Annotated in this window: 49 protein-coding genes (2 of these 49 only partly in view); 20 read left to right on the top strand and 29 right to left on the bottom strand. The window is 46.9% G+C overall.

Annotated features, from left to right (window positions below; all coding sequences use genetic code 11):
* Both QQL66_RS17755 and QQL66_RS17760 read right to left on the bottom strand, forming a co-directional pair.
* Positions 1-972, bottom strand: partial view of an HDOD domain-containing protein gene (locus QQL66_RS17755; RefSeq protein WP_284383242.1) — the 5' portion only. Its footprint begins 15 nt before the window's first position; 972 of the gene's 987 nt are visible here — the first part of the coding sequence; it begins with the start codon at positions 970-972; its stop codon lies off the left edge, out of view.
* Positions 973-1,148: 176 nt separating this feature from the next.
* Entirely contained in the window at positions 1,149-2,081 is a 933-nt protein-coding gene (locus QQL66_RS17760) for an HDOD domain-containing protein (protein ID WP_284383243.1), read from the bottom strand.
* A 219-nt stretch (positions 2,082-2,300) separates the two neighbouring features.
* On the opposite strand from QQL66_RS17760, the gene ung reads away from it, so the two are divergent.
* The 4 genes from ung (at position 2,301) to QQL66_RS17780 (ending at position 5,143) form a co-directional block, all read left to right on the top strand.
* Positions 2,301-2,981, top strand: a complete 681-nt coding sequence (gene ung / locus QQL66_RS17765; RefSeq protein WP_284383244.1) for a uracil-DNA glycosylase — start codon at positions 2,301-2,303, stop codon at positions 2,979-2,981.
* 117 nt (positions 2,982-3,098) lie between these two features.
* On the top strand, positions 3,099-3,929 hold the full coding sequence (gene mutM / locus QQL66_RS17770; RefSeq protein ID WP_284383246.1) for a bifunctional DNA-formamidopyrimidine glycosylase/DNA-(apurinic or apyrimidinic site) lyase: 831 nt from the start codon (positions 3,099-3,101) through the stop codon (positions 3,927-3,929).
* Positions 3,930-4,037: 108 nt separating this feature from the next.
* On the top strand, positions 4,038-4,403 hold the full coding sequence (locus tag QQL66_RS17775; protein ID WP_284383248.1) for a hypothetical protein: 366 nt from the start codon (positions 4,038-4,040) through the stop codon (positions 4,401-4,403).
* An 86-nt stretch (positions 4,404-4,489) separates the two neighbouring features.
* Positions 4,490-5,143 (top strand): outer membrane beta-barrel protein, encoded by a 654-nt coding sequence (locus tag QQL66_RS17780; protein WP_284383249.1) that lies wholly within the window; start codon positions 4,490-4,492, stop codon positions 5,141-5,143.
* Here the strand turns inward: QQL66_RS17780 and ggt are convergent.
* The 4 genes from ggt to QQL66_RS17800 form a co-directional block, all read right to left on the bottom strand.
* Entirely contained in the window at positions 5,140-6,936 is a 1,797-nt protein-coding gene (ggt, locus tag QQL66_RS17785) for a gamma-glutamyltransferase (RefSeq protein ID WP_284383250.1), read from the bottom strand. The genes QQL66_RS17780 and ggt overlap by 4 nt on opposite strands.
* On the bottom strand, positions 6,843-7,094 hold the full coding sequence (locus QQL66_RS17790) for a YfhL family 4Fe-4S dicluster ferredoxin (RefSeq protein ID WP_284383251.1): 252 nt from the start codon (positions 7,092-7,094) through the stop codon (positions 6,843-6,845). The genes ggt and QQL66_RS17790 overlap by 94 nt, the downstream gene beginning before the upstream one ends.
* Positions 7,095-7,144: 50 nt before the next feature.
* On the bottom strand, positions 7,145-7,633 hold the full coding sequence (coaD, locus tag QQL66_RS17795; RefSeq protein ID WP_284383252.1) for a pantetheine-phosphate adenylyltransferase: 489 nt from the start codon (positions 7,631-7,633) through the stop codon (positions 7,145-7,147).
* 205 nt (positions 7,634-7,838) lie between these two features.
* Entirely contained in the window at positions 7,839-9,284 is a 1,446-nt protein-coding gene (locus tag QQL66_RS17800) for a coniferyl aldehyde dehydrogenase (protein ID WP_284383253.1), read from the bottom strand.
* A gap of 257 nt (positions 9,285-9,541) precedes the next feature.
* On the opposite strand from QQL66_RS17800, the gene QQL66_RS17805 reads away from it, so the two are divergent.
* The 4 genes from QQL66_RS17805 to QQL66_RS17820 all read left to right on the top strand — a co-directional run bounded on the left by QQL66_RS17805 (position 9,542) and on the right by QQL66_RS17820 (position 12,538).
* Positions 9,542-10,186 (top strand): TetR/AcrR family transcriptional regulator, encoded by a 645-nt coding sequence (locus tag QQL66_RS17805; RefSeq protein ID WP_284383254.1) that lies wholly within the window; start codon positions 9,542-9,544, stop codon positions 10,184-10,186.
* 305 nt (positions 10,187-10,491) lie between these two features.
* Complete coding sequence (locus tag QQL66_RS17810; protein ID WP_284383256.1) at positions 10,492-11,100, top strand: chalcone isomerase family protein; 609 nt, start codon at positions 10,492-10,494, stop codon at positions 11,098-11,100.
* 115 nt (positions 11,101-11,215) lie between these two features.
* Positions 11,216-11,419 (top strand): hypothetical protein, encoded by a 204-nt coding sequence (locus QQL66_RS17815; RefSeq protein WP_284383258.1) that lies wholly within the window; start codon positions 11,216-11,218, stop codon positions 11,417-11,419.
* Between the two features lie 39 nt (positions 11,420-11,458).
* On the top strand, positions 11,459-12,538 hold the full coding sequence (locus tag QQL66_RS17820) for a lipase secretion chaperone (RefSeq protein WP_284383260.1): 1,080 nt from the start codon (positions 11,459-11,461) through the stop codon (positions 12,536-12,538).
* A gap of 7 nt (positions 12,539-12,545) precedes the next feature.
* Here the strand turns inward: QQL66_RS17820 and QQL66_RS17825 are convergent, their stop codons facing one another.
* From QQL66_RS17825 to QQL66_RS17880, 12 genes are all read right to left on the bottom strand, one after another.
* Positions 12,546-13,253 (bottom strand): HAD family hydrolase, encoded by a 708-nt coding sequence (locus QQL66_RS17825; RefSeq protein WP_284383262.1) that lies wholly within the window; start codon positions 13,251-13,253, stop codon positions 12,546-12,548.
* A gap of 23 nt (positions 13,254-13,276) precedes the next feature.
* Complete coding sequence (gene xerC, locus QQL66_RS17830) at positions 13,277-14,179, bottom strand: tyrosine recombinase XerC (protein WP_284383263.1); 903 nt, start codon at positions 14,177-14,179, stop codon at positions 13,277-13,279.
* A gap of 3 nt (positions 14,180-14,182) precedes the next feature.
* Positions 14,183-14,890 (bottom strand): DUF484 family protein, encoded by a 708-nt coding sequence (locus tag QQL66_RS17835; RefSeq protein WP_284383265.1) that lies wholly within the window; start codon positions 14,888-14,890, stop codon positions 14,183-14,185.
* Between the two features lie 76 nt (positions 14,891-14,966).
* The gene (gene dapF, locus QQL66_RS17840; protein ID WP_284383268.1) at positions 14,967-15,797 is read right to left on the bottom strand and encodes a diaminopimelate epimerase; all 831 of its coding nucleotides are present in this window, start codon (positions 15,795-15,797) and stop codon (positions 14,967-14,969) included.
* Positions 15,798-15,829: 32 nt separating this feature from the next.
* Positions 15,830-17,089: a diaminopimelate decarboxylase gene (gene lysA, locus QQL66_RS17845; protein ID WP_284383270.1), complete on the bottom strand. Its 1,260-nt coding sequence runs from the start codon at positions 17,087-17,089 to the stop codon at positions 15,830-15,832.
* 48 nt (positions 17,090-17,137) lie between these two features.
* Positions 17,138-17,335 carry an LPS translocon maturation chaperone LptM gene (gene lptM / locus QQL66_RS17850; protein WP_284383271.1) on the bottom strand — a complete coding sequence of 66 codons (198 nt, stop codon included), beginning with the start codon at positions 17,333-17,335 and terminating at the stop codon, positions 17,138-17,140.
* Positions 17,336-17,436: 101 nt separating this feature from the next.
* A complete protein-coding gene (locus tag QQL66_RS17855) occupies positions 17,437-18,204 on the bottom strand; it encodes a glutathione S-transferase family protein (RefSeq protein ID WP_284383272.1) in 768 nt (255 codons plus the stop codon).
* Positions 18,205-18,344: 140 nt separating this feature from the next.
* The gene (locus tag QQL66_RS17860; protein ID WP_284383284.1) at positions 18,345-19,343 is read right to left on the bottom strand and encodes a 3-oxoacyl-ACP synthase III family protein; all 999 of its coding nucleotides are present in this window, start codon (positions 19,341-19,343) and stop codon (positions 18,345-18,347) included.
* 185 nt (positions 19,344-19,528) lie between these two features.
* Entirely contained in the window at positions 19,529-22,354 is a 2,826-nt protein-coding gene (locus QQL66_RS17865) for a class I adenylate cyclase (protein ID WP_284383286.1), read from the bottom strand.
* 257 nt (positions 22,355-22,611) lie between these two features.
* Positions 22,612-24,024 (bottom strand): argininosuccinate lyase, encoded by a 1,413-nt coding sequence (gene argH / locus QQL66_RS17870; RefSeq protein WP_284383287.1) that lies wholly within the window; start codon positions 24,022-24,024, stop codon positions 22,612-22,614.
* Positions 24,025-24,204: 180 nt separating this feature from the next.
* A complete protein-coding gene (locus tag QQL66_RS17875; protein WP_284383289.1) occupies positions 24,205-25,155 on the bottom strand; it encodes a M15 family metallopeptidase in 951 nt (316 codons plus the stop codon).
* 246 nt (positions 25,156-25,401) lie between these two features.
* The gene (locus QQL66_RS17880) at positions 25,402-26,277 is read right to left on the bottom strand and encodes a substrate-binding periplasmic protein (RefSeq protein ID WP_284383290.1); all 876 of its coding nucleotides are present in this window, start codon (positions 26,275-26,277) and stop codon (positions 25,402-25,404) included.
* Between the two features lie 208 nt (positions 26,278-26,485).
* Between QQL66_RS17880 and QQL66_RS17885 the strand changes: the two genes are divergently transcribed.
* From QQL66_RS17885 to QQL66_RS17910, 6 genes are all read left to right on the top strand, one after another.
* Positions 26,486-27,496: a sensor histidine kinase gene (locus QQL66_RS17885; RefSeq protein ID WP_284383291.1), complete on the top strand. Its 1,011-nt coding sequence runs from the start codon at positions 26,486-26,488 to the stop codon at positions 27,494-27,496.
* Positions 27,497-27,551: 55 nt separating this feature from the next.
* A complete protein-coding gene (locus tag QQL66_RS17890; protein WP_284383292.1) occupies positions 27,552-28,295 on the top strand; it encodes a LytR/AlgR family response regulator transcription factor in 744 nt (247 codons plus the stop codon).
* An 81-nt stretch (positions 28,296-28,376) separates the two neighbouring features.
* Positions 28,377-29,315, top strand: a complete 939-nt coding sequence (hemC, locus tag QQL66_RS17895; protein ID WP_284383294.1) for a hydroxymethylbilane synthase — start codon at positions 28,377-28,379, stop codon at positions 29,313-29,315.
* Between the two features lie 29 nt (positions 29,316-29,344).
* Complete coding sequence (locus QQL66_RS17900; RefSeq protein ID WP_284383296.1) at positions 29,345-30,112, top strand: uroporphyrinogen-III synthase; 768 nt, start codon at positions 29,345-29,347, stop codon at positions 30,110-30,112.
* 137 nt (positions 30,113-30,249) lie between these two features.
* Positions 30,250-31,569: a uroporphyrinogen-III C-methyltransferase gene (locus QQL66_RS17905; protein WP_284383297.1), complete on the top strand. Its 1,320-nt coding sequence runs from the start codon at positions 30,250-30,252 to the stop codon at positions 31,567-31,569.
* Position 31,570: 1 nt separating this feature from the next.
* Entirely contained in the window at positions 31,571-32,848 is a 1,278-nt protein-coding gene (locus tag QQL66_RS17910; RefSeq protein ID WP_284383298.1) for a heme biosynthesis HemY N-terminal domain-containing protein, read from the top strand.
* Positions 32,849-32,954: 106 nt separating this feature from the next.
* Here the strand turns inward: QQL66_RS17910 and QQL66_RS17915 are convergent, their stop codons facing one another.
* Entirely contained in the window at positions 32,955-34,637 is a 1,683-nt protein-coding gene (locus QQL66_RS17915; protein WP_284383299.1) for an Ig-like domain-containing domain, read from the bottom strand.
* A gap of 170 nt (positions 34,638-34,807) precedes the next feature.
* On the opposite strand from QQL66_RS17915, the gene QQL66_RS17920 reads away from it, so the two are divergent.
* Positions 34,808-35,929 (top strand): helix-turn-helix transcriptional regulator, encoded by a 1,122-nt coding sequence (locus tag QQL66_RS17920; protein ID WP_284383300.1) that lies wholly within the window; start codon positions 34,808-34,810, stop codon positions 35,927-35,929.
* 122 nt (positions 35,930-36,051) lie between these two features.
* On the opposite strand, the gene QQL66_RS17925 is transcribed toward QQL66_RS17920, so the two are convergent.
* The 5 genes from QQL66_RS17925 to trxA all read right to left on the bottom strand — a co-directional run bounded on the left by QQL66_RS17925 (position 36,052) and on the right by trxA (position 42,354).
* Positions 36,052-37,635 carry an inorganic phosphate transporter gene (locus QQL66_RS17925; protein ID WP_284383302.1) on the bottom strand — a complete coding sequence of 528 codons (1,584 nt, stop codon included), beginning with the start codon at positions 37,633-37,635 and terminating at the stop codon, positions 36,052-36,054.
* 184 nt (positions 37,636-37,819) lie between these two features.
* A complete protein-coding gene (locus QQL66_RS17930) occupies positions 37,820-38,830 on the bottom strand; it encodes a 2Fe-2S iron-sulfur cluster-binding protein (RefSeq protein ID WP_284383303.1) in 1,011 nt (336 codons plus the stop codon).
* A 6-nt stretch (positions 38,831-38,836) separates the two neighbouring features.
* Positions 38,837-40,324 carry a 4-hydroxy-3-polyprenylbenzoate decarboxylase gene (gene ubiD / locus QQL66_RS17935; RefSeq protein ID WP_284383305.1) on the bottom strand — a complete coding sequence of 496 codons (1,488 nt, stop codon included), beginning with the start codon at positions 40,322-40,324 and terminating at the stop codon, positions 38,837-38,839.
* A 178-nt stretch (positions 40,325-40,502) separates the two neighbouring features.
* Positions 40,503-41,762: a transcription termination factor Rho gene (rho, locus tag QQL66_RS17940; RefSeq protein ID WP_284383306.1), complete on the bottom strand. Its 1,260-nt coding sequence runs from the start codon at positions 41,760-41,762 to the stop codon at positions 40,503-40,505.
* A 265-nt stretch (positions 41,763-42,027) separates the two neighbouring features.
* Entirely contained in the window at positions 42,028-42,354 is a 327-nt protein-coding gene (gene trxA, locus QQL66_RS17945; protein ID WP_284383307.1) for a thioredoxin TrxA, read from the bottom strand.
* Positions 42,355-42,614: 260 nt separating this feature from the next.
* Between trxA and ppx the strand changes: the two genes are divergently transcribed.
* The gene (ppx, locus tag QQL66_RS17950; RefSeq protein ID WP_284383309.1) at positions 42,615-44,111 is read left to right on the top strand and encodes an exopolyphosphatase; all 1,497 of its coding nucleotides are present in this window, start codon (positions 42,615-42,617) and stop codon (positions 44,109-44,111) included.
* Between the two features lie 118 nt (positions 44,112-44,229).
* Here the strand turns inward: ppx and ppk1 are convergent, their stop codons facing one another.
* Both ppk1 and hemB read right to left on the bottom strand, forming a co-directional pair.
* Positions 44,230-46,335 carry a polyphosphate kinase 1 gene (ppk1, locus tag QQL66_RS17955; protein WP_284383310.1) on the bottom strand — a complete coding sequence of 702 codons (2,106 nt, stop codon included), beginning with the start codon at positions 46,333-46,335 and terminating at the stop codon, positions 44,230-44,232.
* Positions 46,336-46,387: 52 nt separating this feature from the next.
* On the bottom strand, positions 46,388-47,395 hold the full coding sequence (gene hemB, locus QQL66_RS17960; protein ID WP_284383312.1) for a porphobilinogen synthase: 1,008 nt from the start codon (positions 47,393-47,395) through the stop codon (positions 46,388-46,390).
* Between the two features lie 246 nt (positions 47,396-47,641).
* Between hemB and QQL66_RS17965 the strand changes: the two genes are divergently transcribed.
* Both QQL66_RS17965 and elbB read left to right on the top strand, forming a co-directional pair.
* Entirely contained in the window at positions 47,642-49,780 is a 2,139-nt protein-coding gene (locus QQL66_RS17965) for a dihydrolipoyl dehydrogenase family protein (protein ID WP_284383313.1), read from the top strand.
* A gap of 145 nt (positions 49,781-49,925) precedes the next feature.
* Entirely contained in the window at positions 49,926-50,591 is a 666-nt protein-coding gene (gene elbB / locus QQL66_RS17970; RefSeq protein ID WP_284383314.1) for an isoprenoid biosynthesis glyoxalase ElbB, read from the top strand.
* A gap of 49 nt (positions 50,592-50,640) precedes the next feature.
* Here elbB and QQL66_RS17975 read toward each other — a convergent pair whose 3' ends face one another.
* Positions 50,641-51,054: a hypothetical protein gene (locus tag QQL66_RS17975; protein ID WP_284383315.1), complete on the bottom strand. Its 414-nt coding sequence runs from the start codon at positions 51,052-51,054 to the stop codon at positions 50,641-50,643.
* A gap of 147 nt (positions 51,055-51,201) precedes the next feature.
* Positions 51,202-53,121 (bottom strand): ATP-binding cassette domain-containing protein, encoded by a 1,920-nt coding sequence (locus QQL66_RS17980; protein WP_284383317.1) that lies wholly within the window; start codon positions 53,119-53,121, stop codon positions 51,202-51,204.
* A gap of 1,102 nt (positions 53,122-54,223) precedes the next feature.
* On the opposite strand from QQL66_RS17980, the gene QQL66_RS17985 reads away from it, so the two are divergent.
* Both QQL66_RS17985 and QQL66_RS17990 read left to right on the top strand, forming a co-directional pair.
* A complete protein-coding gene (locus QQL66_RS17985; protein WP_284383319.1) occupies positions 54,224-56,188 on the top strand; it encodes a sensor domain-containing protein in 1,965 nt (654 codons plus the stop codon).
* A gap of 17 nt (positions 56,189-56,205) precedes the next feature.
* Complete coding sequence (locus QQL66_RS17990) at positions 56,206-56,976, top strand: ElyC/SanA/YdcF family protein (RefSeq protein WP_284383321.1); 771 nt, start codon at positions 56,206-56,208, stop codon at positions 56,974-56,976.
* Between the two features lie 59 nt (positions 56,977-57,035).
* Here QQL66_RS17990 and QQL66_RS17995 read toward each other — a convergent pair whose 3' ends face one another.
* Positions 57,036-57,671, bottom strand: partial view of an alanine racemase gene (locus tag QQL66_RS17995; RefSeq protein WP_284383322.1) — the 3' portion only. It continues 573 nt past the right edge of the window; only the last 636 of its 1,209 coding nucleotides appear in the window; its start codon lies beyond the right edge, outside the window — the gene reads right to left on this strand; the stop codon is at positions 57,036-57,038.

The following is a 57,671-nucleotide window of genomic DNA, read 5'->3' on the forward strand; positions in this document are numbered from 1 at the left end:
TCGTGCGGCGCTGATTGGCGTTACTTTACTGGATGTCTTGGTTTCTTGCTCGGTAGCAACACCGTATCTGGTGGCAGCACTGCTGACCGCTGATTGGGTGGATTGTGATCCACCATGACCTGACAGGGTACTCAGTAACAAGTTTGCTTTGGCATCAACCAAGGTGACGAAGTGGTCGAGAGATTCTCCTAAAATGCCATGCAGTGCCGCTTTCTTTACTGGCACAGTTTTTTCGAGCGGTGGCAGACTTAAATCGTTTTTATCCTTAATGCGATGAATCAAGGTCGCAAACTGGAATACATCCAGAAGATTAAACGGGCCGGCGGTGAGCTCTTCAAATTGATCGCGGTGGCGAATGCAGTTAACAACTTCTTCTTCCATCTGCCAATGCTTAGCCAACACGACACCAATGTTGGATGAAATTTGTGATGGCATCTCTTCAATTTCTTCTGCCGAAGGCATAGCCAGCTTGTGATTTTGAAGGTAAGACAACAGCATCAAGGTTCCTACGTGGTACATGGATCCCGCTAATAACGCCATATCCGGGTCAACTCGGACTCCGTAATCCGCAATCCGACTGGCAATGGCGGAACTCAAGGTACCGATACGCATATTTTGTTGCCACAGTGTTCGAATTACATGCCGGCTCGGCATGCTGCGTTTTACGAAGGTGGTTTCCATCGAGTGGGTTAACACAATCGAAGTAACAGAGGTGGTTCCTAAACGAATAATGGCTGAGTTCAGGTCAGACGATGGACGAGACCCGTAGAATGCCGTTGAATTGGCGGCTTGCATGATAACAGATACGATTTCTGGATTGGCATGCAATGGCGGTAGCAGGTCTTTAACCCGAAAATTAGGGTTCGCTAAAGTGTGTCTTAGTTTCATTGATGTATCGGGTAAATTGGGAAGCTTAATTTTCCCGGCAAGGATGTCCTGATAAACCTTAAATTGAATGCCTGAGCGCCACATATTCGCTGTTCCAACTGTCTGTGTTGTTATTATTTATTATTATTTTTATTGTCGTACTAAATGATTAGACATCGAAACTCATACTAAAACATTCGTTTAAAAACACAAAGCTTTTAAACGATAAATCTGTCAGTAGGTGACGGAGTGTTGATGACGGGTAGCTTAAGCGCCGGTCGCTACCCGAATTGGTGGTAAGGGGCTGAATAGTTATTTGAGAATGATGAAATAGGGAATTTATTGATGAGAGGTGCCAGGCCGCGATAAATGACCAGAGCATGGCCATCAATCATTTGCACAAAGTGGTTTGCTTCTTCTCGAATCAGTTTTTCTTTAATGGCTTTGATGAAAGGTAAACTGTCTTTTAAGGCGACTACATTTGGATTTTGCTTGGTTGTGTTTTGATAATGAGTCACAGCCATGTGGAAAATATCGACCATCCCGAAAGGTTGACGATTAACTTCCTGATAATAACTTCTTTGTAGGGCGCATTCACATACGGAAGGGTGTAGTCGCCATTGAATGGCTGCGAGTGATGCAATATTGCTGGCAAGCGGAGAAGGGATGTTATTCGCCTCTTTGATACCCGGAACCGCAAGCCCTTTATTCCGGAAACTGTTGATCAACAAAATGGTGCCTAAATGATAGACCAAGCCCGACAATAAGCTTGGTTGCAGCGGGACGTGATTGTATTTACTGAGTCTGGCAAACAGAGCTGCACAGATTGAGGATATTTGGAGGCTTTCTTCCCAAAGTTGGCGAATGGTGTGGTGCGCCGGTAAATTATCACTGAGTACGATATTTCGTATTGCGAACATGGAAATGTACTCGGAAACTTGTTGATCAGATAAGGTCGTTAATGCCTGATCAATGGTGCTCAACGCAGAAGCACCATAATAACGATCAAAGTTTGCGGCATTGATTAATAGCTGGCAGAGGTCTGGGTCTGCGGAGAGCTTGTCAATAATTGATGGATGGTTAATTGAACCGCTTTGTGCGTATTTGGCTAATTCATTTTGAATGGATGAGAAGTGGTTGCTTAATGATGGTAGTTGAGCCCGGCCATTAAGCAGATCTTTGTATATTTTATAGTGATGATCGAGACTCCACATCGTCTGTACTTCCTTTATTAATTAGGCGGTCCTGGCCTAGAGACTCTGATTTTCGTCCTGTTATACGTGTATTCAGGAGTAATAATCAATAGTCATCTTTATGAAAAGCTTCCCTAAGTTACTGACTTTAATATAAAGAAGACCAATGGTATGTGGGTAAGCGTAAGGAAAGGATGTAAGATAATGCCTTGTAATTATCAAAATGTTAGGTATGTATCCGTGTCATCAGTAAATCTTGAAGCAGGTTGGTTGCAGCATTTAGGGGCTGAGTTTGAGCAACCATACATGCAGCAGCTTAAAACGTTTTTGAAAGAGCGCAAAAAAGCGGGAGCTGTGGTCTATCCGGAATCCGAAGACTGTTTTAATGCGTTTAACTATACACCGTTTGATCAGGTTAAAGTCGTGATACTCGGGCAGGATCCATATCATGGGCCGGGCCAAGCGCATGGGTTAAGTTTTTCTGTGAAACCGGGCGTAGCTATTCCTCCGTCCTTAAGAAATATCTACAAAGAATTAGAACATGATTTGCATATTCGACCGGTTAAACATGGATATTTGGAGTCCTGGGCAAAGCAAGGTGTGTTGTTGCTAAACAGTGTTTTGACGGTTGAACAGGGCCAGGCGGCGGCGCATCAGGGGAAAGGGTGGGAGACCTTTACCGATCGTGCGGTACAAGCATTAAGCCAGCATCGTGATGGTTTGGTGTTTCTGTTGTGGGGCAGTCATGCCCAGAAAAAAGGGAAGCAGGTGGATCGAAATAGACATCTGGTGTTGGAAACTACCCACCCCTCGCCATTGTCTGCTCATCGAGGGTTCTTGGGGTGTCGGCATTTTTCAACGCTCAATCAGTATTTGATGCAACGAGGGCTTGACCCCATTCAGTGGCAATTGCCTGATTAGTGCGGTTCGATTGGTCGTGCATTAATCGCAAAACAACACCGCTGTCATTGGTTGCGGGTAGTGTTTATTTCGTTGTCCATAATTGTTAAACCAGATCTTTGATCCTGAGAGAACATCATGCCTGAACTGCCAGAAGTAGAAACGTCCCGAAGAGGAATTCGTCCCCACATATTGAATAAACAGGTGAGTTCGGTTGAGGTTAGGGTATCCAAACTTCGTTGGCCTGTGCCGGATTCTCTTGAGTATCAATTGATGGGGCGAGAATTACTTGCAGTCAATCGACGCGCTAAATACTTATTGTTGGAATTTGAGCATGGCACATTGATGATTCATCTCGGTATGTCAGGCAGCGTCCGGGTACTAAAAGAGTGGGCAGAGCCTGGAAAACATGATCATGTGGATATCTCTTTTAAAGACAAGGCTGGTCAGGTATGTGTATTGAGATATAACGACCCAAGGAAGTTTGGTGCAGTATTGTGGTTAGAGGATGTTGAGTCCTCTGAGCAAATCAAACATTTAGGCCCTGAACCGTTGTCTGCTGACTTTACTGGGTATTATTTACATCAACAGGCCAAGACTCGTTCCGTAGCGATTAAGCAATTGATTATGGATAACAAAGTGGTGGTGGGTGTCGGGAATATCTATGCCAACGAAGCATTATTTACGGCGGGCATTCGTCCAACACTACCTGCCAATAAGATTGGCTATGCTCGATATCAGCGTTTGGTGTCGTCAATCAAACAGGTATTAAGCCAAGCCATTGCTCAGGGTGGTACTACATTAAAAGATTTCGTCGGAGGCGATGGCAAACCGGGGTACTTCCAGCAAGAATTGCAGGTATATGGTCGCGCAGGTTTGGCGTGTTATGTCTGCGGAACTCAGCTGGAAGATATTCGAATGCAGGGGCGTTCTACGGTCTATTGCTCAAAATGCCAAAAAGGTCGCTAAAAAAACTGACAAAGGGCCTGAAACCTGCCTATTATTAGTGGATACTTTTATCAGATATAGGTGCTAGATCTATGTCTTCCAAGTACAGATTGAAGGAATAATAAAATTATGTACACAATATTGACCCGGATCGCAAAATTCTTCGCAATGTCTGTGCTGATTGTTCAGCTTATTCTTCCTACCCAAGGCATGGCCGATTCGCTTTCCAAGCAAAAACAATTAAATCAGCCAGGACCTGCAGAAATGGTATTAGACGGAATTGTTGTGCGACCCATTATGCTTGGACTTACGGTATTAGGAACAGCGGTGTTTATTGTGACCTCTCCGTTTTCTTTGCTTGGAGGAAATGTTGAGGACGCAGCGGATGAATTGGTGATTAAGCCAGCCAAGATGACTTTTATTCGATGCTTGGGCTGTTCTACTCCTGAGCGGAAATATGACGTGGTTGAACAAGAACCTGCCGAAAGTAACTAAAAGTAAAGTTTTTTGTGGAAAAGGCCTCGTAAGAGGCCTTTTTTATGTGTGACAATAGCCAGCGTTCGCACTTAAGGAGAAAAATAATGATAACTACACGAACGCTGGCCTGCTTATCAATCGTATCTTTACTGCCTTTTACCTCGTTAGTTCATGCTGAGATGGGGCCTTATGTAGGGATAGGTGCTGGATTTACTCAGTTTGATGATGATGGCTTTATCGATGATCTTGGCGCAGAAGATGGTTGGGATGATAGCGGTACGGCCTATCGGTTTATTGCAGGTTATAAGTTCTCTGATAATTTTTCTGCAGAGTGGAGTTATCAGGATTACAACTACAATGAATATGGTGTTGATGCTTTAAGCAATGTTGAAATGCAGGCTTGGCATCTTTCTGTATTGGCTGCGTATCCTATAGAAGAGAGTCCGTTAGGTAAGTTGGATATCTTCGGTAAATTGGGCTTTGGTGAGGCCGACTATAGATACAAAGGGGTATACACCAATGATACCGGGTCTAGTCAACAGACGTTTAGCGTAGGTGAAGAGCAAACCTCAGAGTCCTTTATTTTAGGGGCAGGAGCTCAGTTTTATCTCAATCCTGATTTTAGACTTCGAACTGAACTGGATATGACGACGTTTAACTTAGATACTTCGTTTGGTAATGGTTCAGTCACGTATGTAACTCGAGACTATAGTTTCCGAGCTATGACGGCCAGTGCGTCTATTGTCTACGCTTTCTAATTGCCTATCTTTGAGCTTCCGATGCGTCTAGGATCGGAAGCCGCAAATATCTTATTTTTAGTTTTGTCCCATAGTACCGCTTGCATATTGCCATATGTTCGGCCTACCGATTTCAGTGTGTAGCCATATTTCTCTAGTTGCAGTTTTTCGGCGTCGCTGAAGGTATCAGGTTCATGCTGGATGACATCGGGTAGATACTGATGATGGAATCTTGCTCTGGAGACCCAGCGTTCAACAGGTGCTTGGTTCAGATGCTCGAGCGCACCCAGAAAAACCATTGTTATGATGCGACTTCCGCCCGGTGTTCCGAGAATCGCAAGTGAGTGATCACTCTCAATGAATGTAGGCGTCATACTGGACAGAGGGCGTTTACCTGCGTGTACTTCGTTTGCCCTGGTTGCTATCAAGCCATAAGCATTGGGTACCCCGGGTTGGCTGGAGAAGTCATCCATCTCATTATTTAACAACAGGCCGGTATCTGGGTCGGTGTAAGCGGAACCAAAGGGCAGGTTAATGCTCAGCGTGGCAGAAACCCGATTTCCGTCCTTATCGAGAATGGAATAGTGGGTGGTGTCAGTACCTTGTTTGGGAGGTAACACAGCTTTCAGATCTGAGCTGGGTGTCGCTTTTTCGTATTGGATAGTACTTGCAAGGTTTTTGATGTAGTTAGGGCTTGTCAGTTTGCTTGGAATATCGGTGAACTGAGGATCACCCAGATACTCTGCTCTGTCCCGATACGCTCGACGCATCACTTCCACCAAGAGTTGTGTTTGTGCGGCTGATGGCTGATCGGGTAGTTGAAGGTGGGATAGCATGCCAAACATTTGAGCTAATGCGATTCCTCCAGCTGAGGGGGGTGGCGCGGTGATAAATTTATGGCCTTGATATTCGAACCGGATAGGTTGTCTTTCAATGATTTGGTAATTAGCCAAATCTTTGAGGCTCCAAATACCGCCATGCGGCTGCATGTTGGACACCAGATGTTGCGCGGTTACCCCTTTATAGAAACCGTCACGGCCTTGGTCTGCCAATCTTCTCAGGGCATTTGCCAGAGCGGTTTGAACAATTAGGTGATTTAGCTTGGGAATTTCCCCGTTGACTAAGAACACTGCGGAGGTCGTGGTATCCGATTGCATTGCTTTAAGTCGATAGCCTGCCAGTTTTCGATAAACCTCATCCACAGGAAATCCTTTCTCTGCAAAGTGGATTGCCTCGGAGAGCGTCTCTTTCAAAGGAAGCTTGCCGTAGTGTTTGGCAAGGTGGGCTAATGCGGCAGCTTGACCCGGAATTCCTGCAGCTAATGGACCATTGATGGATAAACTTTTTATGACGCGATTGGAGGCATCCTGATAGAGTTTAGGATGCGCTTTTTCCGGCGCAGTTTCACGACCATCAATAAAGGTGTGCTGATCTTTCTCGGCGTTATAGATTAACCAGAAGCCACCTCCGCCAAAGCCTGAACTGTAGGGCTCCACAACGGCTAAGACTGAGGCTACAGCAATGGCTGCATCAAAGGCGTTGCCACCTTTTTCCAGAATGTTAATGCCCGCCTGAGTGGCTAATGGGTGTGCTGATGCAACGGCGTGTTGCTTGGGATGGGTTGAGGCATTAGCCGTTACTGATAGCGAAACGGTTAAGAGAATAAAAAGAGTGCTGAGAAGATTAGCCCATTTTATTCGAGTAACGGCGATGATGTTTTTTAACCCTGACCTGTCAGTTTGTTGAATTTGTCCATCAACTGATCTTTGGTTTCGGGGTTGTCTGGATCGATGAGAATGCAGTCTACAGGACATACTTCAATACACTGAGGTTCGTCATAGTGACCCACGCATTCAGTACACATGGACGGATCTATTTCATAGACCACATCGCCAGGGTATATGGCTGCGTTAGGACATTCTGGTTCACAAACGTCACAGTTAATGCATTCGTCAGTAATTAGTAGTGACATACTGATGTCTCCTGCGACTTGGTTATATCAAAAGCATGGTTGAATAAAGATTATATAGCGTTCTTGCTAACATGCTCTTGTAAAACTTGTTCTACCTTCGGATGAACAAATTTTGAAATATCTCCACCAAGTGCGGCAATTTCTCTTACAAGTGTAGATGAAATGTAGGAATTTTTTTCATCTGGGGTTAGGAACATGCTTTCCACATTAGGTGCTAGCACTCGGTTCATGTTGGCAAGCTGGAACTCATATTCGAAGTCGGATACCGCTCTTAACCCACGTAATATTACATTGGCATTTACGTCAGTCACAAAATCGGCAAGCAGATTACGGAATCCCACGATTTCAACATTGTCCAAATGGGCGGTAATTTCCTGAGCCAATTGAACCCGAGTGTCGAGTGCGAGTGTTGGGCGTTTCTTGGGGCTTTCGGCCACCGCCACAATTATCTTATCGAATATGCGTGCTGCACGCTCAATCAAGTCTGCATGACCATTGGTAATTGGATCAAAGGTACCCGGATAAACGACAATATTCATAGTGATTCCGTATAAACACCGTAAATTTGAAGGGCATGTTACCTAAATTTACGAGACTTGGTAAGAGCTCAGGTTCAGTTTCATCGCCCAAGATCAATGGATTCAAGGATTTTTATCAATCTTGGGACAATAACAGAGAGAAATGAGTAAAAAAGACGCCGGCAGTTATCGAAATAACTGCCGGCAGGCACCTCGGGAACAGAGGTTAACGAATAAAAAACTTATAAATCATTTTGTGGATCATTTTGCCGTACGGAGCATACGCCAGTTTGCCACTGTTTAGACGAGGCTTGCTTAGTACGGACTTGGCATGAGAGAAGGTCAAGAAGCCTTCATGTCCGTGATAAGCGCCCATACCTGATGGCCCAATGCCGCCGAATGGAAGGTCATCCAGTGCAACGTGCATGATTGCGTCGTTCAAACACACACCGCCAGCGTGTGTTTTGGCCAACACATGTTCCTGTTCTTCAACGTTGTAACCGAAGTAGTAAAGCGCCAACGGGCGTGGACGATCGTTCACAAAATTGATGGCTTCATTCATGCTGTGGTATGTCATCACAGGCAGGATTGGGCCAAAAATCTCTTCCTGCATGATGGTCATGTCAGGTGTTGGGTTCAATACGATATGAAGCGGTAATTTTCTTGTGCCAGAGCTTAAGTCTTCATTAGCCGGATTGATTTCAATGACTTCTGCACCCTTGTTGCGAGCATCTTCAATCCAGGATTTCAGACGCTGATATTGGCGCTCATCAACTATCGCAGTGTAATCGTGGTTGTCTTTGATGGATGGGTAAAGACGGGCAAAAGTCTCTTTATAGTAATCAACAAATTCGTTTACTTTGTCAGAAGGACAAAGCACATAGTCTGGAGCAACACAGGTTTGACCTGCATTGAACGATTTACCAAAGCAGATACGGTCTACTGCGTCATGCATAGGTACATCAGGTGCAATAATCGCAGGAGACTTACCGCCTAACTCCAATGTTACCGGTGTTAGGTTTTCTGCCGCAGCGCGCATTACATGGCTACCTACCAGAGTAGAGCCAGTGAAAAGAATGTGATCGAACGGCTTTTTAGTGAATTCCTGAGCAACGTCCGCTTCGCCCGTGATGACGCTGACCAAGGTTTCGTCGAAAGTTTCAGAAATGATTTTGTCCAACAACGCGGAAGTTCTAGGCGTGTATTCAGACATCTTAACCATGGCGCGGTTACCGGCAGCTAACGCAAAGCACAAAGGACCAAGAGCCAAGAAGATAGGATAGTTCCAAGGAACCACAATCCCTACCACCCCTTTAGGCTGGTAAACAACTTTTGCTGAAGCTGGTTGGAACAGGATGTTTACGTGACGTTTCTCCGGTTTCATCCACTTCTTAAGGTTTTTCATGCAGTAGTTGATGCTGGAGACCACTGACATAATTTCAGCGATCAGTGTTTCGTCCTTAGAGCGGCTGCTGAAGTCTGCATTGATGGCATCGCAAATCTCAGTTTCATATTTCAATACCATAGCCTTTAGGCGCTTGAGGTTAGTCAGGCGTTCAGACAAGTTGGGCATCGGGTTTTCACGAAATGCTTGTTTTTGAGCACTTAGAATTTGATTCAAGTGCTGTATTTCGCGTTTTGATTCCGAAAGTGCAACAACGTTTGCAACCATGGTATTGCTCCTTTATTGGCCTATGAGCCCTATAAATTCGTGATAAAAGCGCTAAAACCTGCTCTATTTGTGTTTAGAGTAATTGCTCTAATTGAGAAATGCAACTCCTTTTGTCTAATTTATACTCAATAAATGTTAGATAGGGCATGGATGGGGTGAAATTGAAGGCAGAGCCTTTGACCCGATTCCAAAGATAAGTGAAGATAGAGTTCTGACTCTAAACTCATCTCTACGATGAACCTAAGTAAGCGAGATGCATGAACACAAAAGAACGAATTCTTGAAGCTGCGTTGGTGTTATTCAACGAACAAGGCGAGCGTAATGTAACAACCAATCATATCGCCGCTCACTTGGGGATCTCTCCTGGTAATCTTTATTATCACTTTAGAAACAAGTCGGAAATCGTCTATGAAATCTATCAGGAATACGAACAGCTGGTGGATCAAACACTGGAAGTGCCGGAAGATCATGATTTAACGATTCAGGATAAAGCGCATTATCTGGAAGCGGTGTTTGAAGGTATGTGGGTGTTTCGTTTTCTTCATCGTGATTTAGCGTATTTCATTGATAACGATGAGCGATTGAGAGAGCGATACACGGAATTCAGTCGTCGCTGTCTTGAAAAAGTGGGTGCCATTTACTATGGCTTACGACGTGCCGGGATTATCGACATCTCGGATGAGGAAATCAAAGCCTTGGCTATTAACAGCTGGTTGGTGGCAACTTCCTGGGCAACGTACCTTCGTACGGCCGATTATGATACGGGCTTAGAAGATCAGATTACCCGTGATCGTCTACGTCGAGGCATCTATCAAGTGTTTGCCTTGGAACGCCCTTATCTCAAAGAGCATGTTCGTGAAGAAGTGGAAGATGTTCAATTGAGTTTCTTGTCGAATTCCTGACCCCTCTGAGTAAGTATTTACGCCCTTTTCGATGGGCGTGAAACCTACTGTCTGGTAACTCCAGAATCTTGTCGTATCTATTGTGATTAAAGTCTCAAAATAGGGGTATACTCTATTCTTTCGGACTGCTTATAGGCACAATGTGTATGATAATTAATCAAGTTGTCATAAATAGTGCCAACAGGACTGTATGAAAACACTGAGAACTCAGTTGTTTTTACCCAGCCTCGTGCAGACACTTGCTTGATGAGGTTGTTTAAGCAGCCCCGAAAATAATAACAATAATTTATGAAAAGGTTCCGGTCATGTCCTGTTTACGTAATGCACTCGTTGGATTGCTGATCATGTTGTCGTGGTCCTCTCACGCGGCGATGATTTCAGATGTAGAAATTGCTGATGATGTTTCCCTTGGTGATGGTAATGCTGAGCTCCATTTAAATGGTGCGGCACTGAGGAAGAAATACCTGATCGTCCAGGTTTATGTTGGTGGTTTGTATTTGGAAAAAACCTCAAAAGACCCTGTTGAGATTATTCAAGCCGATGGCTATAAGCGTATGTTGTTTCATGTGTTACTGAAGCGCGTGAGTGCTCGTAAGGTAGCAAATGCATTAAACGAAGCATTGGTCATTAACATCAGTAAAGACGAACATGAGATGTTAAAGCCTCAAATCGATGAGTTCCTGTCGTTGTTCGATGATATTCGATTGCACAAAGGGGATGAGGTCACCATTGATTACCTGCCGGGAAAAGGCACGTTAGTTCATATTCCTGAAAAAGAAGACCGCTTGTTGGAAGGTAAAGCCTTTTATGATGCGTTGCTTAAAGTCTGGATTGGCCCACAGCCTGTCAGTAAAGACTTTAAACAACAAATGCTCGGTGTTTCCGAAGAAATGGACATGGACGAAGAGTCCTAAGTTGAGTGAAAATCACTCAAATATCGTACAAACATTTAGTAAATTCGAGAAACTTGTCTATAACTTAATATTGCTTGGGTAGTAACTCATTGCCTGCGGAGAAGCGAGGAAGTTTATGGCAAATTATAACGACAAAGATTTTTTCTCGAATGACAATCAACAACCATCACGGTCCAGTCATGTAGAGCTGAGAGCTCAACTGGAAAGCGATATTGAAAACTTTTTAAAGGCCGGTGGCGCAGTAACAGTGGTAGAACCAAATGTTATGGCTGATCCACCGAAGAAACCTGAAACAAAGTACGGAAGTCGCCCCATTTAGTCTCTCGTTACATCGCATTGGGCGTTGGAGCTGTAGCCCATGCGAGTTGTCCTACTTCTTATTTTTATTGTTCTTGCCGCATTAGGTGGATTAAGCCTTTGGTTCACGCAATCAACGCCTGAGCTCATGGTTTCGTTATCTCCGTCAAACTCTTCCAGTAATTCTTCTACGTTTAATACTGACGATTCGCTCTCAAATGATCGAGAGAAAGTGATTACCTATCAGGAAAATCAGGATGAAAGCACGCCTGGTTTACGTCATGAGCAAGAGATTCTGATGTCGCTGCCCCGTTCTCTTAGAGGAACGGATGTGAATGGTGGCTTTGAAGTCGACAGTAACGGTCATTTGGTTCTGTCCAAGTCGAACAAAGATTTCTTCGAATACTTTTTGTCGACACTGGGGGAAGAGAATCTTGAGCAGGTCATGGACCGCATGATCTCATTAATCGAATTGAAATTGCCTTCTCCGGCCAAAGAAGAAGCCATCCAGCTTCTACATAACTATGTGGATTTAAAACGGGCCTTAGTGAACCTTGAGCAGGAAGTAGGGGAAGGGCTGGCGCAATACGGAGATTCCCCGTTGGCGCAACATAAAGCGCGTCTGGATATGTTGAGCGGTTTGCGCAATCAGTATTTGGGCAATGAGGCTGCGACTGCCTTTTTCGGTGAAAGCGAGGACTTTGATCGTTACATGTTGGATAAGATGGCCGTCACATCGAATGCAACTTTATCGGATCAGGAACGTTCACAAGCCTTGGTTTCACTGATGGAAAACGCGCCAGAGAGTATTAAGCCACGTCTCGAAGACGAGTATAAGATGCAGAAGCTGAATCTGGATGTTGAGAACCTGAGAGCGTCAGGTGCCGGCAACGAAGCCATCTATCAGGCTCGTTCACAGGTTTTGGGGGAAGATGCTGCCCAACGACTGGCGCAAGTGGATCAAGCCCAGGCTGAATGGACTAACAAGTATCAAGACTATCAGACGCAAAAGGCACAAATTGACAGCGAGGGCTTGAGTGAAGAAGCCTACCAGACTCAGGTAGAAGCGCTTCAAACCCGACTGTTCGAAGAGAATGAAATACGTCGGGTTCAGGCGTTGGATCGTATTAAAGGCAGCTGATTGGCTGCTAACCTAACCCGAGCTGAAATGTCTTCACCAGCTCGGGAATCTCAGACAAGGTAGTAGCCACTAAATCCGGTTGGCAGTCGTCGCGTTGCCACGCTTCATTATGCTGGTTAAACCATAGGGTATGAATGTTTAACCGAGCAGCGCCTAAGACATCATGTTCCTGATGGTCTCCGATGTGCAGGACTTGTTGAGGGGAAAGCTTTGTTCGAGCAAGCGCGGCTTCAAAGATAAATGGTTCGGGTTTGGCGGCATCAAAGTGCTCGGCATTCAACCCGAATTCAAACATTTCCAAGCCCAGTTTATTGAGGTCGGCGTTGCCATTAGTCAATGCTGCCAGTCGATAATGGCCGGCCAGCTCGTTTAAGGTTGGTAAGGCATCGGCGTAGAGCGCGACATTTTGTCGCTCTTCCAGGAAACATTGAAACGCCAACTGACTCCCTTGCTGAGCCTGGTTGATGTCATAGCCGACCCGTTCCAGCGCCTTTTCTAGACAGAAACGTCGGATTTCACTGACCCGGTGCGCCAACGCCGGAATCTCATCCGCAAGTTCAAACTTCAATTTTCGTAAGCTGAGCTTGGTAAACTGATCTTCAATCTTTGGATAGTGGTTGCAGAGAAAATCCCAACAGGCTTGTTCTGCAGAAAGAATCACAGGGTCAGAGTCCCATAGCGTGTTATCGAGATCAAAGGTAATAAGTTGGATCACTGAAGCATCTTCCCTATGGCAATTTATTTCTTGGAGCGTCTGGCTCTCGGGTGTGCGGTATCGTAGACCTGTGCCAGATGCTGAAAATCGAGATGGGTATAGATTTGAGTTGTGGATATGTCTTCGTGCCCAAGTAGTTCCTGGACGGCCCGGAGGTCGCTGCTGGATTCCAGCATGTGGCTGGCGAAGGAATGCCTGAGCTTGTGAGGGTGTAAATTCCCGGTAATGCCTTGTTTCATGGCCCAATGTTTTAAACGGAGCTGAACACTGCGTTGTTTCAGGCGTTGGCCTTGTTGTGTCGTGAATAAGGCGTGTTCGGCGTCCAGAGGGCGATGAAGCATCCACTCTTCAATGGCCTTTAAGGCATGTCGGCCAATGGGTAGGGCTCGGGTTTTGTTGCCTTTACCGGTAACGACCAGCTGACCGCTTTTTAAATCTAGGTTCTGGATATTCAGGCTAACCAGCTCCGATAAACGCAAACCTGAGGAATAAAACAACTCCATAATGGCTTTGTCACGAAAGTCGATCCAATCCTCTGGTGTGAAATCCAACAGGGCGTTGATCTGATCGGCATCGAAGGTACCCGGTAGTTTGCGGTCTGCTTTGGGGGCGCTTACCGCTTGAGCCGGATTGGTTTTGCACAGTCCTTCTTTGTTGAGATAAGAAAACAGACTTCGGCATGCTGACAGATTTCTCTGGATGCTTTTACCGGATAGGTTTTGGCGTTTCAGAAAGGCACTGAAGAAACGGATGTGGCCGGCATCGACTTGCTCCCAGCTACTCAGTCGCTGGTGGGTAAGAAAGTCGATAAAACGAGTCAGATCGCGTTGATAGTTGCTGATGGTGTGCTCGGAGACTTGGCGAACGTTCGTCAGGTAGCGTATGAACTCAAGCAATGCAGACTCAAATACGCTGTTCCGAGTCATCGGTTATTCATCCAGTGCGTGTTGAACAAAGCGGGGTAATACCTGCGCCAGGACATCACTGATGTAATTCAGGAACATGGTGCCCATGCCGGCACTGAATCGATCGTCCTGCTCGCTGCCGATAGCAAAGATTCCTAAATCGTGACCACGTCGAACCGGTGTCACGGCCGCTGATTTAATTTTTTCGGCACCTTGAGGGAATAAGAATCGGGTCAGTTCCTCATCCAATACACCACAATAAGGCTGGCCGGAAGCAACCCAGCGGGCCAGCGTTTCAGGCAGCTCGGATTGCAGTACGATGCGCATGTAACTGTTACTGCTGTGCTCTCTTGGCTGATCATCACTGATGCCAAATGCAAATAAAGAACAGGCATTCAGTTCAAAGTCGTAAAGGATGCTGTTTTCCAGTGACAGAAAGAGATCATCCAAAGATTGAACGTCTAATAGATCGAGAACCAAACGGCGGGTTTTTTCAAACAGGCGATCATTTTCACGTGCAATTGTTAGCATGTCCCGCATGTGTTGATCGAGTTGGGTGTGTCGCTCCCGATAGAGATTCAATTGACGCTCAACCAAAGAAACCGCTGCTCCAGTGGCATGAGGAATGCGCATCTTGGAAAGAAGCTTGTCACGACCCACAAAGAAGTTTCTATGCTTATTGAGATATTCTTCAACTTGTAGATCGGTAATTTCTTGTGCTTGTTCAGTCATGATTACTGCTCTGCCGTTTTTGTTCTGTTTTTATTATCTGCCACTTAGAGTTAAATCTGATTCGAGTCGAATCTGATTAGAGGTAAATCTGACCTTCAAAGACGCGTGTGGCTGGCCCTGTCATTTTTACAGAATAGCCTTCGCCTGACCACTCAATGAACAAACTACCGCCGGGTAGATTGACCGTGACGCCTGGATCGAGCAAGCCTCTGAGTTGTCCTGAGACCACCGCAGCACAGGCACCGGTCCCGCAGGCCAGTGTTTCTCCGGCTCCACGCTCGAATACACGCAGGTTAATTTCAGTACGGCTGACAACTTCCATAAAGCCTACATTGACCCGTTGAGGAAAACGAGGATGGCTTTCAATCTTAGGTCCAAGTAATTCAACCGGCGCCGTTTCAACGGAGTCGACGATCAGTACGCCGTGGGGATTGCCCATGCTAACTGCGCCAATGGATAGTGTTTGGTCATCAACCTCAATGCTGTACTCAGCCGAATAGTCATCCGCAACAAACGGGATGTCTTTGGGTTCGAGTACCGGCTCGCCCATATCAACAGTGACATCTCTGTTGGTTTGAAGATGCAGGGTGATTTTACCGCTGGAGGTACTTACTTTAATTTCATTCTTGGAAGTTAATCGCTTGTCTTTGACAAAGCGGGCAAAACAGCGCGCACCGTTTCCGCACTGTTCTACTTCACTGCCATCGGCATTGAAAATGCGATAGGTAAAGTCCACGTCTGGCGAAGAGGGGGGCTCAACGATCAACATTTGATCGAAACCCACGCCAAAGTTACGGTCTGCTAATTTGCGAACCGTCGCTTCGTCCATTTTGAAGTGTTGGGTGACCAGGTCCAAGACCATAAAGTCATTGCCCAAACCATGCATTTTTGTGAACTTTAATCGCATTGATGTCTTTCCAAAATTACTCAGAGTGTGCCTTATTCGTTGATCAGTTGCTCGCCGGTTAACTGATGCTCAATGGTTTCACGTTGACGAATCAAGTGGACTTTATCGCCATCTACCATGATTTCCGCTGCACGATTACGACTATTGTAGTTTGAACTCATAGTGAAACCATAGGCGCCCGCTGATTTTACAGCCAGTAGATCACCCGGTTGAAGATCCAACTCTCGATCTTTTCCAAGGAAATCTCCGGTTTCACAAACAGGACCAACCAAATCCCACAGTTTTTTATCTTGTTCCGCGTCCGGGCGAATGGACACTGGTACGATGGCTTGCCAAGCTCCGTAAAGCGACGGGCGTAGCAAATCGTTCATTGCACCATCGATGATGGCGAAGTTTTTATGTTCTGTCGGCTTAAGAAACTCTACCTGAGTGGTCATGATGCCTGCATTTGCTGCAATGGAACGACCCGGCTCAAAAATCAGCTTCAGATTGCGACCTTCAACACGCTGTTTGATGGCGTCGATAAAATCCGCTACCGCTGGTGGTTGTTCATCATCGTATACCACACCCAAACCGCCACCTAAGTCGAGGTGTTTAATGATGATGCCTTGTTCAGCAAGTGCATCAATCAACATCAACAAACGATCCATCGCATCGATGAATGGCTGAATTTCAGTAAGCTGAGAACCGATGTGGCAGTCCATGCCAACCACGTTTAAATGCTCCATCGCGTGCGCACGTTGATAACAGGCAATGGCATGATCAACACTGATACCAAACTTGTTCTCTTTCAAACCGGTTGAAATATAAGGGTGGGTTTTGGCATCGACGTCAGGGTTTACTCGCAGAGAAATGTCGGCGGTTTTACCCTGCTCACCGGCGACTTTATTGATGCGATCCAGTTCGGCATCGGATTCCGCATTGAAGCAGTAAATACCCAACTCCAAAGCGCGCTTGATTTCGGCTTCGGTTTTGGCAACGCCTGAAAAAACCACTTTAGAGGCATCGCCTCCGGCCGCAACCACACGCTCTAATTCACCGACAGAGACAATGTCAAAACCTGCGCCTAACTTGCTAAGAATGTTGAGGACCGCAATGTTTGAGTTTGCTTTGACGGCATAGCATACAAGATGGGGAACATCGGTCAGTGCGTTCTCATAAGCCATGAAATGGTTTTCGAACGCGGCTCGCGAGTAGATATAGCAAGGGCTACCGTATTGAGCGTGGATGTCTTTTACAGCAACGTCTTCTGCAAAAAGTTGATTGGCGCGGTATTCAAATGCTTGAGTCATTGTAAATCTTTCTAAGTCCTGTTGTTCGACGGGGTAGCAACGTGTTGATTAGTTCTTAGGTTGCTTGTCTTTCTTATCGGGAGTATTTTGGTTTTGTTCTGTTGAGGACAACGTCGGTTGTGCCTTCTCTTCGGGCAGATACAAAGCACCTTTCTGACCACATCCTGATGATGCCATCAAAGACAAAATGATCAGTACGCGGAATGCCGATTGTGTGATGCGTCTAAGTAAACAAGCGATTGTCATGGCTTGGATCGTCCGAAAATAAAATGAGGACGATTATATCAGTAATTCGTTATAAATGATTCAGGGATTTTGAATGTGGCTTACCGGAAAAACAGGTAAGATCAGCGGGTATAGCGATCAGACGGTTTCACTTCCCAGCGATGTTTTTGATAGATCTTAGACACCCAGTGATAGAAAGGACGATCCTTCAAGCGTTCCCGGATTTCTGCAAGATCACTCGGCAGCGTTAAATCTTCCGTGTAGTACGGGTGTTCAATCGGCTGGCAAATTGGGCTCAGTAAGGCGGCGGCTGTGAGGTCGGCCCGAGTAAAGTGGTCTCCCACCAGGTAGTCGCGGTTTTCCAGACGTTCATCCAAGTGAAGCAATAGGGTGTTGATGATCAATCGGGAGCGTTCGGCTTCCAAGGCATTCAGCTTCATGTCCTTCACCATACGCTTCTTAATGGCGGGTAACAGCAAGGTATAGAAATTGTTTCGATACCAAGGGCCGTAGAGGGTAATCAAGCGTCGAAGCTGTCGTGGATCTTGCAGCATGTGGGTATAGAAAAATCGACGTAAGTGCAGCCCGGCGTCTTTATCCAGTCGACGTTCCAGTTCCAGAACTTCTTTTTTTAACGCTGGATCTTCGGGGGTTAACAAGCGGGTTTGGTAGCTTTCATCAAGAAAAGTAATGATATTTCCTGAACCCTGAACGTACGTCATGCCATGTCTGAGGATGGGAAGCTGAGTGCTGTCACTGACTTTTCGGGCAGTACGCTCGTGAGAGCCGGGTAGCAGATTCTCGGTTTTATAGATTAGCCCTTTATGATCAATGGCCCAGCGGGCTTTTTCACAAAATTGGGAAATGGTGAATTGATAGAGGGTGATCATAAGTGCAGCTAAGCGTTATTAGAATCATGGCTAGGATTGGCTGGATTATAGCCTTGACGGGGGAAGAAACTAAGCAAAATTTTGAGTTTGGTTAAAGGCAGTCGTTCTGCCTTTAACCAATAAAGGAAGGGAATCAGCGATTAGTAACGCATCAACACCGAGCCCCAGGTGAAGCCTGAACCAAACGCAGCACAGCAAACCAGATCGCCACGCTTAATTTTTCCAGCTTCAAGCGCTTCACTGAAACACAGCGGAATGGTCGCAGCAGTGGTGTTTCCGTATTTCTGAATGTTGTTGTGGACGCGTGTTTCATCCAACTTAAGCTTCTTCGCAACGAATTCGTTAATACGAAGGTTCGCTTGGTGAGGAATCAGCATATTCAGATCGTCGATGCTGTAACCGTTGGTTTCAAGAGATTCCAGAATCACTTGTGGTAAACGAGTTACCGCTTGCTTGAATACTTTCTGACCTTGCATAGTCGGGAAATGGCGACCAGCATCGATGTCTTCGTGACTGATTCTTGGGTGATACTTACTGCCAGGCATTTCTAACCAAAGTGCTTCAGCATCTGTACCATCGGCGTACAAGTGTGAAGACAGAATGCCCATTTCAGGATCATCGCTCACGCCAACAATAGCAACACCAGCACCGTCGCCGAATAATGATGCAACGTCACGACCGCGAGTGGATATATCCAGACCGGTAGAGTGGATTTCAGACCCTACTACCATGATCTTCTTGTACATGCCGGTTTTGATGAAGTTATCGGCCACGGACAGACCATAGATGAAGCCGGTACATTGCTGGCGGATATCCAGTGCCGGAAGCGGTTTCAGACCCAGTTCGCGTTGTAGGAAGACGCCTGTGCCCGGGAAATCAACATCCGGTGACAAGGTCGCATAAATGATCATGTCGATCTCTTCCGCGTCGACCTGAGCTTCAACTAATGCTTTCTTGGCGGCTTTAGCGGCCATACCTGCGCCAGACTCGCCTTCGTCGACCCAATGACGTTGCTCAATACCGGTACGCTCTACAATCCAATCGTGACTGGTGTCCATCCACTGGGTTAGGTCTTGATTGGTTACTACGCGAGGTGGAACATAGGTGCCCCAACCTAGAACTCTGCTTCGAATAGTCATGATATTCCTTTCACTCTACGCTGATGGAGATAATAAAAAATAAATGGCTGCCAGAACGGCAAAATTTCTTTATTGGACTAAGAATAGTCAGATATTTTGCATTAAAGTGGCTTTTGTTTCGATAACTTTTGTTAATCAAAGGTTCATTTGGCGATAAACCTGATGTGAACTCAGGCTTTGGCGGGCTAGAGTTCCACTGACTGCAAGGCATGATTCAGACGTTTTTCCAGCCGACTTTTCTGACGAAGGTAGTGGATGGTCTGAAGGCTGCCCGGAGGGAAGGGTGTGCTGTCTGATTTCGCCAGTTCCAGATCGGTGAGATAGCATGGGTAACGTTCTTTACTTTTCCGAAGCGACAGTATGTACTTGGCCACTTCGATATAGAGTTGATCCCCATACTCGATTTCGGAAAACTCTTCCTGATTACAATAAATGGTAAATTTCAAACGCGCTTCGGTTGATCCATCGCCAATGGCCTGAACGTTGAAGAAATCATCCAGCCCCTGGCTGGGGTCAATGTCTACCGGTCTCAATTGGAAACTGTGCGTTTGCGTCCGAATGATCTCCCAGAAATGGATATTTCGGCTCAATAGCTGACTTTCGTTCAGTGTGAGTTGGGTTTGTTGCCGGAATAACACGGAACGCAGGAAGCGCATCAGTGGATTCAATAACGCCTGGGTTGAATTGAACGGCGTGGTGTAAAACAGCAGGGAACCATTTTCGTCCACTATGTATATTTTGGCCCGGGCAATGGCAGGTTCCAGTTCATAGAAGACCTGAATATGATCGCGCTGAATGACGCGTGAGATGGCATCCAACGGCGTCGACTTCAAGGTGTTGCTGTCGAGCGCAATAGGGCTGAACTTGGATTGAGGTGCGCCAAGGGCACTGAACAAATCGGAAATGTTCGGGTACGCTTGAATATCCCCTTCATTCTCTTCGGCCTGGAGGACTAAAAACTCTTTACCGCACTCAACGATTAATCGGGTATTTTCGGACTGATTAGCATGACCGTAGATCAGCGCCATTTGCTCTGTGAGGTATTTGAGTTTGGCCCGAATCAACGCGTTGAACTGAGATCCCAAACAGCGTACCGAAATGTGCGGACGCTTTTCTTTCTGTTTAGGAATGCAGTTGATCAGTAAGTACAAGCATTGTTTGACCGCAGATTCGCCACTGAAATGTTTGGTGATGACTTCATTCCAGGAATTGATCATGACCAAATCCAAGGATTGAACCAGATTCGCTTTCTCCTTGCCGTAACTCAGCGGGTTTGCATTGTCTGCCAGCGATAAGTTGCTGGGCGGATTTTTACCTGCGTTAGCGACAATAATAATCTGTTTATAGTAGGCTGGTTGTGAGAAAACTTCTTGCTTCAGTTTCTCTTGTGGGAATGGAATCTGATCGAGAATGATATCAACCAATTGATGAAGGTCGGTCTGACTGACCACCAAGGTATTCGTATCCAGATAGGTGTAGCTGTTCTTAGTCAGAATGCCGTTGACCCGACACCAGGTGAGCGCCTTGATCAGCGTTTTTGCCTTGTAGATGGGCGGCTCCATGAGACTGACTTTTCGGCCTGAGTGCACTTCCCATACATGTTGAAGACTGTCTTTGTGCTTTTGATAACTGAAGGTCAGGTCTTGGTGTTCCAGTGATTTGGTAATACCCGGGTTAATGAATTCAATTTTTCCCGGTTTTCGTTCAAAGGCGGCATAGAGCTTTCGGCCAAGAATGCTGATGTCCCGGGCACTCATGGTCGACGCTGTGCCATAGTGTCGGGCGAAATTGGTAAGAGACGAATAGCTTTTGATGAGTTCTGCAACAATGGCTTTGCGTTCGGCGGCGACCTGAGCAACATCCCAATGGTCAACGTTATCCAGCTGTTCAAGCTTCTCTTGCGACCAACCCCACTCATCCAATAACTGAACCAGAAGGTTCTCGCGCCAGGTCAGATGGGGCTGTTCTTCAAATTTGCTGGCCTTAATACCAACTTTGAAATAAAAGCAGCGGCGTACAATTTCTAAACGCGGTAAGTCAGGCTTACGCTTTAGAAAGTGCTCGATGGTCCGATAGGCCAGAATGTACGGATCGAAATCGTTGAGATCAAACTTGTTGCTGTGCAACGCTTCCTTAAAGCGCTGACTCAACGGAATCGTATTGGGGTATTCCGATGCATAAACGTCGGCAATCATGAGTTTGATGGCGGACTTATGAGGTGAGTCGATGGCTTTATAGAGTTGCCACATACCGGCACCCAGAAATTCACTGATCGGGAATTCATTGACGGGGCCGAAATCTAAATACTCGTCCGGCTCTACCAGACGACGGTCAAAAATATCGTCCACGTAGGAGTCGTAAATATGGTGTTGTGTCAGTGGCACTAACCACCAGGCGGGCTTTCTGCCGGCAACAAGAATGGCTGTTCGGTAAAATTCGTCCAGCAACAGATAGTGTTGCGTGCTGCCGCAGCTTTCCTCTGTGAGTTCTCCCTGCATCCCGGAGCGGAATTTGTCCGGGTCCATCAAAAAGAAATAGGCTTCAACACCAAGTTTTTGGGCCCATTCGGTAATCTTTTCACATTTCCGGCTGAGCAATTCGGACTCTTCCAACGTCATTTCCGGGTGGGTACAGATCCAGACATCAAAATCACTGCGGCGAGAGTGAGCAATTGATCCGGTACTGCCCATCAAGTAAATGCCTTGAATAGCCCTGTGGCCTCGATTCTGATGTTGGCGCTTTAGCGATGCGGTGACGTTTCGAGGCAGTGACAGCGATTCTCGGCCGGGGCGATAGCGACTGATGCCACAAGGGGTGTCTTTATGGCAATAGCCCGGTAAAGAGGGGTTGTTGAAGTGGAACAATAACGGCAGTAAATCGATGAAGCCCTGTTGGCGAATAGTCAACGAATCCCGAGTACGCTGTAAGCGTAACTCATTGACTTGTAGGAACTTATCCTCAATGTCCTGTATTGCTTGAATATCGGGAAGTTCCACAAGCTGTTCCTGCACAAGTGCTCCAAGAAAGTAAACGCAGTTTAGTTAGAATGAGTATAGCTGCACATCCCATCAGTGTGGGGATTCCTACAGTGTTTTAGGTATATAAATTACTTTTATTTGGTTTGATTCTTACAGATAGATCGACAGATTGTAAGATTTTCTGAAGGGTAATTTTTGAAATAGAACGAACGGATTTCGTTAGCAACTAAGGTGAGCTGGTGAGGATGTGATGAGGAGGCATTATTGCTTCCTCATCATTCTGGATCAGATTACTTTCGAGTCTGTAGTTTTTGCTTTGCTCGGCCAGCCGCAGCCAACACTTGTGCAGGTGCGGTACCGCCTATGTGGTTACGTGCGTTGACAGAACCTTCCAGGGTCAGAACATCGAAAACATCTTCGGTGATGGTGTCGGAGAACTGTTGCAGCTCTTCCAGCGTCATATCGCTGAGATCTTTGTCTTGTTCGATGCCGTAACCTACTGATTTACCAACCACTTCGTGGGCATCGCGGAATGGCATACCTTTACGTACCAGGTAGTCGGCTAGATCGGTTGCGGTGGAGAATCCTCTGCGTGCAGCTTCGCGCATCACATCTTCTTTCACCTGAATCGCTGGCACCATATCAGCATAAGCACGTAAGCAGCCTTTTACGGTATCGATCACATCAAACAGTGGTTCTTTGTCTTCCTGATTGTCTTTGTTGTACGCCAATGGTTGAGCTTTCATCAACGTCAGCAAGCTCACCAAGTGACCATTAACTCGACCTGTTTTTCCCCGTACCAGTTCTGGTACATCCGGGTTCTTCTTCTGTGGCATGATTGATGAGCCTGTGCAGAAGCGATCCGGTAGGTCGATGAAGTTGAACTGTGCGGAAGTCCAAAGAATTAATTCTTCAGAAGCGCGTGATAGGTGTGTCATTAGCAAGGACGCTGCGGAACAGAATTCAATGGCAAAGTCACGGTCACTCACAGAGTCCAACGAGTTTTCTGTCGGTGCTTCGAAGCCAAGGAGATTCGCTGTCATGTGACGGTCGATTGGGTAGGTTGTACCTGCTAATGCCGCTGCGCCTAACGGTGAACGGTTCACACGCTTACGGCAGTCCTGGAAACGTTCAAAGTCTCTTTCCAGCATTTCGTTCCACGCCATCATATGATGACCGAAAGTAACCGGTTGAGCGGTCTGAAGGTGTGTAAAGCCAGGCATGATGGTGGTGGCTTCTCGCTCTGCCAACATGATCAAGCCTTCTTGAAGACGCGTGATTTCCTGACAAATGAAATCAATCTCATCCCGAACGTACAGGCGAATGTCCGTCGCTACCTGATCATTTCGGGAGCGGCCGGTATGAAGCTTTTTACCTGTGATGCCGATTTTATCGGTCAGGCGTGCTTCGATGTTCATGTGTACGTCTTCCAGAGGAATAGACCACTCCAACGTACCGTTTTCAATGTCTTGCTGAACTTCGTTCAGGCCCTCGACGATTTGAGAGAGCTCATCCGAGGTAAGAATGCCTACTTTTTCAAGCATGGTGGCATGGGCGATAGAACCTGCAATGTCTTGGCGGTACATACGCTGGTCGAATTCGATGGACGCCGTAAACTTCTCAACAAAGGCATCTACACCCTCAGAAAAGCGGCCACCCCATTGGGTATTTGTTGTTTTTTGATTGTTTGAAGAATCAGACATGGCTTCGGTTCTCGTCTTATAGGCCCAAAATTGCGGGCGATTATATCACGGCATTATCGGCTGTGCGAAAAGCATAAAGTGTTAATGACGGAGATAAAACGAAGTCGGGAAAAGGATGAGTGAAATCAGCAACCGGATTGATAAAATCAACTAAGGAGTTCGAAAAAACGGGCTTGGTGGTTATACCATCTGAATATGCCAAGGTTCATAACGAACACCCAGCATGTTATCGGCCGTATAACGGATGCGGATCATTCCTAAGTCTGATAACTCTTTGTATACATGTGAGTTTTCAAACTCTTTAGTGAAGTTTAGCTTGCCGTAACCGCGTTGTCCTACATCGAAATCACCCGAGGCATGGAATGAATAGCCTGGGGGAGCCAGAGATCGAGACGCGCGGGAAAGGTTGCCGTTGCGATCAATGACTTTGCGGAAATACAGTTGATATTGTTTAACCACACTCCGAACGCCGGAAGTTAGAATTAACTCATGGCCGACTTTCTTTTGCAGGGTTTCTAATAAATGAACGGAGTCGCCTTTAAATAAATAATGCCCCGAGCCCGGAACCTTAGTGACTTGGGACTGCTTGATCTGGTTCGTCAGGTTACCAACGACTTTGGTTCCCATAAATCCGAGTTCTTTGGCGTCGCGGTAGAAGAAACCTTCCAGTAGTGCCAGTTCCGTTTTGCTGAATTCACCAATAGAAGGAACGGACTTTGCGAATTTGAGCATGTCATCAAATGAGACGATGTTGAAATGCCCATAGCCAATATGGCTTTTTACGCGTTCAATTTTTGCGTACGCGCTTTTGAGAACTTTCCATTCCTGCTCGGTTAGCCAGATATCACCTTCCAGATCTTCATCGAAACGCTGGACTTTTTCGAGCATGCGTTGACGTTCAGCCAGTTCAATGGCTTGTGAGGCGTCTGCGATGATAGGTTGTTGAGGCGGGGTGATGATTTCTGGTTGCTCGGGAATGGCAACAATGTCAGATGTCGTGCTGTTGTCAGGTAGTTGTGAATTACCATGTTTTAGAATTGTATAGGCGCTGCCGAAGGCCACGGCCGACGCAGACGTCGCGTATTCAAGAAATTTTCTTCGCGAAAGTTGAATTTTTTTATCTAAACCCACTATACAACTCTGACCAGCTAGCTAAGTATTTTTAAATTCCATTTGAAGCATCCATGCGTTTGCTTCTTAGAATCAACCCTTAAACTGACAATATAGACGACAGTACTAAATTTAACTGGTTTTTCGTACCAATACAAAAAAAGATTGTGACCAGTTACATATGTATATCGGATGATTATTATTTGACGTTAATTTATTTTTTATTTAAGCAATAAATTGACACTTTAATGACCTGGAAAACGGTTATTAACAGTCGGCGCCACAATCCGGTAAATATTTTCGAAAGATCGCATCTATCTGGCCATTGTTCTTCATGGTGGTAATGGCTTGATTGATCTGATTGATAAGAAAACCGGCTCTGGGTGTTTTTTTAGACACAAACACATGAAAACTTTGAGCGGGTAATTCCTCAAATATTTTTGCCTCAATGCTGTCATCGATCATTGGGTTATCCGTAAATAACGAACCATAGGGCACAGAATAGGCGTTAAGAATGACTTCGCATCGGCCACTTTTCAGTAATCGAAACGCCGAATGTAAGTCGTTGGCAACAACAGACAGTTGCCGCGCTTTAATTTTATACATGTCGTAGTTGTAGCCGTGTACTCCGCAAACAGAGAAATCATTGAGATCGGATAATGTTTTTATGTGCGGCGCAGCATCAAACATGTCTTTGGAATAGAAGTAGGCGTTTCCTGTGCTGTAAACCGTTTGAGACACTAGGAATTTTGAAGCGCGCTCTTCACTGTAAGTCCCATTAATAAAGACCTCAAAGGTCGGGTCGCCCTGAAAATGCTCTACTTGATATAAACATCGTTTCCATGGGGTGAGGTGAATTTGATAAGGAATGTTCGCCAGATTAAAGATTGCTTTTGTGGTTTCTATCATGGCTCCGGTCAGGGTGTGGTCTTGGATGAATGCATAAGGTGGCCATAAATTTTCATCATCACACACCGCAACTGGAGCATTTTGAGTGAGGTGATCTGTGGAAGCGTGCGCATTAATAACCAACAATGCTCCCAAGATAAGCGAGAAAAGCGTACTCTTGATGCTTGTTCGAAAAAACAATAAGAGAGGCTGGGAAAGCTTCCGTTGCCAGTTTCGTTGATATGACGTGTGCATGACTTTCCTTTTTGTCTGACTCTTACGTTAAGGCCGCAAGAGTGCTGTAGGCGCACAGGAATTACTAAGGTTATGGTCTTAAGTCTAATTATTTTTACTATTATTTCGAGTGAGATTGCCTGGGAATTGGGTACTAAAATGGGGCAAAAGTTGTAGGTAATTGATAATTATTATCTTTTAGTCGTGGGTATCTTAGGAATTTGTTTACATGGAAAACGAGAGTCGTACTTATTTCTTACCTGATTTATGCAAGAGCTCCACGCTTGGCATCTTGGTGATCGTGGCGGAGATCATTGCGTTTGTCGTGCTGTTGCTAAAGCCCTGGGATGAAATCACTCTCGAACTCTTTGGCTGGTTATCGCTGTTCTTGCAGTGGGTTATTCTGGCGTGTGCTGCATTGTTGTGTTTCGTGCGTCGATGGTTAATGAAGTTGCCGGATGTTATTGCTGGCGCGATCAGTTATGCCTTGATTGTTGCTGTCGTGGTGATCATGACGGCGTTACTGGGTTGGCTTCAGGAAGATGCTATTGATTGGAAGCACGTACTAAAGAACGGCTTAGTGGCAGTGTTGATTGGGGCGTTGTTAATTCGTTATCTGTATGTCAGAACGGAGTTGGCGCAACGAGCGCAAGCCGAGTTGGAAGCCCGGGTTGAAGCGCTTCAATCTCGTATTCGTCCTCATTTTTTATTCAATAGTATGAATACCATCGCCAGCTTGATCATGATCGATCCGGAAAAAGCCGAGCATGCCGTTGAGGATCTGTCGAGCCTGTTTCGGGCCACTTTGGGTGAGCGGCGTTCAGAGGCCACGTTTGCGGAAGAAATTGATCTGTGTAAGAAATATTTATCGATGGAAGGGTTACGCTTGGGGGATCGTCTGACTGTTGAATGGGATATCAGTGGGCTGTCCGGGACGACCATGATTCCTTTACTGACGTTGCAACCGATTCTGGAAAACGCCATCTATCATGGGATTCAAACGTCCTCCAAGCCTGGCTGGATTCGGGTAAAAGCGAACTTTGATGAAACGGCGTCGAGAGTGATTATTGTGGTGTCGAATTCCATTCCAAACACCACGCCATCCTCTCACAAAGGTCAGAATATGGCACTCAACAATATTCGCGCTAGACTAAAAGCAATATACGGAGTGAGTGCTACAGTAGAAGGACGCTATTTAGAAGATTGTTATGTGTCGACAATCATCTATGCTTTGGGTTAATAGACAATCATTTTATCCCTTCGAAAATAACGAGTTTGGTATTACGGATTAATGTATGCGAGTTCTAATTGTTGATGATGAGCCGTTAGCTCGTGAACGACTTAAGCGAATGGTCGATGAATTATCGGATTACCAAGTAGTTGCCACTGCTGAGAATGGTATAGACGCTGTAGAGCAAGTAGACTCGATCCGCCCGGAAGTGGTTTTGATGGATATTCGTATGCCTGAAATGGATGGACTTCAGGCGGCGGCTAAACTGGTCGAACAGAAACATCCTCCTGCCGTTATTTTTTGCACCGCCTATGACGAGTATGCAGTCGAAGCCTTTGATGTTCAGGCGCTCGGCTATTTGATGAAGCCGGTTAATAAAGATGCGCTGGCGCATGCCTTGGCAAGAGCCACCCGCTTAAACAAGGCGCAATTGTCAGCCCTTGGCAAACGTTCTAAAGATCAAGAATCCGACCCAGCCCGCTCTCATATCAGTGCCCGAACTCACCGGGGACTGGAATTGATTCCGATCGAAGACATCTATTTTTTCAGAGCCGATCAGAAATATGTCACGGTGCATCATGAACATGGTGAAGTGTTGATCGATGAAACATTAAAAGATCTTGAACAGGAGTTGGAAGATCGTTTCTATCGCATACACCGAAACTGTCTTGTCTCTGTAAATCATCTGGAGGCAATGGAGCGTTCTGGTCAGGGTCAGCATAAAGTTAAAATCCGCGGCCTGGAAGAAAGTCTGGATGTCAGCCGTCGCCATGTGTCCGGGTTAAGAAAATTGATGCAATCTCTTTGATGTCTATCAGTATTTCGGTTTTTACTCGATCATCCTCTCTGGTAGCATAGAGTCTCTCCTGAACATTGGTTTGAGATTACTATGACTACCAAGACCCTTCGTATAGCAACACGTAAAAGTCCATTAGCCCTATGGCAAGCAGAATATGTTAAGGAACGCCTGATTCAAGCGCACCCTGGTCTGACTGTTGAATTAGTCGCTATGTCGACTCGTGGCGATAAAATTCTGGACGCGCCTTTGGCAAAAGTGGGCGGTAAGGGGTTGTTTGTAAAGGAATTGGAACGATGCATGTTGGACGGCGAAGCGGATATTGCTGTGCACTCCATGAAAGACGTGCCTATGGAATTTCCTGAAGGACTGGGATTGGCAGTCATCTGTGAACGCGAAGATCCGCGTGATGCCTTTGTCTCAAACACCTATAAGTCGTTAGATGAGTTACCGACCGGAGCGGTGGTCGGAACATCCAGTCTGCGCCGTCAATGTCAGTTGATGCAAAGCCGCCCTGATCTTGAGATCAAATGGCTACGAGGCAATGTTCAGACTCGATTGTCCAAGTTGGACGATGGCCAATACGATGCGATTATTCTGGCGACGGCCGGACTGGTTCGTCTTGAAATGGAAGATCGTATTGCTCAACGCATTAGCACCGATGTCAGTTTGCCAGCGGGTGGACAGGGTGCGGTAGGCATCGAATGTCGTACCGATGATGAAGAAACGATGGCCTTGTTAGCGCCGCTTCATGATAAAAACACTGCGACACGTGTTTATGCCGAGCGTGCTATGAACCGTCGTTTGGAAGGGGGCTGTCAGGTTCCTATTGCCTGTTATGCCGAGTTACAGGAAGACCAGATTTGGTTGCGTGGATTGGTGGGATCGCCGGATGGTAAAACGGTTTTACGCCATGAAGTGCGTGGCAGTGCTTCTGATCCTGAAGCGTTGGGTATTGAAGTCGCGGAAGTTCTTCTGGGACAGGGCGCTCAAGCCATTCTGGATGACGTCTACAACGCTGAGAACGACTAGTCCCGGCTGGCCTGTTAAGCGGTCTTTCGATGAAATTTCTTATTACCCGTGCTGAACCGCATGCGTCTCAGTTAGCTGCTGCTCTTAACGCAAAGGCGATATCGACTGAGGCGGTGCCGGTCATGTCTATCGCGCCGGTTGAGCTTTCCGGTGCCGCTCGCTCCCGGCTGATGAATCTCGATTTGTATGACAGTGTGATTGTCATCAGTGCGAATGCAGCAGAATTACTCGCAGCTCATCTGGATCAGTATTGGCCCCAGTTACCGGTCGGTATAGAGTGGGTTGCTATCGGTCAGGCGACGGCTAATATGCTGGCGTCTGAGCTGGGTGAGTTGTCTTCCGACCAGATTCATGTACCTGACGGAACCGACAGTGAAGCCCTCATGCAATTGCCTGTCTTCCAGCAAGTGTCTGGAGCGAAAGTCTTGTTGGTAAAAGGTGAAGGGGGGCGAGACGTTATTCATCAGACGCTTTCCGAGCGTGGCGCAAGTGTCACGGAATTGGTTTTGTATCAACGTCAGCCTGCGATGGAATTTGCTGAACAGTTAGTGCAGGTATTCCGGCAGCAACCTCAGTTCGTCCAGATCGCCAGCGGCGACAGTTTTTTAAATCTATTGGCGATGCTTGAAGGGCATCTTGATCGTGGTTCGGTGGTGTCGAGTGATGCGTATTGGCTGGTTCCCAGCGATCGTGTTGCTGATTTACTGCACTCTCATCAGGTGAGGAAGGAGAAAGTACTCGTTTGTAATGGTGCATCCAATCAGGCGATCTTGGCCCGAATTCAAGAGCTTCTTTGACCAACCCTTGCTTTCTTACCCACAAGAGTCGCTTATTTATCAAGGTCAGGGTTATACTTTGACAATTAACGCATTTAGATTAAATTTCAGGCGAGCCCGCCAATATGTAACGCGTTGACTGAGAGAGAGGCGCTTGGATGCAAGATTCAGATAAACAGGATAAGCCGAATCCGGCTGAAGAAGTAAAAACGACACCATCGGAAGAGGTTACTGAGGCATCTTCTCAGGACGCTTCTGAATCTGAAACGGCTTCAAGTTCTGAGCCGGACAAGCAAGCACAAAACACCACTTCTGATTCAACGCCCAAGACAGCGCCTGTTGCTGCCAACGTTACTGCGAACCATTCTTCATCTCGGTCTGCCTCGTCATCTAATTCCTCATCTGGTTCCGTATCTGCTCAGACGGCTTCCTCTGGCGGTGGTTGGCTGTTAGGCATCTTGTTGGTGCTGTTGATCATCGGTTCGGCTGGTGGCTATTGGTGCTGGATGCAGTTTCAAGCGATGCAGGATGAACTGGCACAAGTTCAGGAAACTCAGGCCCGTTGGGCTCAGCGCAGTAGTGAGCGTGAGCAGCAGTTGGATCAACTGTTAGCAGGGCATACCGCTGCTGTTGATTCGCTCACTCAGTTGACCGGTTCCGATGAGGAACAGCAAAAGCAATTGAAGTACTTATCCGTTCAGCTGTTAAGTCTCACCGGCGTTCGTCGACAAGATTGGGAAATTGCCCGACTCGAGTATTTGCTCCGTCTGGCGTCTCAGAGATTACAGCTCGATGGTGATTTGGAAGGCGCTAGGTCAACGTTATTGGCTGCTGATGAATATCTGAAATTATTGGATGACCCTCGTTTGATTCCGGTCAGAAAACAAGTAGGTAAAGACTTACTTACCTTGAATCAGTCGAATCGGGTTGATCGAGCCGGTCTTTATATTCAACTGGATAGCTTACTGGCTCAGGTTCCTTCACTGCAGCCTGATAAGCCGGAATACAACTTCGTATCAGCTAAAGAAGTATCCGCTGATCAAATGGACTTCGCTGATTGGGTGACTCAAAAATTGAGAGGGATGATTCGATTAACGTCGAATGAAGTGAAACCAAGTGCTAGCTGGCTGTCCCAGGAAGCGAAAGGCCAGTTTAATGCAATGTTGTCTTTACGTTTGCTGCATGCACAACAGGCTGTAATGGCAGAAGATCAGACCGTGTATGACGCTGCATTAGCTCAAGCGAAAGAGTTAGCTGAGACCTTGTATCTGGGACGAGGTGATAGTCAGAAATTCGTGAGTAAACTTTCAGAGTTACAAGCGATGCGTGTGTCGATGGCGGAGATCGATATCGGCGGCTCACATCAGGCATTGAAAGCGTATTTAGAAGAGTCCCAGCGAGCAATTCGCGAAGCGATGATGCGCTCACTGATTCAGGGCAGTGTGGATTCGTCATCAGCGTCGGAGGGTAACAACTAAAATGCGAGGCATAGTCTTATTCGCGGTTGTTTTTCTTCTAATCGGTGGTGGGTTTGCGTATCTGGCGGGGGAAGACAAGGGGTATGTGCTGATCAGCTTCTGGGGCTATACCCTGGAAACCAGCTTCTGGTTTGCTGCGTTGATGGGCCTAGTGGGGCTCAGCATTTTTTATTGCGTGATCCGGGTCTTCAATATTTTGGTGCTGGCCCCGAAGACCATTCGCTTTTGGAATAATGAACGCATTCGTAAGCGGGCGTTATTCACTGCGATGGAGGGTTTGGTCGAATATACCCAGGGAAATTGGGGCAAGTCTGAGAAATTACTGAAAGGCAGTTTGAAAGATTCGAAGCATCGTATCATTCATTATCTGGCGATGGCGCGTGCCGCTCAGGAACAGGGTAAGTCTGAGGAATGCGACAGCTTATTGGCAACGGCATTGAACGAATGTCCGAAACATGAATTGGCCATTTACCTGACTCAGGCTCAGATCCAGTTGGATCGAGGGATGTATGAGCAAGCGTTGGCGACGTTGGTTCGGGCAAGAGAACTAGCGCCAAACCATCGATTCCTGTTGAAGCTTCAAAGTACCGCTTACCTGAAACTCAAAGATTGGGTGCATCTCAAGAACCTGTTGCCTGAGTTGAAGAAGCGTAAAGCGCTGACAGACAGTGAAATTAATACTCTGGAACGACGCATTACCAAGTCCTTCCTGACCGATAAGATGCAAGCGCTGTCTAAATCCTCTGATAAAGAGAAAGCCTATAACGAGCTACAGCGTTTTTGGCGTTCGCTACCGATGTCGATGCAGTCTGACGCTCGAACCGTGATCCATTACGTGAATTTCCTTCGACAAGTAGGTCAGGAAGGTCAGGCGGAACGCGTGATTCGTCATTTCTTACACGATGAATGGGTGGATAAATTAGTTTATCTCTATGGCCAGATCAAAGGCGATGATGTAGCCCGTCAGTTGTTGGAAGCCGAACGTTGGTTACAGGAACGTCCACACAGTGCGGTGTTGATGTTGACCCTAGGTCGGTTGTGTTTGGCGAATCAATTATGGGGTAAAGCCCGTGAGTACTTTGAGATCAGCCTGAGACTGGATCAGAATGCCGAAATCTATGGTGAGATGTGCCGTTTACTGGGTCACTTGGGTGAGTACGAGAAATCCAACCAATACTTCCGTCAAGCCGTGGCAATGATGACCGATGGTTTACCTGATCTGCCCATGCCAAAGCCCAGAAGTGGTGTGGGTGAATTTGAGTTTGATCCTGAACTATAGAATGAAAACAGAAAACCCCGGACATCAGACCGGGGTTTCTTTTATCTGGAGTCTCTGCCGCAAGTGAAACAGATATTGGATCACCCGGGTTGCTGACTCTCTGGGCTTACTTAAATTGAGCACTCCAGATCTTGGCGTCGCTCTGAGCCCAAATAGCCGTTCCTACGCCTTGAGTGTCCAGTTTGATGATGGGTTGTTTCGAAGATCCCAGCTCATCGCTGTCAATATTGATAGCTTCTTGCCAACCGTGCTCTCTGGTAAAACGACTTGCCATGATCTCTGTGACGTCTTCATTATCGTAGATCCACATAGCCATTGCGTTGCCATTGTTATCCATCGAGAGGGATGACCCATAGGCGTTGCCTGTAATGTTTTCTAACTGAGTTGGTGTCTGCCAGCCGTTGTTTGCTTGATAGTATCGGCTCCAGACGTCTCCCTCACTATCTCGGTATTGAGTCCAAATCACGAGCGCGTTACCTTGATTGTCTACCGAGATGATGGGGTAGTCTACGCTGCTGTTATTCTCGTTCTCACTAATGGTCTCGGCCGGAAGCCAAGCGTTCTCGGGGGTGTAGCGGGCAGCCCAGATCATGTCTCTTGATAAACCATCGAGGTCATCTTGGTACCAAACAGCCATGGCTTCACCTGCAGTGTTAACCGATACTTGTGGAGCGTAAGCATTGCTGCCGGGCGCATTGATAATGATTGGGTCAATCCAGCCGTTATCTACAACATAGCGATTGCTGTAAATGTTGTTTCGGGTGCCATCAAAGCCATGCCAAACTACAATGGCATTTCCTTCCTGATCCATATCGATTTTAGGCTCATAGCCATGTTCTGACATATTGTTATCAATAATAGTGACTGCCCCCCAACCGTTTTCGGAATCATAGCGAGCCGCAGCTATCCGTTGTCTGTTTTCATAGCGTTGACGCCATGTGGCAATGGCATTGCCTTGAGTATCCATGACAAGTTCCGGCGAAGATGCATGATCTTCATAGGTTGTCGGGATGGCTTGTGGTCCCTGCCAGCCTGTGTCAGCATCGTAGTGATTAGTCCAAATTGTGTAATAGCTTCCATCGGTTTGGTACCAAACGGCCAAAGCATCACCATCGTCAGTGAGCACTATGTTGGCCGAGCCGGAGTTGCCTGCTGAATCATCCACTTGTTCTGGTTGAGACCACCCCGTATTTACGTCGTACATTGATGCCCATAGGTCACCCTCACCGTCATTTCTTGCTAACCAGATGGCGAGCTTTTGACCTCGAGAGTTTGCTGAGATCATGGGGATGTAGATAGCCTCTGCTTCACCTGAAAGACTTGTCGGGGCTTGCCAGCTGCCATCTTCGGTGGTGAAGCTCCAACTGTATTCATTTGCGAGAGTGTTGCCTGATAAGTCTGCCACTGGCTGTTTGATGGTCGCCGTGTAAGTCTGTAGCGGCCCCAAACCGATTGTGGGCTGCAGACTCACTTGATTGGTTGCTCCATCAAATATCACCGAGATATCAACGGGCGTACCACTGCTTTCAAGGGTAATGGTCGAGGTATCGATGGATGTACCTAACATGTCTTCATTAAACGTAGCGCTAGGTATCGTCGAGGTGTCGACGTCTGTGGCGTTGTTGGCCGGGGAAACAAGGCTGACTTCGGGTGTGCTTTGATCGCTTTGAATATCTGATCCTGAACTGCTGCCACCACCGCAAGCGGTTAGACCTGTGGTTGCCAAGGCAATCAGACAGGTACGAAAACGCCAACGGTTTGTATCGCCAGAGTATTGGATGAAGGGCATACATGACTCCTAAATTAAAGTTGAACACCATCTGCTGACACAGCGAGATGTTTTAGCGTTGTTGCCTGCAGGCTATAATTAGGAGGGCAAGTTTAGGGGTCTTCCTGACCGGTCAATACCCTTCAATTAGAGGGTAGACAGCGTTTTGGTTATAACGAATGGGTATAAGAATGAAACAAATCCATCCTGGTGATGCCTTTCTTTTGGGCTACTTATTGGAGGTGAATCAGACGGCAGATGGATGGCAGCGATTTATGGAAGCCTTAGTGGAACACTTTGGTCTTCGCTCCAGTACGCTAATGGTGATAAATCCCCGTACTTTGGCTGTTCGATTTCATGTGGATGGCGGAACGCAAACATCTCCTGAGTATGCCGAGAGTTATATAGAAAAGTACGTCTATACAGACGTACTTATGAATACCGTGATCTCAAACCCTTCCAACCAGTTTCTTGCTACCAACCTTTTGCCAGAATCCCTGGCCGCATACCAATGTGCTTCACAGTTGGAATGGGCTGACCCGCAAGGGATTGGAGACAGTGCCGCTGCCTGTGTGTTCAGTGAGGGTGATTGGTCTTGTATTCTGTTTAATAACCGACGGAAAGTTCAGGGCCCCTATAAGGAGGAAGAGATCCAACGGCTAAATGCGTTGCTTCCCTTTGTAGAAAAGGCGGTCCAGTCTTCTTTTCTATTGAATCAGCGATCTCAGGATCAACTGCGTGCACGTTCTTTGGTGAACAACTTCCGTATTCCGGTGGTGGTATTAACGGAATATGGTGAAGTTTGGGCGATGAATGATTCTATGAAGGAGATCGTCGACAACAGCAGTGATCTCTACATTGAACATAAGAATTTGCGTCTCAGGCAACCTGACAAAGATAAACAACTGACTACTGGTATCGTGCAGGCCATAAAGCGAGCCACCGGATTTGAGATGCGAGTTGAGCAGGCGGAAAAAATCCTGGTTAATGAACATATCACACTGGGTTTTCAGGAGTTAAGAGAGTATGACGAGCTTACCGGGGATGTTTTTCTTGGGGCATTAGTCTTTGCCTTTTCTTCTAACCTGATCAGACCGATGCCACCTAACCGGCTCAAAGAGCTGTTTGGTTTAACTCCGACGGAAGCGCAGGTGTGTCACTTGTTGTCGGATGGTTATGGCATTAAAAGCATTGCAATGGTGGAAGACAAATCGGTCAGTACGGTACGGGAACAAGTGAATAATATATTTCAGAAAACAGGAACAACCAGCCAGGTTTCCCTGATCAACTTATTGGCCAGCCTGCCGGGTTAGGTATTCAGTGTAACGGCTGAAATTACGATTTGGCGTCGAACCTGTAACTGTACAAGTTAAATCTGTGAGCATAAAAAAAGCCACCATGAGCGGTGGCCTTTTTTTGCTGTGTCGCGAGCGACTTAGTTCATTGCGACACCGCGAATGGTAAAGAATAGAACTGCAGCAAGTGCACCAGAAGCTGGAACAGTAATTAACCAGGCTGCAACGATTTTCATCAGAGCAGAACGCTTAACCAGTTCTTCTTTATACACACGCTTCAGACGCTTTCTTTCTGATTTGCTTAAGAATACATCGGTTTTGCGCTTTTTAAGCTTACGAATCATGTGCGCCATTTCCTCGACCGAGGCATTTTTGAAATCGGCCAGGAATTCTTCAATACGCGCTTTTTCTGCACCTTCATGATGGTCAACAATCGTGTGCAATTGGCTGGCGTAGCTGGTCTTCATGTATTCACGAAGGAAGCCCACACCGAATACACCACCTACTGCAATGTGGGTTGAACTCACTGGCAAGCCCAGTTGAGACGCCACAATTACGGTAATAGCAGCGGCCATTGCAATACAGAAGGCACGAGTCTTATCCAGTTCGGTGATCTCAGTACCGACGGTACGAATCAGTTTCGGGCCAAACAGGATCAAACCAATGGCAATACCGATGGCTCCTACCATCATTACCCATAACGGGATGCTGGCTTTGGTTACAACGCCGTTACTAAGTACGGCTTCATTAATCGCCGCTAAAGGCCCAATGGCGTTAGCTACGTCGTTTGCACCGTGAGCAAAGCTGAGTAGTGCGGCCGCAATGATTAGTGGAACGGTGAACAGACTGTTCACACCGTCTTTTTCTTCCAAGACATTATTCGTCTCGATGCTGTTTGCTTTTCGGCTGATTAAAGGCTGGGAAATGAACCAGGTAGCTACGGCAATGGCTAGACCAGTCAGAGCTGCTACTTCGATGCCAGGTTTCCAGATCTTCTTCAGACCTTTCATGATGAGGTAGGTTGAGAATGCCCAAACCATCAACATGATCAGAATTGGAACCACACGCTTCGCGGCGGTAAGCATGTCATGACGGGTCACGACAGTGCGCTTGATGATGTATAAGAACAACGCTGCAATAACACCGCCCAGTACTGGTGAAATCACCCAGCTGGCTGCAATAGCGCCCATTTTAGACCAGTTGGCAATCTCGAAGCCGCCAGCGGCAATACCTGCACCCAGAACACCACCAACAATGGAGTGCGTGGTAGATACTGGCGCGCCTAGATAGGTCGCTAGGTTAAGCCAGAGCGCACCCGCTAAAAGTGCGGCCATCATCAACCAGATAAAGACTTCAGGGTCTGAAATGGCTGATGGATCAATGATCCCTTTTTTGATGGTTCCAACAACATCACCACCGGCAATCAGTGCACCGCCCGCTTCAAACAAGGCGGCAATGATTAATGCGCCTGTCAGTGTGAGTGCTTTCGAGCCCACGGCCGGACCAACGTTATTGGCAACGTCATTGGCTCCAATGTTAATCGCCATATAGCCACCAATCATGGCAGCAAAGATTAATAGGTAGCCATTTTCTATGCCTTTCACATGAACGGCGGAGAATAGAAAGATGCCGGCAATGAAGAGAAGGGCTAGACCAAGACGAACTAACTCAGTCTGATAGGAGTTTGTGGCCTTTTCGAGTTGGTTTAGGTTTCTAAATTCCATAAAAGAACTCTCAGTGGGTCAAATGTTGGAGCAATCTGCTCATCTGGCGCGCAGTGTAAAATAAATGAAATTAAAATGTCACAAGAAATTGATCAGAAAAAAGACGAACAACCAGAAGAATACCCCAAAAAGGAAACGATGCATCTTTTTGGGGAAAATTTGCGGCCGGATAAGCAATTAAATGCTAAGAACGAGGGGCGTAATCAAAGACATCGGAGTAACAATCACTTTCATTCAAGCCATCTTGTGTTAACGCATCCAGAATGCCATAAACAAAATTTGGTGAGCCACAAAAGAAGGCTGAGCAATCTTTAAGATTCTGGAATCGTTCCAAAATCAGGTCTTCGATCAACCCGCTGTAACCATCCCAGCCTTGGTTGGTGTCTCTAACTATCGGGTAATAATGAATGAGTCCTTGATCCTGCCACTGTTGAGCCAGCTCAGTAGCGTACAAATCTGACGGCAGTTTTCCTACCCAGAACAAGTGTAGGTTAGGTCGATCGTCTTCTTGGGCGAGAGCTTCGACTAAACTTTTCATTTGGGCAAAGCCGGTACCTGCCGCAATCAATAACACGTCCTTCTTCAAGGTATGACGTTCAATCGGGAGATAGCAATTTCCCATCGGTAATTTAACGCGCATGGTCGGTAAAGATTGCAACTGCGTCAGGATGTAGAGCGCACTGTTATTGTCGGAATGTGCCTGAATATGAAGTTCTATATCCCGACCTTGCGGGGCACAAGCAATGGTAAATGGGTAGCTATTGCCATCTTCAGGCAGTAATTCCAGATATTGGCCGGCATGAAACTCCGGAGATTTTCCAGCAGGCGCTTTCAGCATCACTTTATAGACATCATCGTTGAGTTGCGTAACTTGTTCGATTTGGCAAGCGATTGTTTGCAATTTAAATTCTCCAGGGCCTCTGAAGGCCTTAATGCCAATGGTTAAATCAGTTAATGGCTTTGCTATACAGTATAAAAGGTTATGGCGTGTTGGGGGCGCGGAAACTGTCTGTCCGTTTTTTAAACACACCCGGCCTTCTATCAAATCACCGTAGCACACTTCACACACACCATTAGTACAGGCTTTGGGGATGAAGCAATGTTGGGCCAAAGCAGCGTCCAACACGGTTTCATCCGGGCCACAATTGAATCTGTGGCCACTGGTTGTGGTAATTGTGAAGGTATTCTTGGACATGGATGGCTAGAAGGGCTTACTGTCCGGTAATTCAATACCCAGGCTGTCCCAGATGTCATCGATGCGTGCAGTGACATTAGGATCTTTTTCGATGGGACGACCCCATTCCCGATCCGTTTCACCCTGCCATTTATTGGTCGCATCGAAGCCAATTTTTGAGCCTAAGCCTGAGACGGGTGAGGCAAAGTCCAGATAATCAATCGGGGTGTTTTCGATCATCACCGTGTCTCGGGCAGGGTCCATACGTGTGGTCATTGCCCAGATGACATCGTTCCAGTCGCGTGCGTTGACGTCATCATCACAGACAATCACAAACTTGGTGTACATGAATTGGCGTAAGAATGACCAGACGCCCATCATTACCCGCTTTGCGTGACCCGGATATTGTTTCTTCATGGTCACTACTGCCAGTCGATATGAGCAGCCTTCGGGTGGCAGGTAAAAATCCACCACTTCAGGAAACTGTTTCTGGAAGATCGGTACAAATACTTCGTTGAGTGCCACACCCAATACCGCAGGTTCATCGGGTGGACGACCGGTGTAGGTGCTGTGATAGATAGGTTTCTTACGATGGGTGATACGTTCTACGGTAAATACCGGGAACTGATCAACTTCGTTGTAATAACCGGTGTGATCGCCGTAAGGGCCTTCATCGGCCATTTCATCCGGATAAATAAAGCCTTCGAGCACAATTTCAGCACTGGCAGGCACTTGTAGGTCATTACCTATACTTTTCACCAGTTCGGTTTTACTGCCGCGTAGCAGACCGGCAAAGGCGTATTCTGATAGGGTATCAGGGACCGGAGTTACTGCGCCTAAAATGGTGGCTGGATCAGCGCCTAGGGCAACCGACACCGGAAACGGTTCACCAGGATGAGCTTGTTGCCACTCTCTAAAGTCCAGTGCGCCACCGCGATGGGATAACCAGCGCATGATCAGTTTGTTCTTGCCGATCAGTTGTTGACGGTAGATCCCCAGATTTTGGCGCTCTTTGTGTGGACCTCGGGTAATGACCAGTGGCCAGGTCACTAAGGGGGCTGCATCACCTGGCCAGCAGGTTTGAATCGGAATTCTGGTGAGGTCGACCTGATTGCCCTCTAAAACCACCTCTTGGCAAGCCGCTTTGGTGACCACTTTCGGCCCCATTTTCAGGACTTGCTTAAACAGAGGCAGTTTTGACCAAGCGTCTTTCAGCCCTTTTGGTGGTTCAGGTTCTTTTAGAAAGGCGAGAAGCTCGCCAATCTCACGTAATGCTTTCACATCATTTTGGCCCATGCCTTGAGCAACCCGCTGAGGCGTACCAAAGAGGTTAGCGAGTACGGGCATGTCATAGCCTTTCGGATTTTCAAACAGAATTGCAGGGCCGCCAGCCCGGAGAGTCCGGTCACAAATTTCGGTCATCTCCAGATGGGGATCAACTTCGGCTTTGACTCGCACCAGATCGCCATTCTTTTCCAGAGCATCGATGAACTCTCGTAAATCGTTGTATTTCATGTGAGGGCGGCTCGCTCATCCATTAACAGGTAGCGCCGAATTATCGCGGATTCCGTTTATGAAAGAAAGGCTTAGTGATTTGATCGGACTTAGATCTGAGGGTCTTGAGGCGAGATGGATAAACGTGTGGACACAAAAAAGGCCGCCGTTTGGCAGCCTTTTCATGGAAGGGCGTTGATTAACGGCCTTTCATCGACATGAAGAATTCTTCATTGGTCTTAAAGCCTTTCAGCTTATCCAATAGGAATTCACTGGCCGCGATGTCTTCCATCTCGTGAAGCAACTTACGAAGAATCCACATGCGTTGCAGTTCATCTTCGGTTGTCAGAATGTCTTCACGACGAGTACCGGATTTACGAACATTGATCGCAGGGAATACGCGTTTTTCAGCGATTTTACGATCCAGGTGCGTTTCCATGTTACCCGTACCTTTAAACTCTTCGAAGATTACTTCGTCCATCTTCGAACCAGTATCAACAAGCGCGGTTGCGATAATGGTCAAACTGCCGCCTTCTTCTACGTTACGTGCTGCACCGAAGAAACGTTTTGGACGTTCCAAAGCATGGGCGTCAACACCACCAGTCAGAACCTTGCCTGACGACGGTACAATGGTGTTATAGGCACGAGCCAGACGGGTAATAGAGTCCAGTAGGATCACTACGTCTTGTTTGTGCTCAACCAAACGCTTGGCTTTTTCCAGTACCATTTCAGCTACTTGAACGTGACGTGCAGGTGGCTCATCGAAGGTACTTGCAACTACTTCACCGCGAACGGTGCGTTGCATTTCGGTTACTTCCTCAGGGCGCTCATCAATCAAAAGAACAATCAGATGACATTCAGGATTGTTACGAGTGATGGATTGTGCGATGTTCTGAAGCATCACTGTTTTACCGGCTTTCGGCGGTGAAACAATCAAACCACGCTGACCTTTACCAATTGGAGATGTCAGATCGATGATACGAGCAGACAGATCTTCGGTTGAACCGTTACCAGCTTCAAGTTTCAATCGTTCATCAGGGAATAAAGGAGTGAGGTTTTCGAAAAGAATTTTGTTCTTGGCGCTTTCTGGTTTGTCGTAGTTGATTTTATCAACCTTGAGCATTGCAAAATAACGTTCACCGTCTTTTGGTGGTCGAATTTTCCCAGAAATAGTGTCGCCTTTACGCAAATTAAATCTTCGGATCTGGCTTGGAGAAACGTAAATGTCATCCGGGCCAGCTAAGTAAGAACTACCAGAGGATCTAAGGAAGCCAAAGCCATCTTGAAGGATTTCTAGTACGCCATCGCCATAGATGTCTTCACCGCTTTTTGCGTGTCTTTTCAGGATCGCGAAGATAACGTCTTGCTTGCGGGATCTAGCTAGATTGTCGAGACCCATTTCAGCAGCAATTTCTAAGAGCTCAGGCATGCTCTTTTGCTTGAGATCTGTAAGATTCATGTATTTCCTGTGAGTAGTTTACTTAAATGAATGAGATTAAATTTGGTAGGTTTCAGGTGTTGTTATTTTGAAATGAGGTTACGGGAGGAACCTCGGACCAACTGAAGACCAATATAGAAGGATAATCGGCGGTCGTCCAGAAAAATTTACCAAATTTTGTACAAAAACTTCGGGGGTTGGGGCTGTGTGTGCTTTTACTTGGCAGGGTGAGCCAGGTTCTACTGGGGCTGGCTCACGTATGACGCAGGTGTCTTAGACCAGGCAATTACACCGTGCTGTCAATGAATGCAGTTAGCTGAGACTTCGACAAAGCACCAACTTTAGTCGCTTCAACGCTGCCATTCTTGAAGATCATCAACGTAGGAATACCACGGATATTGAACTTAGGTGGTGTTGCTTCGTTTTCATCGATGTTCAGCTTACAGATTTTGATTTGACCGTCGTAATCGTTAGCAATTTCTTCAAGGATTGGCGCAATCATTTTACAAGGACCGCACCAAGGTGCCCAGTAATCAACAATCACAGGAAGATCGCTTTTTAGCACTTCTTCTTCAAAAGTTGCATCGGTTACGTTCACAATTGTGTCGCTCATGATGTTTATCCTAATAGTTTATTGAGTATTTAATAATGTTTGAGTATTAAAAATCGTTGCTCGAATTCGGTCAGTATTTATCAATTTGAGAAAGCTGCTAGTGTTTAGTTCAATGCGCTATCTCAAAGAAATGATTCGTCGGGCGGCTGCGAAATGACATAAAAAGTGGCATGATTAGGCCCGAAAATACGTTACTAGATTCTCTGTACTATATGGGCGCAGAGAGGAATTACAAGTCTTTTAATGATGAAAGAGAAGATATGACGATCGATACTGACGCTTTAGCAGCAATTGATTTGGGGTCTAATAGTTTTCACTTGGTGGTTGCCCGTGAAGAGCAGGGTGAAATACGCGTTGTTGAAAAATTAGGCGAAAAAGTACAGTTGGCTGCAGGAATCGGTAAAGATAAATGTCTTAGCGAAGAAGCCATTGATAGAGGCTTGTCTTGTCTCAGCCGATTTACTGAACGTCTTAAAAATGTTCCCCAGGATCGAATTCGTATTGTCGGTACCAATGCCCTTAGGGTGGCTAAAAACAGCGGCGCTTTTATAAAGCGTGCGCGTGAAGTACTTTATGCACCGGTCGAAGTTATTGCTGGTCGGGAGGAAGCACGCTTGATTTATCTGGGGGTGTCTCACACCTTATCGGATGATGCCGGTGCCAAATTGGTGGTTGATATCGGCGGAGGCAGTACCGAGTTCATTATTGGAGAACGTTTCGAGCCGATCGAAATGGAAAGCCTTCACATGGGCTGTGTTTCCTATCGAACACGATTTTTTGCGGATGGCAAAATCAAGCGTAAGAACTTTGATCAGGCGGTGCTGGTTGCCCGCATGGAGCTGCAAAGCATTCGGGATCAATATCTTGCGCAAGGTTGGCAGGATGCTATCGGTTCTTCAGGCACCATTCGTAATATCGAACGAGTGGTAGTAGCGCGTGGCTGGACAGAAGGTGGCATTACCCGAGAGTCTCTGGATAAGTTGCGTAGCCTGATTCTGTCCTATAACCATGTGGATGAACTGGATATCGAAGGGCTTAAGGTCGAGCGTAAGAGTGTTTTTCCTTCCGGAGTGGCAATTTTATTGGCGGTGTTTGATGCTTTGGGGATTGAGCGTATGGAATATTCAGACGGTGCACTCAGAGAAGGTGTGCTCTATGACGTACTTGGGCGCTTGAGTCACGAAGACGTTCGAGAGCGGACGGTATTGGCGTTGATGGAGCGTTTCCATGTGGTCAAAGAACATGCGGCTGTTTGCGAACAAACGGCGGTGACCTTGTTTGATCAGTTGCAAGCTGAGTGGTCTCTTAAACCTCAAGACCGGGAGTTGCTGAGTTGGGCGGCTTGTCTTCATGAAGTGGGGCGCGTTATTGCTCACAGCCAATTCCATAAGCACGGTGCGTATTTAATCGGTCAGTCGGATTTGGCCGGTTTCACCAAAGGCGAGCAGGAAGAGTTGGCGATTCTGGTGCGTTTGCATCGTCGTAAGATTTCACTGCTGGTGTTGGACAACATTGAACCCAGTCGGGCCAAAGAATTAAAACGTCTGGTGATCTTGTTGCGATTGGCGGTGACCTTGTGTGCGCCGAGATTTATGACGCAGCCGCCGAAGGTCCAGGCGGAGTTAGTGAAAGGTGTTGTGCAGCTGTCCTTTAATGATGATTGGCCAACTGAATATTCGCTGGGGCTAGATATGTTGCGAGAAGAGATGACTTTGTGGCCTAAGATTGGCTTTGAAGGCACGATCTTTTTGGACTAGTTGAATATCTCTTTCGTATGTCGCTATCAAAAAGCCACCTCGTGAGGTGGCTTTTTTTATGTGCTTTTTATTCGTCCTGAATGGCGTTCTTTATAACCACTAAATAGCAACTAAGCCATTAAGCTCGTAACGCCAGACGTTCCAATAAACTGCTCTGAGCGGAGATCGCCTCTTCACCTTCTTCGGGCTGGTTGAGCACGTAGGTGTCGTCGGTCTGCAATTCCCAGCTCTGACAATTGTCTTGCAGGTAGAGATTGAGTTCTTCAATCATGCGCTTCTTCAATTTACTCGGCTCAATAGGGAAGCAAGTCTCCACGCGGTTGATGAGGTTTCGTTCCATCCAGTCGGCACTGGCACCGAAGAGTTTCGGTGAGCCATTGTTTTCAAAATAGAAAATGCGGGTGTGCTCCAGAAAGCGACCGACAATGGAGCGTACTCGGATATTTTCAGACACTCCCGGAATCCCCGGGCGCAAAGAACACATGCTGCGAATGATCAGGTCGATGGAAACGCCGGCCTGGGACGCTTTATATAAGGCTTTAATGATCTTGGGTTCGGTCAGTCCATTACATTTAATAATGATTTTGGCCGGTAAGCCTTCTTTTGCGTGGGCAGCTTCTTTGTTGATCAGATCAATCAACCCTTTGTGCAAGGTAAACGGTGCGTGCATCAGCTTTTGGGTTTTTTGAATTTTGCCCATCCCGGTCAGCTGTTGGAAAATGCGGTGCGTATCGTAGGTGATCTCATCGTTCGCAGTCAGGTAGCCATAATCTGTGTAGAGTTTGGCGGTTCCTGCGTGATAGTTACCCGTACCCAAGTGAGCATAGCGTTTCAGTTGTTGATTCTCCCGACGGAGAATCAGCATCATCTTGGCGTGAGTTTTGTGGCCGACGACACCGTAGGTGACCAGTGCTCCGGATTCTTGAAGTCGGCTAGCGAGATTGATGTTGTCTTCTTCATCAAAACGAGCGCGTAGTTCGATCACAGCCGTTACTTCTTTGCCGTTACGGGCTGCTTCACATAGAGCGTTGACGATGTCTGAATCTTCACCGGTTCGATACAGCGTTTGTTTAATCGCAATCACGTTGGGGTCTTTCGCCGCTGCCATTAATAGGTTAACGACGGGCGTAAAGGATTCAAACGGGTGGTGAAGCAATCGATCGCTTTTTCGAATTTCATCAAAGATGTTGTTCTTGGCCGAGAGCTTCAGTGCTTTCGAAAGACCCGGAGTAAAGACGTCGTATTGCAAGTCCGGGCGTTTTACCAGACTTAGCGTTTGCATCAGTCTCGCCAGATTGACGGGGCCATCGACGCGGTAGAGGTCGTCTTCACTAAGATTGAAGCGTTTCAGCAGCTCTTCAACCAGTTCATCCGGGCAGTTATTGGCTACTTCCAAGCGCACCGCATCGCCATAGCGACGAGAAAGCAATTCGCTTCGCAATGCGTTGGCTAAATCTTCTTCGGTTTCATCAATTTCCAAGTCGGCGTTTCGGGTGAGTCGGAATTGATAACAGCCATCGATGGTCATACCGGGGAACAGGTCTCCGGCATGAGCGTGAATGATAGACGATAAGAAGACCAGGTTGTCGCCGTCGTTGTCACAGATTTCATCCGGTAAACGAACAACGCGAGGCAAAGAGCGAGGCGCAGGCAGAATGGCCAAGCCGGTTTCACGGCCAAAGGCGTCTTTCCCGTCCAATTCCACAATAAAGTTCAGTGTCTTGTTGACCAAACGCGGGAATGGGTGAGACGGGTCCAGTCCGACCGGGCTCATCACTGGCATTACGCTTTCATTGAAGAAATTGTTGATCCACTCTTCCTGTTGTTCTGTCCATTCTTCCCGACGGAGGAAGCGAATGCCTTCTTCACGAAGTGCCGGCAGGATAATATCGTTGAGGATTTCATATTGGCGCTCTACCAACGGGTGGTACTGTTCGCTGATGGCTTCTAACGCTTGTTCCGGAATCATGCCGTCAGGCAGGATCTTGGCCTGACCGAATTCAATTTGGCGTTTTAGTTCGGCCACGCGAATCTCGAAGAACTCATCGGTGTTAGAGCTGAAAATACACAAAAAGAGCAGACGCTGAAGCAAGGGATGTCGTTCATCCATCGCCTGAGCCAAGACGCGCTCGTTAAACTTAATCAAGCTTAATTCGCGGTTGATATAAAGTTCAGGGTTATCCAAATCGATAACGGTGGTTTCTTCAGTCGCCTGGGTTGTCATACTCTTTTGGTATCCTTCAATTTATGACATATGGGTCGGAGCGAGTTCTTTCTTACTGATTCAATGCCTTCGCTGCTCGAACGGCAAAGTAAGTGAGAATGCCGTCAGCGCCTGCGCGTTTGAATGAGGTAAGCGATTCCATCATCACGGCATCCAGATCCAACCAGCCATTCTGGGCAGCGGCCACATGCATCGCGTATTCGCCACTGACCTGGTACACAAAGGTCGGAGCCTGGAATTCGTCTTTTACTCGGCGAACGATGTCCAGATACGGCATTCCCGGTTTTACCATTACCATATCTGCGCCTTCGCCAAGATCGGTTGCAATCTCGTGCAGCGCTTCATCACTGTTGGCCGGGTCCATTTGATAGCTGTACTTGTTACCGCCAGCAAGATTGCTTGCGGAGCCGACAGCGTCTCGGAACGGGCCATAATACGCTGACGCGTATTTTGCCGAGTAAGCCATGATGCGTGTATTAATATAACTTTCGGCTTCTAATGCCAATCGAATTTCACCGATGCGTCCGTCCATCATGTCGGAAGGGGCCACAATGTCGGCACCAGCTGCGGCATGTGAAAGGGCTTGCTTAGTGAGAATTTCCACTGTGATGTCATTCAGAACATAGCCGTTTTGATCAATGATGCCGTCTTGTCCATGCGTGGTGAATGGGTCCAACGCCACGTCGGTCATTACTCCCAGTTCAGGGCAGGCGTCTTTTAAGGCTTTTACGGCACGCTGTGCCAAACCGTCTGGATTGTAGGCTTCTTCCGCCATTTCAGATTTGGCGTTTTGTGGCGTGACCGGAAAAATAGCCACTGCTGGAATGCCCAAAGACGACCAAAGCTTGGCTTCTTTGACCAGTAGGTCGATGGATAACCGTTCTACGCCCGGCATGGACTCGACCGGCTCACGCTGGTTAGTGCCTTCTAAAACGAATACGGGATAAATCAGGTCGTTGGTGGTCAGTACCGATTCACGCATCAAGCGACGTGAGAAGTCGTCCTTTCTCATGCGACGCATACGAATCAAAGGAAAACGACGAGTATCTAATGTAGGCATGTCTAACTCCGTGTGTATGTGGCGATCTAGCCACGTTGTGCTTAACCATCGTAATGATGTTTCTGGAAAAGGCGTAGAAAAAAGCCCGTATTCAACAGACCAGAAAGATGCACGAAAGTTTAGGGTAACTAGGTTCTATGTAACTATTATGAAACTTTATCACGAATATGGCTTGAGATGCCTCAACAGAACTTAACTGTATCGTGCCTGTCAGAGATAAAAATATAATCAGGGTGGAAACATTGAATGAATAAACGTCTCTCGCTTGTCGGGCTGCTGGTGTTAGCTGTGCTCGGTTTTTGGCATTTCGATCTGGGGCATTATCTGACGCTGGATTATTTTTCGGAACAGCGTAACCAGTGGGCGCAGGCAATAGAAGCCAATCCTTGGCAAAGCACTGTTATTTTCTTTTCGATTTATGTGGCTGTAACAGGGCTTTCCTTGCCCGGTGCAGCGGTGATGACCTTGGTGGCCGGTGCCTTGTTTGGTGTGGTGTGGGGAACGATCTTAGTGTCCTTCGCCAGTACTTTAGGCGCGACGTTGGCGTTTCTTGTAGCAAGGTTTATTCTGCGGGACACCGTACAGAACAAGTTCGGTGATCAGTTAAAGAGTATTAACCAAGGCATTGAGAAAGACGGGCCGTTTTATCTCTTTACCTTGCGACTGATTCCTGTGTTTCCTTTCTTCCTTATCAATCTGGTGATGGGGTTAACGCCGATTCGTACGTTAACCTATTTTCTGGTCAGTCAAATCGGGATGTTGCCAGGCACCATCGTTTATGTGAATGCCGGTGCCGAATTGTCTCAGGTGACGGAATTCAGTTCTTCGGCGATTTTTACCCCAGGCTTAATCGGCTCCTTCGTGCTGTTAGGGATCTTTCCTTGGTTGGCCAAGGCTTTGGTGAATGTAATCAAGCGTCGTCAGGTCTACAAAGGTTGGGAAAAACCAAAAACCTTTGATTTTAATTTACTTGTTATTGGCGCTGGCGCTGCAGGGTTGGTGACGTCTTATATCGGGGCGGCGGTGAAAGCCAAAGTGGGTTTGATTGAACGCCATAAAATGGGCGGCGATTGTTTGAATACCGGATGCGTACCGAGTAAGGCGTTATTGCGCAGTGCCAAGATTAATCACTACATCGGTCAGGCCAGCAAATATGGCTTACAGAATGGTTCGGCAGAGGTGGATTTTCCTGCGGTGATGGAACGAGTTCAGGAGATCATTCGGACAGTCGAACCTCACGACTCGGTAGAACGCTATCGATCGTTGGGGGTGGATTGTTTGCAAGGTCAGGCCCGTTTGAAAAGTCCGTATTCTGTGGAATTAAACGGTGAAATATTAACGGCGAAGAATATCGTTATTGCCTCAGGTGCTCGACCTTTTGTTCCCCCTATTCCCGGGTTGGATGCGGTGAACTGGTATTCCTCCGATACCATTTGGGAACTTAGGGAAAAACCGGAGCGTTTGTTGATACTGGGTGGCGGCCCTATTGGTTGTGAACTAGCTCAGGCATTCTCTCGTTTGGGGTGTCAGGTATCCCAAGTGGATATGTCAGAGCGCTTGATGCCGAGGGAAGATGAAGATGTCTCGGCGGTGATTCATCAGCGCTGGCAGGAAGAAGGCATCGCATTGTACTTGGGCCACACTGCCGTCCGTTTTGAGTCCGTTGCTGGTCAACATCAGCTGATTGCCAGTAAAGATGGCAAGGATGTGGTTATCCCGTTTGATGCGGTGTTACTGGCGGTCGGGCGTAAAGCTAATACGGCGTCACTCGGGCTGGATGAATTGGGCATCGAGTTGAGTGAACGAGGCACGGTGGAAGTAAATGAGTACTTACAGACCAAGTACCCGAACATTCTGGCCTGTGGTGATGTGGCTGGCCCCTATCAGTTCACTCATACGGCGTCACATCAGGCGTGGTATGCCTCGGTTAATGCGCTGTTCGGTCGCTTTAAAAAGTTCAAGGTGGATTATCGGGTGATTCCCTGGGCCACCTTTACCGATCCTGAAGTGGCTCGGGTGGGGTTGAGCGAACAAGAAGCCACCGAGCAAGGCATTGCTTATGAGGTCACCAAGTACGGCATTGATGACTTAGATCGAGCCATTGCGGATTCTGAAGCTCACGGCTTTGTGAAAGTGTTGACTGAGCCGGGCAAAGATAAAATTCTGGGCGTGACCATTGTCGGATATCACGCAGGAGAATTGATTGCCGAATACGTGACCGCGATGAAGTATGGTTTGGGGCTGAACAAGATTTTGGGGACGATTCACATTTATCCGACATTAACCGAAGCCAATAAATATGCGGCTGGGGAATGGAAACGCGCTCATGTGTCGGACAAAGCGCTTCAGTGGTTAGAAAAATTTCACCGTTGGATGCGAAGCTAACGGATAGGCATCTACTGTATTAGACCGTTCCTTCGCTGACGAAATCGGGAAACTGTGATTTACTTAACTCATATAATGATGAATAAGCGCTCTCAGATGAGGGTGCTTTTTTATGGCGATGTGTTCAACGAAAAGGAAGAGTGACATGGCAAAAAAAATTGCGGTATTACTGTCAGGGTGTGGTGTTTATGATGGTTCTGAGATTTATGAAACCGTATTGACGCTGTTGCGTTTAGATCAGTCGGGTGCGGAATATCAGTGCATTGCGCCTAACGATGCCATGATGCATGTGATCAATCATATGACCGGGGAAGAAATGCCGGAATCCCGAAATATTCTGGTGGAAGCGGCGCGACTGGCTCGTGGCAACATCATTGATTTGGCCGATGCAAAGGCTGAGGAGTATGACGGGTTAATTTTGCCTGGCGGATTTGGTGCGGCGAAAAACCTGTGTGATTTTGCAGTGAAGGGTACGGAGATGTCGATTCGCCAAGATGTAATCGACTTTGTTCGCAGTTTCCATAAGGCAATGAAGCCCGTTGGATTGATGTGTATTGCGCCGGTGATGGTGCCACAAATTTTTGGTGAAAAGTCCATCTGTACGATCGGTACAGACCCGGATGTGGCGTCAGCGGTGACGGCTATGGGCGGTGAGCATCAGGATCGCTCTGTGGATGACATTTGTGTGGATGCGGTGAATAAAGTGGTTACGACACCGGCGTATATGTTGGCGTCGGGTATCTTTGATGCGTCTAAAGGGATTTTCGCGCTGGTGGATGAAGTGCTATCGATGATTAAGAAATACAACTGATTGAAAGGCGTGCCAGGCTAAGTGTCTGGCATTTCCATTTCTGGACTGGTTATTCGAAAGGTACTTCAATGACCAGGGCTTTTCTGTCCAGTGGGTCGCCACTGAACGGGCGAATGACTTGCTGCTTTTCATCATCCATTAACGCCGAATCTCTTGAGTCATCGAGTTGCTGAATAGAGATCGAAATCTTTGGGTCTGAAGCTGTGTCCTGGCCAAAGAAATTTGGCAAGGTGGTTTCGTACAAAGTAGTAAAGGAATGCGGCAGGATAGATGATTGATAGGTGCTGGCTAAATGATCGTCATCAATCATGTAGTGATCGGTCTCTGCTGAGGCGCGGTCACAGGTAATGATTTGGATGATAACCAGCAAGGCCAGTAACGCCAGGTTCGACAGCCATAGCACAGTGCGGGTAGGAAACCGACCCACCGGGCGATACATTTGATGGTTATATGACGCGTTCATTTTTGCACTTTTCCTGCCGTTTGATCTCAGTCTAAATTCACCATGGGTCACATGGTGAAACCAGTCTTAAGTCCTCAAACAGTTTGTTGTTATTATTGTTTGGCGTAGGAGTAATGGGTGCTTGTGTCGTTAGTTCGCAATCATTACTTACAATTCACGCAATTCTGTTTCTTGTTGTTCCAAGGCTTCCTGAAGTTCCAACCAATCCATTTCCAACATTTCGGACTCTTGCTTCAGTTCTGACTGCCTTTGAAGAACCTCTGTAAGCTTAGTCTTACACGATTCATTGTAAAGTTCTGTATCATTCAGTTGATCGTTTATTGAACTGAGACTTGCTTCAACTTTTTCCATTCTGCTTTCAAGTTGGGCAATTTTTTTCTTAATTGGTTGCAGTGCGTTACGGATTTCTGCTTCCCGTTTACGCTGCGCTTTCTTATCGACAGCCGGCTTAACGCTTGTGTTCTCGGGGGATGACTCGCCATTCTGAGCGGCAGTGTTGCTTTTTTTTAATGTTTTCAGCCAGTTGTGGTAGTCATCGAGATCACCTTGAAACGGCTCGATCTTCTGATCGTGAACTAACCAGAACTCGTCGACGGTATTTTTAAGCAGGTGACGATCGTGCGAAACCACGATGATGGCACCTTCAAATTCTTGCAGCGCAACGGTCAGTGCAAATCGGGATTCCATATCCAAATGGTTGGTAGGTTCGTCCATTATCAGCAGGTTAGGTTTTTGCCAGGCAATCAATGCGAGAGCAAGGCGTGCTTTTTCTCCGCCGGAGAAAAGCTTGACCACATCGGTGGCTCGTTCACCGTTAAAGCCAAAGCGACCCAGAAAGTCGCGAATACTTTGTTCGCTGGCTGTTGGCGAAATCCGTTGTACATGGATTAATGGCGTACTGCTCAGGTCGAGAGCTTCCAACTGGTGTTGAGCAAAATAACCGACATACAGGTGCATGCCCTGCGTTACTTTACCTGCGCGCAATGGCAAATCCCCCACCAGTGTTTTGATGAAGGTCGATTTACCGGCACCGTTGGCGCCCAACAGGCCAATTCGCATGTCTGGCAACAAGGTGCAGGAGGTGGTTAACAATGTCGTGTTATAACCAATTTCTCCATCCTCAATAGAAAGCAGGGGTGAGGAGGTTTTGTCTGCCTTTGGAAATTCAAAACTGAACTGGGTGTCCACATGTGCAGGCGCAATAACCGACATGCGTTCAAGAGCTTTAACCCGGCTCTGTGCTTGTTTGGCTTTCGACGCTTTCGCTTTAAAGCGGCGAATAAATGATTCCATGTGGGCAATTTCGCGCTGCTGCTTCTCAAAGGAGGCTTGTTGCTGAGCCAGCTTTTCGGCGCGGGCTTGTTCAAAACTGCTGTAGTTGCCTTTATAACTGATTAACTTCTGTTGATCGACGTGGGCAATGTGAGTCACCAGACTGTCGAGGAAATCGCGGTCGTGGGAAATCAGAATCAAGGTGCCTGGGTAGGCTTTCAGCCATTGTTCCAGCCAGAATACCGCATCAAGATCCAAGTGGTTGGTGGGCTCATCCAGCAATAACAAATCTGACGGGCACATCAGCGCTTGGGCCAGATTCAGACGTAATCGCCATCCCCCCGAAAAACTACTGACCGGTTCGTTCATTTCTTGCTGCTTAAACCCTAGACCTGCCAAGAGTTGCTCTGCGCGGCTTTTGGCGGTGTATCCATCGGCTTGTTCATAGGCGGCATGCGCGTGCGCTAACTGATCGGTTAAATGATTCTCTTCGGCGTGCTGAATTGCTTGCTCCGCAGCCCGGAAGGTTTCATCGCCATCCAGTACGTAGTCGAGGGCGGAGCGATCCGAATTGGATACTTCCTGCGCCATGTGTGCCATCCGCCAATGATTTGGTCGCTGGAACTCACCCTGATCGGGATGAAGCTCACCCAAAATCATTTTAAACAGGCTCGATTTTCCGGCACCGTTGGCACCGACCAGTCCTACTTTTTGACCTGGGTTGATGGTGAGGTTTGCGTCTTCGAAAAGAACTTTAATACCACGTTGAAGCGAAATATTGGTCAGCTGAATCATGAGGTTGCGCAGTTATTCTGTGGAAGCTAATAAAGGTGCGTGAACAGTAACAGGAGTTATTGGAATTAGAAAGGCTTGAGAAAGAAGGTGGAGGGTCCTGATGGACCCACAATAAGGTTTTCTGCTCGCTTTTTATTTTTATTATTGAGCGTCAATTAATGCTTCTGTTTTTATTTTTATTGGTGAAGCTTAATTGCATCGTTTCTTGTTGTTCTTGACTAATAGTATGCGTGTTTGTGTGCCACTTTTTTAAAATGTAAGTAAATCAATTGGTTAGGTGTTTTGTAGTGTAAGGGGGAGGGAGTATAGACGAAGATTCTGTTACCTGTGTTCCATAATTTGAAAAGTCTGTTGTGTTAAGCGGTAACGTTTGAGGTAACAAAAACCTCATCATAGGATTTTACGAGTAACGATGAATCCATATATCAAGGGCACTGAGGTTGAGTACCGGAAGATGTCCGTGATTTTAGCTACCAACTAGAAGGCAGAATCGGCATACAAAGCAGAAAGACGACTAAATCAGGGGAAGTAGGGAAGGTGAGGATCAAAAAATTTTCCCCTCTGTGAGTCAGGTTCTGACTCACAGAGGTAAACCGCTTTTGCAAGAGGGTCGTTATTATTCTTATTGGTGACCCCCTGTAAATCGGTACCATTATTATTCTTATTCTGTTGGCATCCGATGATGGGATACCTAATTAGAGTGCGTATCCCGAGCCAATTTTTGTTAAATGTAAGTAATTCATTTGGTTAAGGTTAATTATTGATGTGGCGCTTTAACTGGATGAAGGCTAGGTCGTTACCTTTGTTCAATATTTGCAATTCTCTTTGTCTCATTAAGTAACAATTCGATGGTGGTAACTCGCACAGACCTATTTTTATGGGGGTGTTACCTGCACGTGTTGCATCTAAACGGGGGTGGTTTGGTAATCTGATGTCTTGAATGTCGGGTATATCTCATTCTGAAGGGGAAGTTGTCGAGCTGGTAACATACGTCTATGAATTCACTTGATTTTGCTAGACTAAGTCTGACAATCTTGAATGAATTAACGTACGAGTCGCGCATTCTTGATAAAGTGACTGATGAGCAATGTTGTAGTGGTGTATGCATCCATATTTGAAAAAGCTTGTTCAAAATCTGAATTTTAGTCTGTCTGATCACTCTCAGCTGGAGTCGCTATTAGAGCAGGTCTCTTCGTATCTTTCTCATCTGGAATCTCTCTCTTCCAAGGATCTCGAAAGTCATCTTGCCCATTCGGAGCAAACCCCGATTAATCTGGATCAGCTGGAAAATGGCTCGATGGCGCCGGAAGAACTGGTCACCCTGATTAAAGAGCAGACTCAACAATACGAGCGCCAGATTACACAACTGGCGGCGGTAAAGTTAGGTTTGGAAGATTCGTTGTCCTTACTGAATACCACTCTGGATGCCACTAACGATGGTTTGGTGGTGTTTGATAAGCATCATAAAGTGGTGGCGCATAATAAGTTGCTGGCGGACTTTTTTGGTATTTCATCCGAAGAAGTGGAGCAGTCATTTGTTGGTAGCCGCTTAAAGGAAATGCTCAAGCGCCAGGTTCATAATTACGAAACCTTGTTGGAATTGATTCGTTTTACTAATCAAAATCCGGGTGAAAAAGCGCATGGCTTGCTGCACTTTAAGAACGGCACCTATGTTGAGTGCGTCTCGAAACCCCGATTTCTGGATCATCGGATTGTTGGTCGGGTTTGGAGTCTCCGAGACATCACCGATTTGAAACAGTCTGAAGAACAGGCACGACACCAAGCCTACCACGATGATTTAACCGGGTTGCCTAATCGGGCTCTGTTGCAGGAGCAAATGCAACGGGCGTTGAAAGGTGCTCAACATCATAATCATCGGATTGCGATCCTGTTTATGGATTTGGATGGATTCAAGTACGTAAATGATACCTTAGGGCACGATTTTGGTGATTTGTTACTGTGTCATGCCGCCATGCGGTTGAAGGATTGTATTCGGGACATCGATTTATTGGCTCGATACGGGGGTGATGAGTTCATTGTGATGATGGATGAGGTAACGTCGGTTCGTCAGGTAACGGATTTGGCGGATGCCATCATTAAAGAACTTGAGCGTCCCTTTGTGATTCGTGGTGAGTCCTTGTACATGACCACCAGTATCGGTATTTCTTTGTATCCAAACGATGGCGATGTAGCGGAAGGGTTGATTCGCGATGCAGATATGGCGATGTATCACGCCAAAGCCAAGGGGCGCAACAATTACCAGTTCTTTGCAAAAGAACTGGCGGTGCTCTCCTCTCATCGTTTGTCCTTGCGGAATAAGCTGAAAACCGCCATCGAAGAAGAACAATTTTCATTGGTTTATCAGCCGAAGGTAACCACCAAGGAAAATCGCATTGTCGGGGTGGAAGCCTTGATTCGCTGGACTTTGCCTGATGGTCAGGTGACGCCGCCTAATGAATTTATCCCCGCTGCTGAAGACAATGGTTTGATCTTACCGATCAGTAACTGGGTGTTTGAAGAAGCGATTAAGCAGGCTAAGGCGTGGGAATCTTCGGCCCCCAGCTATTTTACGGTGGCCGTAAACATGTCTGCCCGTCAATTTCAGCAGCCGGATTTGGTGGAAAGCTTAATGGCGCTGTTGGCCAAATATGAATTACCGGCGCGATTCCTTGAAATTGAAATCACCGAAAGCATGGTGATGGAGGATGTGGAATCCGCGATACGGGTACTGGCCAGGTTGCGCCGATTGGGAATACGGATTGCCATCGATGATTTTGGCACCGGGTATTCCTCTCTGGGCTATTTGAAGTCATTGCCGATTGATTGCCTGAAGATTGATAAACGGTTTGTGGACGAGCTCTTTAAGAGCAAAGCCGATCGGGCGTTGGTCAGTACCATTATTTATTTGTCCCATGTGATGGGTGTGCAGGTAGTGGCTGAAGGCGTTGAAACGGAAGAGGCGCTGAAGTTGTTGGATGATATGACCTGTGATCTGATTCAGGGGTATTATTTCAGTAAGCCGGTGCAGGCCGAGGAAATTGTTCAAATGTTGGAAAAGCATCGCTAGTCGAAAAGGATCAGGTCATGGATGTCGTATTTTTTATCAAGAAGCTGGTGATCGTTTTGATCTCTCCCATTTCTATCGTACTGATTCTGGGACTGCTGGCATTACTGGCGTTGCTGTGGGGTAAAACCAAGCGGGCCGGTGTCTTGATGGCTCTTTCCCTATTCTTGGTTTGGGCGGCTTCTTTTAATCCGATCGGCGATTCTCTGATGCGCTCTCACGAGCACGGATTACGGGCCTTTCAATACAATGACGATCTGGATGTGTCTGTCATTCATGTCTTAGGCGGTGGGCATAGTGAAAGTCCGCGATATGCCACCGGAGCGCAACTCAGTTCTTCCTCTCTGGCGCGAGTTATTGAAGGGGTTCGCATTGCCCAACTCTACCCTGAAGCGCGTTTGGTCTTTTCCGGGTATGAAGGTTATATGGGTGTGAATAAGCTGACCAATGCGGAAGCTGCCAAGGCCTTAGCGACTTCCATCGGTATGGATGAAGACCGTATCGACCTGTTAACGGAAGCAAAAGATACTCGTGAGGAAGCCATTGATGTGGCTGATATGGTTGGGGAAGGACAATTGATTTTAGTGACCTCGGCTTCGCACATGCCTCGGGCATTGGCCATTTTCCATCAGGAAGGTTTAAAGCCGCTTCCTGCTCCCACGTATTTCTTAGGCCATGATCAGAGCAGTGATTACACCCCGTCTATTGAGGCATTGAATAAGACCCAGCGTTACTTCTATGAGCAGGTGGGGCTGATGTGGATAAAACTACGCGCCTGGTTGGATCAGTAACCTCGCCGTTTAAAGTCATTCAATCTGCTTGATGTCGTATGTGGTAATGCTCTATGTGTTTAATGTTTTAGCACAGGCCATCGGGCTTCCAGTACTCCGTTTCGGACTGCCAGTACATCCCCGAATTGAAGGAACACCGCTTCGCTTTCCTGAGGACGCCAGAAAATGTGGTCGTCGGGGGCGAGTGTGAGCTGAGACGTTCCGTTTAATATGGCTTGATTAGCGCTTTCCCCGTAGAGACTGTTATGTCGTAGCCGAGCGTCAATCAGGTCGGCCCGCCAAAGCCCTCCGTAAATAAAAAATGTCTGCTGATGTTTGGGGTGAAGCCTTTGTAACAGACGACTTATCCACTCCGGTCCGGGCAAATTCATACCGGACCACTGCTTAATAATCGGACTGGCGATGAAGCTGGCCGGTTGATAGTCGGTTAATAGTGGCAGATCGAAGTGGCTAGGTTTAACCAGTGCACTGCCGACCGATAAATCGTTACAGACTGAGCTGTTTTTATGCAGTTCTATGGTCGGGCTACCGGCACCGTTGAGTATCAAATTATCGGCCCACAGCTCGGGAAAATAGCTTCGGGTATAGTTAATGTACGTTTGGTACTGATGCTGACTGCGTTGGTAACTGGCTTGCGTGGATTCCACGACCCTAGGTAACTTACCGACGTGAGCATCGTATCCCATAAATCCGGT

Source organism: Litoribrevibacter albus (assembly GCF_030159995.1).
In the GTDB taxonomy this organism is placed as follows: domain Bacteria; phylum Pseudomonadota; class Gammaproteobacteria; order Pseudomonadales; family Litoribrevibacteraceae; genus Litoribrevibacter; species Litoribrevibacter albus.

Excerpts from the sequence above, each read along its gene's own strand:
- QQL66_RS17890 (WP_284383292.1), top strand. The coding sequence starts at position 27,552 with ATGCGAGTTCTAATTGTTGATGATGAGCCGTTAGCTCGTGAACGACTT.
- QQL66_RS17905 (WP_284383297.1), top strand. The coding sequence starts at position 30,250 with ATGCAAGATTCAGATAAACAGGATAAGCCGAATCCGGCTGAAGAAGTA.
- QQL66_RS17985 (WP_284383319.1), top strand. The coding sequence starts at position 54,224 with ATGCATCCATATTTGAAAAAGCTTGTTCAAAATCTGAATTTTAGTCTG.
- lptM (WP_284383271.1), bottom strand. The coding sequence starts at position 17,335 with ATGACAATCGCTTGTTTACTTAGACGCATCACACAATCGGCATTCCGC.
- QQL66_RS17965 (WP_284383313.1), top strand. The coding sequence starts at position 47,642 with ATGAATAAACGTCTCTCGCTTGTCGGGCTGCTGGTGTTAGCTGTGCTC.
- hemB (WP_284383312.1), bottom strand. The coding sequence starts at position 47,395 with ATGCCTACATTAGATACTCGTCGTTTTCCTTTGATTCGTATGCGTCGC.
- QQL66_RS17980 (WP_284383317.1), bottom strand. The coding sequence starts at position 53,121 with ATGATTCAGCTGACCAATATTTCGCTTCAACGTGGTATTAAAGTTCTT.
- QQL66_RS17855 (WP_284383272.1), bottom strand. The coding sequence starts at position 18,204 with ATGATCACCCTCTATCAATTCACCATTTCCCAATTTTGTGAAAAAGCC.
- QQL66_RS17820 (WP_284383260.1), top strand. The coding sequence starts at position 11,459 with ATGCGAGTTGTCCTACTTCTTATTTTTATTGTTCTTGCCGCATTAGGT.
- elbB (WP_284383314.1), top strand. The coding sequence starts at position 49,926 with ATGGCAAAAAAAATTGCGGTATTACTGTCAGGGTGTGGTGTTTATGAT.
- rho (WP_284383306.1), bottom strand. The coding sequence starts at position 41,762 with ATGAATCTTACAGATCTCAAGCAAAAGAGCATGCCTGAGCTCTTAGAA.
- QQL66_RS17760 (WP_284383243.1), bottom strand. The coding sequence starts at position 2,081 with ATGTGGAGTCTCGATCATCACTATAAAATATACAAAGATCTGCTTAAT.
- dapF (WP_284383268.1), bottom strand. The coding sequence starts at position 15,797 with ATGCGATTAAAGTTCACAAAAATGCATGGTTTGGGCAATGACTTTATG.
- QQL66_RS17790 (WP_284383251.1), bottom strand. The coding sequence starts at position 7,094 with ATGTCACTACTAATTACTGACGAATGCATTAACTGTGACGTTTGTGAA.
- xerC (WP_284383263.1), bottom strand. The coding sequence starts at position 14,179 with ATGACTCGGAACAGCGTATTTGAGTCTGCATTGCTTGAGTTCATACGC.
- QQL66_RS17835 (WP_284383265.1), bottom strand. The coding sequence starts at position 14,890 with ATGACTGAACAAGCACAAGAAATTACCGATCTACAAGTTGAAGAATAT.
- hemC (WP_284383294.1), top strand. The coding sequence starts at position 28,377 with ATGACTACCAAGACCCTTCGTATAGCAACACGTAAAAGTCCATTAGCC.
- QQL66_RS17925 (WP_284383302.1), bottom strand. The coding sequence starts at position 37,635 with ATGGAATTTAGAAACCTAAACCAACTCGAAAAGGCCACAAACTCCTAT.
- QQL66_RS17920 (WP_284383300.1), top strand. The coding sequence starts at position 34,808 with ATGAAACAAATCCATCCTGGTGATGCCTTTCTTTTGGGCTACTTATTG.
- QQL66_RS17860 (WP_284383284.1), bottom strand. The coding sequence starts at position 19,343 with ATGACTATTCGAAGCAGAGTTCTAGGTTGGGGCACCTATGTTCCACCT.
- ppx (WP_284383309.1), top strand. The coding sequence starts at position 42,615 with ATGACGATCGATACTGACGCTTTAGCAGCAATTGATTTGGGGTCTAAT.
- QQL66_RS17880 (WP_284383290.1), bottom strand. The coding sequence starts at position 26,277 with ATGCACACGTCATATCAACGAAACTGGCAACGGAAGCTTTCCCAGCCT.
- QQL66_RS17810 (WP_284383256.1), top strand. The coding sequence starts at position 10,492 with ATGTCCTGTTTACGTAATGCACTCGTTGGATTGCTGATCATGTTGTCG.
- argH (WP_284383287.1), bottom strand. The coding sequence starts at position 24,024 with ATGTCTGATTCTTCAAACAATCAAAAAACAACAAATACCCAATGGGGT.
- QQL66_RS17915 (WP_284383299.1), bottom strand. The coding sequence starts at position 34,637 with ATGCCCTTCATCCAATACTCTGGCGATACAAACCGTTGGCGTTTTCGT.
- QQL66_RS17975 (WP_284383315.1), bottom strand. The coding sequence starts at position 51,054 with ATGAACGCGTCATATAACCATCAAATGTATCGCCCGGTGGGTCGGTTT.
- QQL66_RS17910 (WP_284383298.1), top strand. The coding sequence starts at position 31,571 with ATGCGAGGCATAGTCTTATTCGCGGTTGTTTTTCTTCTAATCGGTGGT.
- ppk1 (WP_284383310.1), bottom strand. The coding sequence starts at position 46,335 with ATGACAACCCAGGCGACTGAAGAAACCACCGTTATCGATTTGGATAAC.
- mutM (WP_284383246.1), top strand. The coding sequence starts at position 3,099 with ATGCCTGAACTGCCAGAAGTAGAAACGTCCCGAAGAGGAATTCGTCCC.
- ggt (WP_284383250.1), bottom strand. The coding sequence starts at position 6,936 with ATGTCCTGTAGACTGCATTCTCATCGATCCAGACAACCCCGAAACCAA.
- QQL66_RS17775 (WP_284383248.1), top strand. The coding sequence starts at position 4,038 with ATGTACACAATATTGACCCGGATCGCAAAATTCTTCGCAATGTCTGTG.
- QQL66_RS17900 (WP_284383296.1), top strand. The coding sequence starts at position 29,345 with ATGAAATTTCTTATTACCCGTGCTGAACCGCATGCGTCTCAGTTAGCT.
- QQL66_RS17990 (WP_284383321.1), top strand. The coding sequence starts at position 56,206 with ATGGATGTCGTATTTTTTATCAAGAAGCTGGTGATCGTTTTGATCTCT.
- QQL66_RS17800 (WP_284383253.1), bottom strand. The coding sequence starts at position 9,284 with ATGGTTGCAAACGTTGTTGCACTTTCGGAATCAAAACGCGAAATACAG.
- lysA (WP_284383270.1), bottom strand. The coding sequence starts at position 17,089 with ATGACTCAAGCATTTGAATACCGCGCCAATCAACTTTTTGCAGAAGAC.
- QQL66_RS17815 (WP_284383258.1), top strand. The coding sequence starts at position 11,216 with ATGGCAAATTATAACGACAAAGATTTTTTCTCGAATGACAATCAACAA.
- QQL66_RS17805 (WP_284383254.1), top strand. The coding sequence starts at position 9,542 with ATGAACACAAAAGAACGAATTCTTGAAGCTGCGTTGGTGTTATTCAAC.
- ubiD (WP_284383305.1), bottom strand. The coding sequence starts at position 40,324 with ATGAAATACAACGATTTACGAGAGTTCATCGATGCTCTGGAAAAGAAT.
- QQL66_RS17930 (WP_284383303.1), bottom strand. The coding sequence starts at position 38,830 with ATGTCCAAGAATACCTTCACAATTACCACAACCAGTGGCCACAGATTC.
- trxA (WP_284383307.1), bottom strand. The coding sequence starts at position 42,354 with ATGAGCGACACAATTGTGAACGTAACCGATGCAACTTTTGAAGAAGAA.
- QQL66_RS17780 (WP_284383249.1), top strand. The coding sequence starts at position 4,490 with ATGATAACTACACGAACGCTGGCCTGCTTATCAATCGTATCTTTACTG.
- QQL66_RS17885 (WP_284383291.1), top strand. The coding sequence starts at position 26,486 with ATGGAAAACGAGAGTCGTACTTATTTCTTACCTGATTTATGCAAGAGC.
- coaD (WP_284383252.1), bottom strand. The coding sequence starts at position 7,633 with ATGAATATTGTCGTTTATCCGGGTACCTTTGATCCAATTACCAATGGT.